This is a genomic window from Glycomyces albidus (assembly GCF_009451885.1).
GTDB classification, from domain to species: Bacteria; Actinomycetota; Actinomycetes; order Mycobacteriales; family Micromonosporaceae; genus Glycomyces; species Glycomyces albidus.
The window spans coordinates 1-55,462 of sequence record NZ_WIAO01000003.1 but is presented as its reverse complement, the minus strand read 5'-3'; the positions used below and the strand labels follow the sequence as shown (position 1 = coordinate 55,462).

At 67.2% G+C, this 55,462-nt stretch carries 54 protein-coding genes and 2 pseudogenes; 21 read left to right on the top strand and 35 right to left on the bottom strand.

Annotated elements, in window-relative coordinates:
• Window positions 1-85 precede the first annotated feature (85 nt).
• The gene (locus tag GFD30_RS03600; protein WP_153023861.1) at window positions 86-532 is read right to left on the bottom strand and encodes a MarR family winged helix-turn-helix transcriptional regulator; all 447 of its coding nucleotides are present in this window, start codon (window positions 530-532) and stop codon (window positions 86-88) included.
• A gap of 87 nt (window positions 533-619) precedes the next feature.
• On the opposite strand from GFD30_RS03600, the gene GFD30_RS03595 reads away from it, so the two are divergent.
• On the top strand, window positions 620-1,168 hold the full coding sequence (locus tag GFD30_RS03595) for an NADPH-dependent FMN reductase (protein ID WP_153023860.1): 549 nt from the start codon (window positions 620-622) through the stop codon (window positions 1,166-1,168).
• Window positions 1,169-1,217: 49 nt separating this feature from the next.
• Here GFD30_RS03595 and folE read toward each other — a convergent pair whose 3' ends face one another.
• The gene (gene folE / locus GFD30_RS03590) at window positions 1,218-1,787 is read right to left on the bottom strand and encodes a GTP cyclohydrolase I (protein WP_153024038.1); all 570 of its coding nucleotides are present in this window, start codon (window positions 1,785-1,787) and stop codon (window positions 1,218-1,220) included.
• Between the two features lie 5 nt (window positions 1,788-1,792).
• A complete protein-coding gene (locus GFD30_RS27460) occupies window positions 1,793-1,918 on the bottom strand; it encodes a hypothetical protein (RefSeq protein WP_265575386.1) in 126 nt (41 codons plus the stop codon).
• A gap of 92 nt (window positions 1,919-2,010) precedes the next feature.
• Between GFD30_RS27460 and GFD30_RS03585 the strand changes: the two genes are divergently transcribed.
• Entirely contained in the window at window positions 2,011-2,673 is a 663-nt protein-coding gene (locus GFD30_RS03585; RefSeq protein WP_153023859.1) for a helix-turn-helix transcriptional regulator, read from the top strand.
• 202 nt (window positions 2,674-2,875) lie between these two features.
• Here the strand turns inward: GFD30_RS03585 and GFD30_RS03580 are convergent, their stop codons facing one another.
• A complete protein-coding gene (locus tag GFD30_RS03580; protein ID WP_153023858.1) occupies window positions 2,876-3,874 on the bottom strand; it encodes an aldo/keto reductase in 999 nt (332 codons plus the stop codon).
• 111 nt (window positions 3,875-3,985) lie between these two features.
• Between GFD30_RS03580 and GFD30_RS03575 the strand changes: the two genes are divergently transcribed.
• Both GFD30_RS03575 and GFD30_RS03570 read left to right on the top strand, forming a co-directional pair.
• Window positions 3,986-4,579, top strand: a complete 594-nt coding sequence (locus GFD30_RS03575; protein ID WP_153023857.1) for a TetR family transcriptional regulator — start codon at window positions 3,986-3,988, stop codon at window positions 4,577-4,579.
• A gap of 281 nt (window positions 4,580-4,860) precedes the next feature.
• Window positions 4,861-5,280: a PRC-barrel domain-containing protein gene (locus GFD30_RS03570; RefSeq protein ID WP_322632909.1), complete on the top strand. Its 420-nt coding sequence runs from the start codon at window positions 4,861-4,863 to the stop codon at window positions 5,278-5,280.
• A 72-nt stretch (window positions 5,281-5,352) separates the two neighbouring features.
• Here GFD30_RS03570 and GFD30_RS03565 read toward each other — a convergent pair whose 3' ends face one another.
• Window positions 5,353-5,730 carry a DUF1761 family protein gene (locus GFD30_RS03565; protein WP_153023855.1) on the bottom strand — a complete coding sequence of 126 codons (378 nt, stop codon included), beginning with the start codon at window positions 5,728-5,730 and terminating at the stop codon, window positions 5,353-5,355.
• Window positions 5,731-5,809: 79 nt separating this feature from the next.
• Here GFD30_RS03565 and GFD30_RS03560 point away from each other — a divergent pair, with 79 nt between their 5' ends.
• A complete protein-coding gene (locus tag GFD30_RS03560) occupies window positions 5,810-6,448 on the top strand; it encodes a TetR/AcrR family transcriptional regulator (RefSeq protein ID WP_153023854.1) in 639 nt (212 codons plus the stop codon).
• Window positions 6,449-6,612: 164 nt separating this feature from the next.
• Here GFD30_RS03560 and GFD30_RS03555 read toward each other — a convergent pair whose 3' ends face one another.
• Window positions 6,613-7,578, bottom strand: coding sequence for an NADP-dependent oxidoreductase (locus GFD30_RS03555; RefSeq protein ID WP_153023853.1), 966 nt, complete (start codon window positions 7,576-7,578; stop codon window positions 6,613-6,615).
• A gap of 93 nt (window positions 7,579-7,671) precedes the next feature.
• Between GFD30_RS03555 and GFD30_RS03550 the strand changes: the two genes are divergently transcribed.
• The gene (locus GFD30_RS03550; RefSeq protein WP_153023852.1) at window positions 7,672-8,271 is read left to right on the top strand and encodes a TetR/AcrR family transcriptional regulator; all 600 of its coding nucleotides are present in this window, start codon (window positions 7,672-7,674) and stop codon (window positions 8,269-8,271) included.
• A gap of 15 nt (window positions 8,272-8,286) precedes the next feature.
• Here the strand turns inward: GFD30_RS03550 and GFD30_RS03545 are convergent, their stop codons facing one another.
• From GFD30_RS03545 to GFD30_RS26640, 9 genes are all read right to left on the bottom strand, one after another.
• Window positions 8,287-9,315: a hemolysin family protein gene (locus GFD30_RS03545; protein ID WP_153023851.1), complete on the bottom strand. Its 1,029-nt coding sequence runs from the start codon at window positions 9,313-9,315 to the stop codon at window positions 8,287-8,289.
• Entirely contained in the window at window positions 9,312-10,679 is a 1,368-nt protein-coding gene (locus GFD30_RS03540; RefSeq protein WP_153023850.1) for a hemolysin family protein, read from the bottom strand. The genes GFD30_RS03545 and GFD30_RS03540 overlap by 4 nt, the downstream gene beginning before the upstream one ends.
• A 254-nt stretch (window positions 10,680-10,933) precedes the next feature.
• Window positions 10,934-11,497 (bottom strand): 3'-5' exonuclease, encoded by a 564-nt coding sequence (locus tag GFD30_RS03535; protein ID WP_153023849.1) that lies wholly within the window; start codon window positions 11,495-11,497, stop codon window positions 10,934-10,936.
• Window positions 11,498-11,658: 161 nt separating this feature from the next.
• Window positions 11,659-12,801 carry a Gfo/Idh/MocA family protein gene (locus GFD30_RS03530; protein WP_153024037.1) on the bottom strand — a complete coding sequence of 381 codons (1,143 nt, stop codon included), beginning with the start codon at window positions 12,799-12,801 and terminating at the stop codon, window positions 11,659-11,661.
• A gap of 20 nt (window positions 12,802-12,821) precedes the next feature.
• A complete protein-coding gene (locus tag GFD30_RS03525) occupies window positions 12,822-13,940 on the bottom strand; it encodes a Gfo/Idh/MocA family protein (protein WP_153023848.1) in 1,119 nt (372 codons plus the stop codon).
• Window positions 13,937-14,707: a ThuA domain-containing protein gene (locus tag GFD30_RS03520; protein WP_153023847.1), complete on the bottom strand. Its 771-nt coding sequence runs from the start codon at window positions 14,705-14,707 to the stop codon at window positions 13,937-13,939. Before GFD30_RS03520 ends, GFD30_RS03525 begins: the two co-directional genes overlap by 4 nt.
• A 70-nt stretch (window positions 14,708-14,777) precedes the next feature.
• Entirely contained in the window at window positions 14,778-15,815 is a 1,038-nt protein-coding gene (locus GFD30_RS03515) for a LacI family DNA-binding transcriptional regulator (RefSeq protein WP_153023846.1), read from the bottom strand.
• 263 nt (window positions 15,816-16,078) lie between these two features.
• Complete coding sequence (locus GFD30_RS26645; RefSeq protein WP_407648958.1) at window positions 16,079-16,735, bottom strand: response regulator; 657 nt, start codon at window positions 16,733-16,735, stop codon at window positions 16,079-16,081.
• Window positions 16,711-18,027, bottom strand: a complete 1,317-nt coding sequence (locus GFD30_RS26640) for a sensor histidine kinase (protein WP_227995804.1) — start codon at window positions 18,025-18,027, stop codon at window positions 16,711-16,713. The genes GFD30_RS26645 and GFD30_RS26640 overlap by 25 nt, the downstream gene beginning before the upstream one ends.
• A 34-nt stretch (window positions 18,028-18,061) precedes the next feature.
• Between GFD30_RS26640 and GFD30_RS28180 the strand changes: the two are divergent.
• Together GFD30_RS28180 and GFD30_RS28175 are read left to right on the top strand one after the other, a co-directional pair.
• Window positions 18,062-18,829: pseudogene (locus GFD30_RS28180) on the top strand (CPBP family intramembrane glutamic endopeptidase); the annotation flags it as partial.
• A 207-nt stretch (window positions 18,830-19,036) separates the two neighbouring features.
• The gene (locus GFD30_RS28175) at window positions 19,037-19,732 is read left to right on the top strand and encodes an NADPH-dependent F420 reductase (protein WP_407648962.1); all 696 of its coding nucleotides are present in this window, start codon (window positions 19,037-19,039) and stop codon (window positions 19,730-19,732) included.
• Between the two features lie 62 nt (window positions 19,733-19,794).
• Here GFD30_RS28175 and GFD30_RS03500 read toward each other — a convergent pair whose 3' ends face one another.
• Window positions 19,795-20,637 carry an alpha/beta fold hydrolase gene (locus GFD30_RS03500; RefSeq protein ID WP_153023844.1) on the bottom strand — a complete coding sequence of 281 codons (843 nt, stop codon included), beginning with the start codon at window positions 20,635-20,637 and terminating at the stop codon, window positions 19,795-19,797.
• A gap of 91 nt (window positions 20,638-20,728) precedes the next feature.
• On the opposite strand from GFD30_RS03500, the gene GFD30_RS03495 reads away from it, so the two are divergent.
• The 4 genes from GFD30_RS03495 (at window position 20,729) to GFD30_RS03480 (ending at window position 25,030) form a co-directional block, all read left to right on the top strand.
• Window positions 20,729-21,301 carry a TetR/AcrR family transcriptional regulator gene (locus GFD30_RS03495; RefSeq protein WP_153023843.1) on the top strand — a complete coding sequence of 191 codons (573 nt, stop codon included), beginning with the start codon at window positions 20,729-20,731 and terminating at the stop codon, window positions 21,299-21,301.
• A 173-nt stretch (window positions 21,302-21,474) separates the two neighbouring features.
• Complete coding sequence (locus GFD30_RS26635) at window positions 21,475-23,154, top strand: extracellular solute-binding protein (RefSeq protein ID WP_153023842.1); 1,680 nt, start codon at window positions 21,475-21,477, stop codon at window positions 23,152-23,154.
• Complete coding sequence (locus tag GFD30_RS27775) at window positions 23,151-24,140, top strand: ABC transporter permease (RefSeq protein ID WP_322632907.1); 990 nt, start codon at window positions 23,151-23,153, stop codon at window positions 24,138-24,140. The genes GFD30_RS26635 and GFD30_RS27775 overlap by 4 nt, the downstream gene beginning before the upstream one ends.
• Window positions 24,137-25,030 carry a carbohydrate ABC transporter permease gene (locus GFD30_RS03480; protein ID WP_153023840.1) on the top strand — a complete coding sequence of 298 codons (894 nt, stop codon included), beginning with the start codon at window positions 24,137-24,139 and terminating at the stop codon, window positions 25,028-25,030. The genes GFD30_RS27775 and GFD30_RS03480 overlap by 4 nt, the downstream gene beginning before the upstream one ends.
• Window positions 25,031-25,172: 142 nt before the next feature.
• Here the strand turns inward: GFD30_RS03480 and GFD30_RS03475 are convergent, their stop codons facing one another.
• From GFD30_RS03475 to GFD30_RS26135, 3 genes and pseudogenes are all read right to left on the bottom strand, one after another.
• Complete coding sequence (locus tag GFD30_RS03475; RefSeq protein ID WP_153023839.1) at window positions 25,173-26,171, bottom strand: LLM class flavin-dependent oxidoreductase; 999 nt, start codon at window positions 26,169-26,171, stop codon at window positions 25,173-25,175.
• Window positions 26,172-26,319: 148 nt separating this feature from the next.
• Window positions 26,320-26,622 carry a GNAT family N-acetyltransferase gene (locus GFD30_RS03470; protein WP_153023838.1) on the bottom strand — a complete coding sequence of 101 codons (303 nt, stop codon included), beginning with the start codon at window positions 26,620-26,622 and terminating at the stop codon, window positions 26,320-26,322.
• 60 nt (window positions 26,623-26,682) lie between these two features.
• Window positions 26,683-27,153, bottom strand: a pseudogene (locus tag GFD30_RS26135) (SUKH-4 family immunity protein); the annotation flags it as partial.
• Window positions 27,154-27,165: 12 nt separating this feature from the next.
• On the opposite strand from GFD30_RS26135, the gene GFD30_RS26130 reads away from it, so the two are divergent.
• Window positions 27,166-27,687: a recombinase family protein gene (locus GFD30_RS26130; protein WP_322632906.1), complete on the top strand. Its 522-nt coding sequence runs from the start codon at window positions 27,166-27,168 to the stop codon at window positions 27,685-27,687.
• Between the two features lie 12 nt (window positions 27,688-27,699).
• The gene (locus GFD30_RS03460) at window positions 27,700-28,614 is read left to right on the top strand and encodes a recombinase family protein (RefSeq protein WP_153023836.1); all 915 of its coding nucleotides are present in this window, start codon (window positions 27,700-27,702) and stop codon (window positions 28,612-28,614) included.
• Between the two features lie 12 nt (window positions 28,615-28,626).
• Here GFD30_RS03460 and GFD30_RS03455 read toward each other — a convergent pair whose 3' ends face one another.
• From GFD30_RS03455 to GFD30_RS03435, 5 genes are all read right to left on the bottom strand, one after another.
• A complete protein-coding gene (locus GFD30_RS03455) occupies window positions 28,627-29,499 on the bottom strand; it encodes a PD-(D/E)XK nuclease domain-containing protein (protein ID WP_153023835.1) in 873 nt (290 codons plus the stop codon).
• A 28-nt stretch (window positions 29,500-29,527) separates the two neighbouring features.
• Window positions 29,528-30,175, bottom strand: a complete 648-nt coding sequence (locus GFD30_RS26125) for an RNA ligase family protein (protein WP_194201831.1) — start codon at window positions 30,173-30,175, stop codon at window positions 29,528-29,530.
• 365 nt (window positions 30,176-30,540) lie between these two features.
• The gene (locus GFD30_RS03445; RefSeq protein ID WP_153023833.1) at window positions 30,541-31,278 is read right to left on the bottom strand and encodes a replication-relaxation family protein; all 738 of its coding nucleotides are present in this window, start codon (window positions 31,276-31,278) and stop codon (window positions 30,541-30,543) included.
• 71 nt (window positions 31,279-31,349) lie between these two features.
• Window positions 31,350-31,664, bottom strand: a complete 315-nt coding sequence (locus tag GFD30_RS03440; protein WP_153023832.1) for a hypothetical protein — start codon at window positions 31,662-31,664, stop codon at window positions 31,350-31,352.
• Between the two features lie 60 nt (window positions 31,665-31,724).
• Window positions 31,725-33,758: a type IV secretory system conjugative DNA transfer family protein gene (locus GFD30_RS03435; protein ID WP_153023831.1), complete on the bottom strand. Its 2,034-nt coding sequence runs from the start codon at window positions 33,756-33,758 to the stop codon at window positions 31,725-31,727.
• A gap of 1,161 nt (window positions 33,759-34,919) precedes the next feature.
• Between GFD30_RS03435 and GFD30_RS03430 the strand changes: the two genes are divergently transcribed.
• A complete protein-coding gene (locus tag GFD30_RS03430) occupies window positions 34,920-37,454 on the top strand; it encodes a hypothetical protein (protein ID WP_153023830.1) in 2,535 nt (844 codons plus the stop codon).
• Complete coding sequence (locus GFD30_RS03425; protein WP_153023829.1) at window positions 37,451-38,203, top strand: hypothetical protein; 753 nt, start codon at window positions 37,451-37,453, stop codon at window positions 38,201-38,203. Before GFD30_RS03430 ends, GFD30_RS03425 begins: the two co-directional genes overlap by 4 nt.
• A gap of 371 nt (window positions 38,204-38,574) precedes the next feature.
• Here GFD30_RS03425 and GFD30_RS03420 read toward each other — a convergent pair whose 3' ends face one another.
• From GFD30_RS03420 to GFD30_RS03410, 3 genes are read right to left on the bottom strand one after another with little or no spacing between them, the layout of a single operon-like run.
• Complete coding sequence (locus GFD30_RS03420; RefSeq protein WP_153023828.1) at window positions 38,575-38,796, bottom strand: hypothetical protein; 222 nt, start codon at window positions 38,794-38,796, stop codon at window positions 38,575-38,577.
• On the bottom strand, window positions 38,793-39,023 hold the full coding sequence (locus GFD30_RS03415; RefSeq protein ID WP_153023827.1) for a hypothetical protein: 231 nt from the start codon (window positions 39,021-39,023) through the stop codon (window positions 38,793-38,795). The genes GFD30_RS03420 and GFD30_RS03415 overlap by 4 nt, the downstream gene beginning before the upstream one ends.
• Window positions 39,020-39,427: a hypothetical protein gene (locus tag GFD30_RS03410; RefSeq protein WP_153023826.1), complete on the bottom strand. Its 408-nt coding sequence runs from the start codon at window positions 39,425-39,427 to the stop codon at window positions 39,020-39,022. Before GFD30_RS03410 ends, GFD30_RS03415 begins: the two co-directional genes overlap by 4 nt.
• A gap of 449 nt (window positions 39,428-39,876) precedes the next feature.
• On the opposite strand from GFD30_RS03410, the gene GFD30_RS03405 reads away from it, so the two are divergent.
• The 5 genes from GFD30_RS03405 (at window position 39,877) to GFD30_RS03390 (ending at window position 42,020) form a co-directional block, all read left to right on the top strand.
• Window positions 39,877-40,044, top strand: a complete 168-nt coding sequence (locus GFD30_RS03405) for a hypothetical protein (protein WP_153023825.1) — start codon at window positions 39,877-39,879, stop codon at window positions 40,042-40,044.
• 129 nt (window positions 40,045-40,173) lie between these two features.
• Entirely contained in the window at window positions 40,174-40,926 is a 753-nt protein-coding gene (locus GFD30_RS03400; protein ID WP_153023824.1) for a hypothetical protein, read from the top strand.
• Window positions 40,923-41,528 carry a flavoprotein gene (locus GFD30_RS03395; protein ID WP_227995802.1) on the top strand — a complete coding sequence of 202 codons (606 nt, stop codon included), beginning with the start codon at window positions 40,923-40,925 and terminating at the stop codon, window positions 41,526-41,528. The genes GFD30_RS03400 and GFD30_RS03395 overlap by 4 nt, the downstream gene beginning before the upstream one ends.
• A complete protein-coding gene (locus GFD30_RS28170; RefSeq protein ID WP_407648961.1) occupies window positions 41,428-41,835 on the top strand; it encodes a DUF6883 domain-containing protein in 408 nt (135 codons plus the stop codon). The genes GFD30_RS03395 and GFD30_RS28170 overlap by 101 nt, the downstream gene beginning before the upstream one ends.
• On the top strand, window positions 41,832-42,020 hold the full coding sequence (locus GFD30_RS03390; protein WP_153023823.1) for a DUF4926 domain-containing protein: 189 nt from the start codon (window positions 41,832-41,834) through the stop codon (window positions 42,018-42,020). Before GFD30_RS28170 ends, GFD30_RS03390 begins: the two co-directional genes overlap by 4 nt.
• A 105-nt stretch (window positions 42,021-42,125) precedes the next feature.
• Here GFD30_RS03390 and GFD30_RS03385 read toward each other — a convergent pair whose 3' ends face one another.
• The 8 genes from GFD30_RS03385 to GFD30_RS03350 form a co-directional block, all read right to left on the bottom strand.
• Window positions 42,126-44,183, bottom strand: a complete 2,058-nt coding sequence (locus GFD30_RS03385) for a tetratricopeptide repeat protein (protein ID WP_153023822.1) — start codon at window positions 44,181-44,183, stop codon at window positions 42,126-42,128.
• Between the two features lie 55 nt (window positions 44,184-44,238).
• Complete coding sequence (locus GFD30_RS03380) at window positions 44,239-45,777, bottom strand: S8 family peptidase (RefSeq protein WP_153023821.1); 1,539 nt, start codon at window positions 45,775-45,777, stop codon at window positions 44,239-44,241.
• Window positions 45,778-45,865: 88 nt separating this feature from the next.
• Window positions 45,866-46,219: a hypothetical protein gene (locus tag GFD30_RS03375; RefSeq protein WP_153023820.1), complete on the bottom strand. Its 354-nt coding sequence runs from the start codon at window positions 46,217-46,219 to the stop codon at window positions 45,866-45,868.
• Window positions 46,220-46,411: 192 nt separating this feature from the next.
• The gene (locus GFD30_RS03370) at window positions 46,412-46,708 is read right to left on the bottom strand and encodes a hypothetical protein (protein WP_153023819.1); all 297 of its coding nucleotides are present in this window, start codon (window positions 46,706-46,708) and stop codon (window positions 46,412-46,414) included.
• Window positions 46,709-46,871: 163 nt separating this feature from the next.
• Window positions 46,872-49,577, bottom strand: a complete 2,706-nt coding sequence (locus GFD30_RS03365) for an NB-ARC domain-containing protein (RefSeq protein WP_153023818.1) — start codon at window positions 49,575-49,577, stop codon at window positions 46,872-46,874.
• 422 nt (window positions 49,578-49,999) lie between these two features.
• The gene (locus GFD30_RS03360) at window positions 50,000-50,497 is read right to left on the bottom strand and encodes an HAD domain-containing protein (RefSeq protein WP_153023817.1); all 498 of its coding nucleotides are present in this window, start codon (window positions 50,495-50,497) and stop codon (window positions 50,000-50,002) included.
• A gap of 428 nt (window positions 50,498-50,925) precedes the next feature.
• Window positions 50,926-51,741 (bottom strand): hypothetical protein, encoded by an 816-nt coding sequence (locus tag GFD30_RS03355; protein ID WP_194201830.1) that lies wholly within the window; start codon window positions 51,739-51,741, stop codon window positions 50,926-50,928.
• Complete coding sequence (locus tag GFD30_RS03350; RefSeq protein ID WP_153023815.1) at window positions 51,741-55,106, bottom strand: hypothetical protein; 3,366 nt, start codon at window positions 55,104-55,106, stop codon at window positions 51,741-51,743. Before GFD30_RS03350 ends, GFD30_RS03355 begins: the two co-directional genes overlap by 1 nt.
• Window positions 55,107-55,462 lie beyond the last annotated feature (356 nt).

Sequence of the window (55,462 nt, the reverse complement as noted above, 5' to 3'; positions counted from 1 at the left end):
TCCGTCGGCCGGACTTCTGAGTCTTCCACCGTTCAGGAGGCGGGAACGGGAATCACGGGGTTTCGCGGCTCGGTCCCTCCGCGGCTCAGTTGTCGAGGACCTTCTCGGCGATGTCGCCGAGGACCTGCAGCTCCGCGGGGGTGAGCCGGTCGATCAGGTGGCGGCGGACCGAGTCGACGTGGCCGGGGGCGGCGCCGCGGATGGCGCCGCGACCGGTCTCGGTCAGGGCCACCACGGTGCCGCGGGCGTCGTCGGGGTCGTCTTCGCGGGTGACGAGGCCGCGCTGCTCCATCCTGCCGAGGTGGCGGGAGAGGCCGCTGCGGGTCCACAGCAGCCGCTCGCTGAGCTCGCCGACGCGGATCGCCGGGTCGGGCAGTTCGGAGAGGATCGAGAGCACGTCGTAGTCCTGCTCGGAGAGTCCGGCGTCGGCGGCGAGATCGCGGTTGATCCGGAGGTCGAGCAGGCGGCGCATGCGGCGGTAGCCGAGCCAGGCGCGCATCTCGGTGTCGCTGAGCCAGCGGGGTTCGGTCATGCACCTCACGATAGCCGATAGTTGACATGTAACCGATCCTCGGGCTAGATTTTCGGTTACATGTAACCGATAAATGGAGGACCCGCCATGACCACCGCACCCCAGCTCCTCGTGTTCGCCGCTTCCACGCGCCCCGGCTCGCTCAACCGCCGCCTCGCCGAGACGGCGGCCGACCGGCTGCGGGCCGCCGGCGCCGAGGCGCGGCTCGTCGATCTCGACGACTACCCGGTCCCGCTCTACAGAGGAGGGATCGAGCTGGACGGCGGCGTCGCCGAAGGCGCGCGGCGGTTCGCGGACGACCTGGCCCGCCACGACGGCCTCGTCCTCGTCTCCCCCGAGTACAACCACTCCATGCCCGGCGCGCTGAAGAACCTGCTCGACTGGGTCTCCCGCATCAAGCCGTGGCCGACCTCCGGCGTCCGCGCCATGCTCATGTCGGCCTCCCCCGGCGCCCGAGGCGGAGCCCGCGGGCTCGCCGCGCTCCGCATCACGTTGGAGAGCAATGACATGCGCGTCCACGAGACCCAGTTCGCCCTCCCGGCCGCCGATCGCGTCCTCACCGAGGACGGGTTCAGCGACCCCGGCGAGAGCGACCGCCTCGACCACGCGCTGAAGGCCCTCCTGGCCGCCGTCTAGAGCGGCGAACGACCGGAGACCCGAGACGGTTCGCCGCTCGCACGGCCGGTCAGAAGCCGGCCAGGGAGAGGAATTCCTGCCGGGATCGCGGGTCGGTGCGCAAGTGCCCCAGCAGGGTCGAGGTGACCGTGCTGGATCCGGTCGCCTGCGCGCCGCGCAGGGTCATGCACGAGTGCTCGGCCCTGATCACCACGCCGACGGCCCGCGCGCCGAGCCGGTCCTGAAGCCAGTCGGCGGTCTGCTTGGTCAGCCGCTCCTGTGTCTGCGGCCGGCAGGCGAAGTGCTCGACGACGCGGGCGAGTTTGGAGAGGCCGAGCACGCGTTCACCGGGCAGGTAGCCGACGCAGGCGTGGCCGGTGAACGGCAGCAGATGGTGCTCGCAGATCGACCGGAACGGGATGTCCCTCGCCAGGACGAGTTCGTCGTAGCGCTCGTCGTTGGGGAACGTCGTGAGGTCGAACGGGCGGGGCGTGAGCATCTCCGCCCAGGCCCGGGCCATCCGCCCGGGAGTGTCGCGCAGGTGGTCGGAGTCCGTCTCGACGCCCAGCGCCTTCAGGAACGCCCCCGCCGCGGCCTCCGCCGCGATCATGTCGGGCTCGGCGGCGTCCTCGACGCGCATCGCCGTCACGGGGCCGGGACGGTGTCGGCGCCGGTGGCCGCGCGGCGGTCGCGGACGGCGGCGAGGCGGACGGGCCGGTGGACGCAGGAGGCCGGATCGCCGGAGGTTCGAAGCGCTGAGGTCGTCGACATGACCACGCTCCTTTCTAAAGACAATACAGATTGTTTTTAGTGTGGGCAGTCGACGGATATTTGTCAAGATTCATTGGTGGTAGATTCGCCGCATGGACGAGGCTGCGGTCCCCGACGCGACGGGCGACCTCGACGCGCTGTCGAATCCGGTCCGGCGCCGCGTATACGACTACGTCGCAGGCCAGAGCGCCCCGGTGCGGCGCGATCAAGTGGCCGAAGCGGTCGACATCAGCCGCACGCTCGCCGCGTACCACCTCGACCGGCTCGCCGAGGCGGGCCTGCTCACCACCGGTTACGCCCGTCCCGAAGGCCGGGGCGGCCCCGGGGCGGGGCGGCCCGCCAAGCAGTACGCGCCGGCGCAGGACGAGGTGTCGGTGACGATCCCGCCGCGCGACTACCGCCTGTTCGCCGAGATCCTCGTCGACGCCGTCGCGGACGCGGACTCCGAGGCGCTGCGGTCCGCACTGGCCGCCGCCGCGGAGCGGCACGGACGTGCCGTCGCCGAAGACGGCGGCGACCTCCTGGCGACGCTCGGCGGCTGCGGGTACGAGCCGCAGGTCACCGAGCGCGGCGACATCGAGTTGCGCAACTGCCCGTTCCACCGGATCGTCCAGCGGGAGACCGCGCTGGTCTGCGGCGTCAACCGCGCGTTCCTGCGCGGCGTCCTCGCCGCCCGCGACGCCGAGCCCGACCGCGTCGAACTCGCGCCGGCCCCGGGGCGCTGCTGCGTGGTCGTCCACCCGGCCGGGACCTGACGGCGAGCGCGGCCTCCTCCGGGACGAGAGCGCGGCGCAGTGGTGCCGACCGGCCGCCACGAGTCCCGCATGGACTCGGGATGGATCCGGAGCGACGCCGGACCTGCCGCCGGTTCATCGTCCTTCAGGAACGATCGGGCGGCCGGCACCGATGCGCGGCGGCGATCGATGCCGCTCGCCCGAGTTCATCGTCTGGGCGTCGTCAGACCCATTCGGGGAGTCGGGCGTAGCGGGCGCCGAAGCCGCCGCTCGGCAGGATCTCCTTGACGGCGGCGAGATCGTCGTCGGTGAGGACCACATCGGCCGCGGCCGTGTTCTCCTCGACGCGAGTCCGGCTGCGGGAGCCGGGGATCGGGACGATGTAGTCCCGCTGGTGCAGGATCCAGGCCAGGGCCAGCTTCGGGACCGTGACGCCCTTGGACGCGGCGAGTTCGGCGAGGCGGTCGACGGCCTCGACGTTCTTCTCGAAGTTGCCTGCCTGCCAGCGCGGGTCGACGCGGCGCATGTCGGTCTCGTCGTACTCGGCGGCGGGCTTGGCGGTGCCGGTGATGAAGCCGCGGCCCAGCGGCGAGTAGGCGACGAAGCCGATGCCGAATTCCTCGAGCACGGGGAAGAGCCGTTCGACGTCGCGTTCGAACAGGGAGTACTCGGTCTGGAGGACCGAGACGGGCTGCACGGTGTGCGCCTTGCGGATGGTCTCGGGTCCGGCTTCGGAGAGCCCGAAGTACTTGACCTTCCCGGCGTCGATGAGCTCCTTGACGGTGCCGGCGACGTCCTCGATGGGGACGGCGGGGTCGACCCGGTGCTGGTAGAGCACGTCGAGATGGTCGACGCCGAGATAGCGCAGGCTGTTGTCGGCGACCCTGCGGATGTTCTCGGGGCGGCTGTCGAGGCCGAAGCCGGCGCGGGTGGCGGGGAGGCCGCGGCCGAGGTCGGCGGCGTCGAAGCCGAACTTGGTGGCGATGACGACGTCGTCGCGGAAGTCCTTGACCGCCTTGCCGAGGAGGATCTCGTTGGAGCCGGTGCCCCGGCCGTAGAGCTCGGCGGTGTCGAAGAAGTCGACGCCCAGTTCGTAGGCGCGGCGGATGGCGGCGATGCCCTCGGTCTCGTCGCCGGGGCCGTAGGCCATGGTGAGTCCCATGGTGCCGTAGCCGATGGCGGAGACCTGGAGTCCTTGGGTGCCGAGCGTGCGGTGCTGCATGGAGCTTCCCTCCGGTTGCGTTCGCAGTGTCAAACCAAACGGTTCGGTTTTACCGTACTCCAGCGCTCCACGATCGTCAAACCGTTCGGTTCGGCCGGGTAAGCTGGCCGGATGCCGCCACGTCCGAGCCCCGAAGCGACCCGCGACCGGATCGTCGCCGCCGCGCGGGCCGAATTCGCGCGCCATGGGATCGCCGGGGCCCGCATCGACCGGATCGCGAAGGCGGCCAAGACCAGCAAGGAGCGCGTCTACGCGTACTTCACCAGCAAGGAGGCGCTCTACCGGCTGGTCTCGCTCGAGGAGCTGACCGCGGTCGCCGAGGCGACGCGCATGGACCCGACCGACCTCCCCGCGTACGCGGGCCGCCTCCACGACTACTTCACGGCCCACCCGGAGCGGTACCGGCTCATGCAGTGGGGCCGCCTCGAACTCGAGCCCGGCGGCGGCGCCCCCGACGACCCGGTCCGGGCGAAGATGGCCGGGAAGATGGAGCAGCTGCGGAAGGCGCAGGAGTCCGGGCTGCTCGACCCCGACTGGGAACCGATCGACATCCTGGTGCTGCTCAACCAGATCGCCGCCGCCTGGGCCGGCCGGCCCGACCTCGTCCCCGGCGACCCCGCTGAGCGCGAGCGGTTCTTGCACGAGCGCCGCACCGCCGTCGTCAAAGCCGTCGAGCGGCTTTTTCCCGCCGCATCCCGATCCTGACGACGGATCCGCCCGTCCCGCAACGGGCCTTCAATCCTCGTCCGCGGTCGGGCCGTCATCGGCAGGGATCTACGCGGCCCCTACGAGAACGGCGTCGCGGCGACCGGAGATGACGAGTTCCTCAGTCCCCCAGGGGAACTCGCCGAGGACGAGCAGTTCCGCGCACCGGCGCGACCGGCCCCGCAGCCGCTGGCCAGGTCGGGCTGGGACGAGTTTTGCCTGCCGTGCCCCGGGTATCCATGCAGGACTGAAGCACACGATAGAGGATGGAGGGGAGTGTCGTGACCGACGAAATGTCGACGCTCGTCCGGCTCGGCGACAGCGACCTGACCGTTGCGAACGAAGCCGAGGACGTCCGCGGGCACAAGGTCATCGACCGGAGCGGCGAGGAGACCGGCACGGTCGACGGCCTGCTCATCGATGAGGCGGAGCGCAAGGTCCGGTTCCTGGAGGTCGGTTCCGGCGGCTTCCTGGGCATCGGCAAGCATCAGGTGCTCGTACCGGTGGACGCGGTCACGCGCGTGGACGACGAGCACGTGTACATCGACAGGGACCGCGAGCACGTCGCATCGGGACCCGTGTACGACCCGGAGCTGATGTCCGATCCGGATCGCCCGTACCTCGAGAACCTCTACGTGTACTACGGCTTCATGCCGTACTGGGGCGCGGGCTACATGTACCCGGGCTACCCCTACCGCTAGGACGTCGAGCGCCCCGCGTGGCTCCCTCTGGCCGAGCCGCGTTGGGGCGCAGTGGATTACGGTCGGCGCGGTTCAGGCGAGCAGGCCGATGAGGGCGCCGATCACGGTCAGTTTGACGATCCAGTCGAGGGAGTGGATCGCGGCGAGGGGCACGGGGATCCCTTCGTGGACGACCGCACCGGTGAGGATCACGGTCGGCAGGACTCCCAGCGCGAGGCCGAGCAGGGCTCCGGGGCCGGTGCCGTTCCAGTCGGCCGCCTGCATGAGGCCCGCGATCAGGCACGCCGCGACGAGGCTGCGGGCGACGACCGCGCCCATCTGGGCGGCGACGGGAAGGCCGGGCCGCGGGTTGCTGTGGCGCTGCACGTAGGCGGCGATCGGCGGCGCGCCGTACAGGGCCGCGCTCCAGATGAACGAGACGACCGTGGCGGCCGCGATGGCGAGGATCATGACGAACTCCTTCAGTACTGTCTGGTACTGAAATACGCTAGCCCTTCTATTCAGTCCCGTCAAGTACTAAAATTGCGGCATGACGAACGGAACCCGCCGACGCGGCCGCCCCTCGGGAAAGACCGGAGCCGACCTCATCGCCGCCGCGCGCGAGGTGTTCCTCGAATCCGGTTACGCCGGAACGACTATGGACGCGGTCGCCGCGCGCGCGCAGATCTCGAAGGCCTCGCTCTATCGCGAGCACCCGTCCAAGGACGCGCTCTTCGCGGCGGTCGTCCGCGCCTGGACCGACGCCGGCCGCGACGCCATGCGCCCGCATCTGCAGCGACTCGTGGACGGCGACGACACCCGGGCGGATCTCATCCACCTGGCGGAGGTCATGCGCAGGGGCATCCTCAGCCGCGACGTGCTGAACATGCGGCGCCTGATCACCAGTGAGGCCAAGCGCCTCCCCCACGTGGCCGCGGAGTACCTCGAGGAGAGCTGGGAGCGCAACATCCGCGCCCTGGCGGACGCACTGCGGGCGCTCGGCCACCGGGGCCGGCTGCGGCTGGACGATCCGCTCGTCGCGGCCGACCAGTTGACCTGGCTCGTCATCGGTTCACCGCTCAACCGGCTGCTCCTCACCGACACCGAGAAGACCGAGACGCCCGCCTCCCCGGTCGCGAACGCCGTGGACCTCTTCCTCGCCGGATACGGGCCCGGCGCCGCCGAGTAGGTCTTCGGCGGCGGCATGCGGACGCTTGCCGCCGCTAGGGATTCGGACGCGATACGGGTCCGCCGCCGAGCCGGCCTCGGAGGGCACTAGGGACGAGTCGGAGCGATCGCCGGGCGCCACAGAACCCGGCGATCGCTCCCGCAACTCTGCAGCTCGCGCCCCCTTCAGATGTGCACCACCAGTTTTCCGCTGGTGTGACGCCGTGCGAAGTCGACGATCGCCTGCGGCCCTTCGTCGAGCCGGTAGCGGCGGCCGATCGTGGCGGTGAGTTCGCCGCGGGCGGCGGCGTCGGCCACCTCGCTCATGCCGCCGAGGCGGCCGTCCATGTCGAGGACGAAGTGCAGGTCGATGTCGTTGCGGCCCAGCCATTCGGGCTCGGTGATCGGGTATGTGATCGTGACCAGGCGCCCGCCGGGGCGAACGGCCGCCGCCAGTTCGGTGAGGCGGTCGCCGGGCAGTGCGAGGTTGAAGGCGACGTCGACGCCGGAGGGGTAGCCGGCCGGGTCGTACCCGATGGTCTCTGCCGCGCCGAGGCCGCGCACGAGGTCCGCATCGGCCGGTGTGGCGGTGGCGGTCACGTTCGCGGTGGCGGCCAGCAGGGGCAGCAGCGCGGTGCCGACGCCGCCGGTGGCGCCGACGACGAGCGCGGTCTCGCCGGGCCGGACCGCGGCGGTGGCCATCAGCGCGCGGGCGGTCAGGCCGACCGTGGGAAGGGCGGCGGCGTCGTCGATGCTCAGCTCCGGCGGCCGGTGGGCGATGAACGGGGTGTCGGCTTCGAAGACCGCGTACTCCGCGAGGGACCCGGTGCCGAGCGAGGGCCGGGCGCTGCCGGCCATGGTTCGCAGGGCGCGCGGGACGGCGTGGCCGAAGACCTCGTCACCGACACGGAATCCGTCTACACCGGACCCGATCTCGGTGACGGTGCCGGCGAAGTCGTTGCCCGGCACGTGCGGGAACGCGAGCGGGAACGCCTCGCGGAACGCGCCGCTGGGGAGCTGCACGTCGGCGGGGTTGATCGAGGCGGCGGCGATCCGCACCTGGAACTGGCCGGGGCCGGGGCGGGGCGCCGGGATGTCGGCGACGGTGTAGGTCTCGGGAGGGCCGTAGTCCCCCGCGATGACTGCCTTCATGGTGCGTCCTCCATTAAACGGACCCTGCGGTCACTTTCAAGGCGGAACGCTAGCACTAACCGGACCGTGCGGTCAACTTGCTATGCTCGCGGCATGACCGACACCCGTCCCCCGCGCGCCGACGCCGTCCGCAACCGGCGGCTGCTGCTGGCCGCAGCCGCCGACGAGTTCGCCGAGCACGGCCTGGACGCCTCGGTCGCCGACATCGCCCGACGCGCCGGCGTCGGCAAAGGCACGGTCTTCCGCCACTTCGCCACCAAGGACGAGCTGATCGCCGCGATCCTCATCGACCGCATCAACGAACTCAGCGCCGTCGGCGAACGCCTCCTCGACGCCGGCGACCCCGGGGAGGCGCTGTGCGAGTTCCTGACCGCCGCCGCGCAGCAGCGGCAGGAGCGCGACCTGTCGTTCCTGGCCGAGGCGAGCGGGTCCATGCGGGAGGTGGCGCAGGCCCGATCCCGGATGACGGCGGCCCTCGACCGGCTCGTCGAACGGGCCCGTGAGCACGGCGCCGTCCGCGCCGACATCACCGGCACGGACGTCCTCCTGCTCATGTGCGCGCCGAACTACGTCGCCGGCTCCGTGCCCGATGCGTCACCGGACCTGTGGCGCCGCTATCTCGCGATCATCTTCGACGGCCTGCGCCCCGAAGGCGCCCATGCGCTCCCGGCCGAGCCCCCGCGGTTCGCCTGACCGGGCGCGGCGCGGTCAGTCGCTCGCGGCGTCCTGGACTTCGCCGATGAGCTCCTCGATGATGTCTTCGAGGAACAGGACGCCGGTGGTCACCCCGGAGGCGCCTGCGACCAGGGCGACGTGGGCGTTCTGGGCGCGGATGTGGGCGAGGGCGTCCTCGAGTTCGTCGGTGGCGCTCACCCGCGGCAGGTTGCGGATGCGGTCGGCCGGGATCGGGGCGTCGAGGTCGGTGAGGTCGAGGACGTCCTTGAGGTGAAGATAGGTGTGCGGGGCGTCGCCGTTGCGGATGACGTAGCGGGAGTAGCCGCTCTCGGACACGGCCTGCTGCACCTGGCGCGGCGTCGGCTCGGCGGGGAGCTGGACGAGGTTCCGCAGCGGCACTTCCACGTCAGCCACGGTCTTCTCGGTGAACTCGAACGCGGCCGTGATGGTCCCCGAGTCGTCCACAAGGGTGCCCTCGCGCCGGGACTCCTCCACGATGGTGGCGACCTCGTCGATCGTGTACGAGCTCTGGGCCTCGTCCTTCGGTTCGATGCGGAAGAGGCGCAGGATGCCGTTCGCGGTCTGGTTCAGGCTCCAGATGACGGGCCTGACCAAGCGGGAGACGAAGACCAGCGGCGGCGCCAGGATCAGGGCGGCGCGGTCGGGGACGGAGAAGGCGATGTTCTTCGGGATCATCTCGCCGAAGACGACGTGGAGGAACGTCACCAGCAGGAGCGCCACCGTGAACGCGATGCCCGTGACCATCGCGGGGGTGAGCCCGGTCCATCCGAGCGGGTATTCGAGCAGGTGGTGGATGGCCGGCTCTGAGACGTTGAGGATCACCAGGGAGCAGACGGTGATGCCGAGCTGGCTGGTGGCCAGCATCAGGGTCGCGTGCTCCATGGCCCACAGGGTGGTCTTGGCGGCGCGGCTGCCGGCGGCGGCGCGCGGTTCGATCTGGGAGCGGCGGGCCGAGATGACGGCGAACTCCGCGCCCACGAAGAAGGCGTTGGCGGCCAGGAGGACGACCAGCCAGATCAGGCCGGGGACGTATTCGCTCATCGGTCGGACTCCTGCTCGAAGGTCTCCATGATGCGCTCGCGCGTCCCGCGGAAGGCCGGGTCGGTGGCCGGGTCGTCGGGGAGGTAGCGGAGGCGGTCGATGCGGGCGCCGGTCAGGCGCTCCACGCGGAGCGCGCCGCGGTCGAGGCGGATCTCCTCGCCGATCGCGGGGATGCGCTCGAGCCGGTCGAGCACGTAGCCGGCGACGGTCTCGTAGTCCTCGCCCGCGGGGATGCGCACGCCCGCGCGCTCCCAGAGCTCGTCGGGCCGCAGGGATCCGGCGAGCACGATCGAGTCGGCGCTCTTGACGATGAGGTTCTGGCGCGGGTCGTGCTCGTCGTTGACTTCGCCGAGGAGTTCTTCGACGAGGTCTTCGAGCGTGACGATGCCGGCGGTGCCGCCGTACTCGTCGACGACGACGGCGATCTGGTACCCGCGGCCGCGCAGCGTGCCCAGGAGCGAGCCGACGCCGGCGGTCTCGGGGACCTTCAGCGGCTCGGACATGAGGTCGGTGACGGGGATGCCGTCGCGCCGGTCGAACGCGATGCCGTAGGCGGTCTTGACGTGGGCGATGCCGATGACGTCGTCGACGCCCTCGCCGAGGACGGGGAACCGGGAGTGCCCGGTCCGGGCCGCTTCGGCGATCACGTCGGCGGCGGTCGCCGTGCCGTCCAGGGTCACCGCGTTCACGCGCGGGGTCATGACCTCGCCGGCGGTGTGGGTGGAGAACGTCAGCGTGCGGTGGAGCATCGCCGCCTCGTCGCGGTCGAGTGCGCCCTCGGTGGCCGAGCGGCGGATGAGGAAGCTCAGCTCCTCGGCGCTGCGCGCCCCGGAGAGCTCCTCTTTGGGCTCGATGCCCATCGCGCGGATGGTGCGGTTCGCGGTGCCGTTGAACAGCACGATGACCGGCTTGAAGAGGTAGGTGAACGCGATCTGGAACGGGACGACGAGCTTCGCGGTGGCGAGCGGGACCGCGAGCGCGAAGTTCTTGGGCGCGAGTTCGCCGAGGATCATCGAGAACAGGGTCGCCAGGGTGATGCCGATGACGGCGCCGATCGGGCTGACCGCGGTCTCGGCGACGCCGAGGGAGAGGAGCGGTTCGCGCAGTAGCGAGCTGATGGCCGGTTCGAACGTGTAACCGGCCAGGAGGGTGGTGAGGGTGATGCCGAGTTGGGCGCCGGAGAGGTGGGTGGAGGTCACCTTCAGCGCCTTGATGGTCGGGCCGAGGCCCTTCTCGCCGCGGGCTTGGCGGCGTTCGAGTTCGCGCCGGTCCAGGTTGACGAGTGCGAACTCGGAGGCGACGAAGAGTCCGGTGCCGACGGTGAGGACGACGCCGGCGAGGATGCCCCAGGCTTCTGTGCTCATCGCTCACCTCGCTGCGGCGGTGCCGGGTCCGGCAGCGGCTGCTTCGAGGTGAGCCAGGGTTTATGACTGGGTGATTCGTCCATGCCGACGAGGATAGCGGTGCGGCGGCGGGACGTGCAGGGTGTCGCCGTGCGAATCACAACCGTTGTCCGTGGCGCGGTCCGAAGGCGCGGTCCGCTGGAGCGGCTCGAAGGGGCGGTCCGGTGGAGCGGCGGGGATCGGCGGGCACGGCACGGAGGTCGCGGCCGGGCGGTTCAGGCCTCGGGCCAGTGGCCCGTCTCGACCAGTCCGAGGACGAGGGCGGCGATGTTCCAGGCGTCGTCGGCGCCGCTGTGGTGGCGGCCTTCGAGGGGGAGGCCGGCGATGGCGAGGGCTTCGGCCATGCCGGGGCGGCGCTTGAGGCCGCGGGCCTCGGTGAAGCGGAGCTTGACGTTGGCGTGGCGGCTGCCGAACGGGTAGCGGGTACCGGTGGCCTTGCACTGGCGTTCGAACTGCTTGCGGTCGTAATCGCCCCAGCTCGCCCACGGGCGGGAGTCGGCGCGGTGCTCGGCGGTGAGGATCCGGCAGGCTTCGGCGTACTCGACGCCCGTGTCCACTTCGGCCTGGGTGAGGCCGGTCAGTTCGGTGCAGAACTCGCTGACGCGGGAGCGGCGGGGCCGGACCAGGATCCGGTGCTTGGAGATCCGTTCCCGGGCGGCGAGGTCGACCACGGTCAGTCCGATCTCGATGATCTCGCTGAGGGCGCCCGCCGGAGGCTGTCCCTCCCAGCAGGTCGCCTCGACGTCGACGACGTTGAGCAGGGTGTTCGCAGGGTCCATGCCTTGGAGCGTAGAGGGCCCGTCCACCCGGTTTCGGGTGAACGGGCCCGCTGCGTCGGACGGTCGCCGCAGGCGGCCGGTCCGGACGGTCGCCCGCGGACGGCCACGCCAGTCCGGCCGGTCATGCGGTGCCGCCGCGGGGGCGGCCGACCGAGCGTGCGCTACACCGCGGTCCAGCGGCTCTCGTCGCCGGCGCTGGCCTCGACCGCGGCCAGGACGCGCTGGACCTGGAGGGCGTCGGCGAACGACGGGGTCGGCTGCTCGCCGGCCGCGATCGCGTTGGTGAGGTCGACGACCTGGTGCGTGAAGGCGTGCTCGTAGCCGAGGCCGTGGCCGACGGGCCACCAGTTGCCGGTGTACGGGTGCTCGGGCTCGGTGGCCTGGATCTTGCGGAAACCGGAGTTCGGTCCGTCGGCCGAGTCGTAGAACCACAGCGAGTTCATGTCCTCGAAGTCGAACGCGATGGACGCCTTGGAGCCGTTGAGTTCCAGGCGCATCGCGTTCTTGCGGCCGAGGGCGAAGCGGGTGGCCTCGAAGACGCCGATCGCGCCGTCGGAGAAGCGGGCGGTGAAGGCCGCCGCGTCGTCGACGGTGACCGGTCCGCGCGGGCCGTCCGTGCCGCCGTGGCCGCCGAGGCCGACGAAGTCGCCGCCGACCGGGCGCTCCTTGACGAAGGTCTCGAGGATCGCCGACACGCCGGTGACGTTCGCGCCCGCGATCCACTGCGCCGCGTCGATGATGTGCGCGCCGATGTCGCCCAGCGACCCCGAACCGGACTTGGACTTGTCGAGGCGCCAGGTCAGGGGCGCGTTCTCGTCGGTGAGCCAGTCCTGGAGGTACTGGGCGCGCACGTGGCGGATCGACCCGAGCGCGCCGGATTCGACCAGGCGCTTCGCGAGCGACAGCGCCGGGGTGCGCCGGTAGCTGAAGCCGCACATGGCAAGGGCGCCTTTGGCTTTGGCGGCCTCGGCGGCGGCGGTCATCTGCTCGGCCTCGTCGACGGAGTTCGCCAGGGGCTTCTCGCACAGCACGTGCTTGCCCGCCTCGAGCGCGGCGATCGCGATCTCGGCGTGCAGGTTCCCGGGGACGCAGATGTCGATGAGGTCGATGTCGTCGCGTTCGACGAGCCGGCGCCAGTCGGTCTCGACGGAGTCCCAGCCGAGCTTCGTCGCGGCCGCGGCGACCCGCTCGGCGTCGCGCCCGGCCAGCGCGGTCATCCGCGGCGCGAGCGGCAGGTCGAAGAAGCGCGGCGCGGTGCGCCACGCGTGCGAGTGGGCCGCGCCCATGAAGGCGTAGCCGACCATGCCGACGTTGAGGGATTCAGTCACTGTCGCTCCTCTGTAGAGCTCAGGGCCTCCCGCACGGAAGACCACGATTTCAGGACGGCGAGCACCTCCGGGTCGCGCTCGGCCGCGAGCGCGGCGCCGTAGGAGCGGTCGAGCACGTCGTCGATCGCGACCCGCCGCCCCTGCGACGCGCTCTGCGTCGCGGCCTCGACCATAGCGAGGCTCATGATGTTCGCGTGCACACGCCCCATCGGTTCCCGCCCGGTGCGCAGCGCGGCGATGAACTGCCGCAGGGAGCCCGCGATGTCCCGGCCGTGGTCCGATCCGGGTTCGAAGGGCTCGTCGGGGGCGGCGACCGGGTCGTGCTCGCCGTCCCACAGGACCGTGCCGCGCTCGGCCGAGATCCGCCAGGAGCCGTTCCAGGAGGTCTCGTGGCCGGGGCTGCACCAGGATCCGTTGAACGTGAACCGGGCGCCGCCTTCCATGGCGAAGACCGCGTTCGCGGCCGCGTCGCCCCGGTACCAGCTCCAGGCCGGGTTGTACTCCTCGCAGGAGACCGAGACGGGGTCGGCGTCGAGGAGGTAGCGGGCCATGTCGAACTGGTGGATGGCCATGTCGAGCAGGAGCGGGCTGTCCATCTCGTCGCGGAAGCCGCCGAAGTGCGGCGACTGGAAGAAGTCGACCGAGACGATGCCGACCGTACCGAGCCCGGCGAGCCGCTGCTTGGCCTTGTGGAGCGCCGGGTGGTAGCGGCGGTTCTGGCTGACCATGAAGAGCTGGCCGGTGTGCTGGGCGGCGGCCGCGAGTGAGAGTCCTTCGGCCACGGTGGCGGCTACGGGCTTCTCCCCCAGCACGGGCAGCCCTGCGTTGAGGGCGGCGATCGTGACCGGGTGGTGCGCTTCGGGGATGGTCGCGTTCACGATCGCGTCGGCGCCGGTTCGCCGCGCCAGTTCGATCGCGTCCGTGCCGGTGGCGAGGCCCTCGATGCCGGTCTCGGCGGCGGCCGACGCGGCTGCCTCCGGGAAGAGGTCGGCGATGCCGACGAGTTCGGCGTCCGGGCTCTCGGCGATGTTCCGGTTCCAGGCCCGGCCCATCCCGCCCGCGCCGGCCACGACGAGGCGAAGGGGCCCTTCGGTGTCGATGGTGCGGAAGCTCATCGCTCGAACGCTCCCCGGTACCCCTGGCCGTTGAAGAAGTCGTCGGTGTCGTAGCGCAGCAGGGTCGGCGTCTCGCGCTCGCGGTCGGGGCGGGCCCATTCGATGCCGTTGGCGATCACGTGGTTGACGTCCGGGTGGTGGTAGACGGGGAAGTCCTGGTCGCCGGGGCTGAAGTAGAAGATCCGGCCGAAGCCGCGGCGGTAGGTCATGCCGGAGCGGAAGACCTCGCCGCCGGTGAAGCCGGAGATGAAGATGAGCTCGTCGGGGGTGGGGACGTCGAAGTACTCGCCGTACATCTCCTGCTCGGGGATGACGATCGGGTTCGGGATGCCGCGCGCGATCGGGTGCTGCGGGTTCACGGTCCACACGAGTTCGCGGTCGTGCTCGCTGCGCCAGCGCAGCGTGCAGGTGGTGCCCATGAGCTTCGTGAAGATCTTCGACCAGTGTCCGGAGTGGAGGACGACGAGGCCCATGCCGGCGAGGACGTGGCGGTGGACGCGGTCGACGACCTCGTCGGCGACCTCGCCGTGGGCGGCGTGGCCCCACCAGACGAGGACGTCGGTCTCGTCGAGGACGTCGGAGGTCAGGCCGTGCTCGGGCTCGTCGAGGGTGTGGGTGGTGATGACGGCCTTGTCGCCGAGCCATTCGCCGACGCCTTTGGCGATGGCGCCGTGCATGCCGTCGGGGTAGCGCTCGGCGACGGACGGCTCGACCTGCTCGTGGCGGTTCTCGCCCCAGATGACGGTGCGGATCGGTGCGGTGGACATGCGGTGGTGCTCCTTTATGGGTGTTCCGCGAATTGTGAGCTTACAAATCGTTGGGCCGCAAGGGTTTCGTTCATGCGTCGGGGTCCGTGCTGGAGCGGACGGTGAGCGTCGGCGGCAGGAGGACGTGCTCGGGCGCTTCGGGGCGGGTGATGACGAGCCGCACGAGTTCGGCGGCGATCGCGGCGGACTGCTGGCGGACGGAGGTGATGCCGACGGGGCCGAACGAGGTCAGCGGGGTGTCGTCGTAGCCGGTGACGGCCACGTCTCGGCCGGGGGCGAGGCCGCGGGCCTGGATGGTGATCACGGCGCCGGCGGCGAGCTGGTCGGAGGTGCAGATGATCGCGGTCGGCGGCGAGGGCGAGTCGAGGAGGTCGGCGGCGATGCGGACGCCGGAGGCGAGGTCGCTGCCGGAGGAGACGATCCGGTCGCCGGTGGCCGACGAGTCGAGTCCGAGGCGGCGGCAGGCGTCGCGGTAGCCCGTCTCGCGTTCGACGCCGGTCACGCTGGCGCGGTTGGCGCCGACGAACGCGAGTTCGCGGTGGCCGCGCTCGTGGACGTGCTCGACGGCGGTCTCGATGCCCAGGGCCGCATCGCCTTCGGCCCAGCTCCACGGGCTCGCGAACGCCTCGCCGGAGCGGCCGTAGGCGGCGAAGGGGATGCCGCGCCGGTGGAGTTCGACCGGCCGCGGGTCGTCGGAGCCGACGTTCGAGATGACGAACCCGGCGACGGACTGGCCGAAGTACAGGTCCTCGCACACGGTCATGAGCGCCTCGGTGTCGCGCTGCGGGATGAGCGTGAGGTTGCGGTCGGCGGCCTGGCAGGCGCCGGCGAGGTCGTGGAGGAACACGTCCATGTACTGGTTGCCGGCGGCGTCGGGCGCGGGGAGCACGTAGCCGATCTGCCGGGGCTGGGCGAGCCGGAGGCTGCGGGCGACGAGGTTGTTGCGGTAGCGCAGTTCGCGCATCGCGGCGTCGACTTTCGCGCGGGTGGCCTCGGTGACGACCTCGGGGCGGTTGATGACGTTCGAGACGGTCATGACCGAGACGCCGGCGCGGTCGGCGACGTCGGCCATGCTGGCCTTGCGGCCCGCATCGGGCGTTCCGCTCATGAGCCGCCCTCCAATCCGTCCCGGGCCTGGGCACCGCCCGGGATTTTAAGCATAAAGTCGCGAGCCGGTCAAGCGCCTTCCTCGCGTTCTGGGACGGCCGGGGACCGTCCTCGAGAATCCGGCCGAGGCGGGCCGGTCCTCCTGGCCGAACGCCACGCGGGTGGCGAGCGCCGCCGAGGCTGCGGAGGGCGGCCCGGACAGCGGCGCCGTACCCGGCGGCCGGACCCGGCCGCGAGCGGCGGGCAGCTTGCACCGGCCAGCCGCTAGCCCCGCAGGTACGCGAGGACGGCCAGGACCCGGCGGTTCGTGTCCTCGGTCTGCGGCAGGTCGAGCTTCGCGAGGATGGCGCCGACGTGCTTGCCGACCGCCGCCTCGGAGACGTGCAGGAGCCGGGCGACGGCGGCGTTCGAGCGGCCCTCCGCGATGAGCGCGAGCACGTCGCGCTCGCGGGCGGTCAGCGCCGAGAGCGGGTCGCGGCGGCGGCGCAGGAGTTGGCTGACCACCTGGGGGTCGACGGCGGTGCCGCCGGCCGCGACCCGTTCGAGCGCGTCGATGAACTCCTCGACGTCGACTACGCGGTCCTTGAGCAGGTAGCCGATGCCGCGCCCGCCGCCGGAGCCGAGCAGGTCGGCGGCGTAGCGGTGCTGCACGTACTGGCTGAGGACCACGACCGGCAGGTCCGGGTCCGCCTCGCGCAGCTCGACGGCGGCGCGCAGGCCCTCGTCGGTGAAGCCCGGGGGCATGCGGATGTCGGTGACGACCAGGCCGGGCCGGTGCTCGGCCACCGCGCGCTTCAGGGCGTCGGCGTCGCCGACCGCGGCGGCCACCTGGAATCCGAAGCGGTCGAAGAGCCCGGCGAGGCCCTCGCGCAGGAGGACCCCGTCCTCGGCGAGGACTACGCGGATCGGTTCTCGTTGCACGGCAACTCCACGCGAAGGACGGTCGGCCCTCCGGCCGGGCTTGACAGCAGCATTCTCCCACCGGTGACCGCCACGCGGTCGGCGAGTCCGGTGAGCCCGGTGCCGAGGCCGGGGTCGGCACCGCCGCGACCGTCGTCGGCGACGTCCACAGTGAGCAGTCCGTCGCGGACGCGGGCGGTGACCCGGGCCGAGGCGGCGCCGCTGTGCCGGGCGACGTTGGTGAGCGCCTCGGCCGCGACGAAGTACGCGGTGTGCTCGACCTGCCCGGGCAGCCGCCCGTCGAGGCGGGCGTCCACGGTGACCGGCACGGGCGAGGCGTCGGCGAGCTCGCCGAGGGCCGCCGCGAGCCCGAGGTCGGTGAGGATCTGCGGCCGGATGCCGTGGATGAGTTCGCGCAGCTCGGCCATGAGGTGCTTCGCCTGGTCGTGGGCCTCCCCCACGGTGGCGGCGGCGGGCGATCCGGGCGGCAGGTCGAGGCGGGCCAGCCCGAGCTTGAGGGTGAGGCCGACGAGCCGCTGCTGGGCGCCGTCGTGCAGGTCGCGTTCGATCCGCAGCCGCTCGGCCTCGAACGCGTCGGCGAGCCGGGTGCGCGAGCGCGACACCTCCACCAGTTCGGCCCGCAGGTCCTCGTCCGGGGCGCCGGTCAGGAGCGCGCGGGCCGCGGCGCCGTGGACGCCGGCCAGGAGCGTCGCCAGGTACGGCAGCGCCGCGAGCAGGACCAGGCCGGCGCTCACGTAAGGCAAGGTCTGCCCGACCGTGCTGACCTGCCCGAACGCCAAGGCCACCGGGAGGTCTCCCGGGCGCTGCGCCAGCACCAGGACCGGGCTCGCGACGAACGTGCCCGCGAGCACGACGGTCAGCGGCACGGCGAGGACGAGCACGGGCGAGGCGAAGGCGATCAGGCACGCATAGGCGGTCTCGAGCCGGGCGCCGGGATCGGTGTACCGGGTGCGCAGCCACGGCCCCGGGGGCCGCGGGCGCGGGTCGATCCGGCGGTGGTCCACGCGGCGCAGCCCGCGCCGGGCGGCGCGGGCCAGCGGCGCCGAGACGAGCGGGCCGAGCACGGCGATCAGGGCGATGCCGACGAGCATGAGGACGGCGGCCTCGCCGATGCCGGCGCCGCCGCCGGCCAGGCGTGCGGCCAGGACGACCCAGGGGACGCCGAGCACGGCGAAGGCGGCGGCCGCGAGCGGCGCGACGGTGAGCAGGTGGAGCGCGGCCCGCCACGGCCACGCACTGACCGGGAGGCGGCGCCGCCCGAGCGCCTCCAGCGCGGTCCGCGGTTCGTCCATGCGGCCACCGTAATCGCCGCGCCGGCCCCGGCCAATGGGTCTGCCCGTAGTCCGGGGGTATGGCTGGGCATACCCGAAGTCGATGTCCAGGCGTAGTGACCGGGGGCCGCGCCGGTGGTTGCCTGTAGCCATGGGACACAGTCGAAACGGCGTCATCGCCTATCTGCTCATCGCCTTCGGGGTCGCCTGGGGCGGCATCGCGTTCATCTTCTTCGTGCTCGACGGGTCGCTCATGAACCCGCTCCTGCAGATCCCGGTGGCGTTCGCCCCGGCGATCGCGGCACTGGCGGTCCGCAAGTGGGTGACCAAGGAGGGGTTCGGGGACGCCGGGGGCCGCCTGCGCCTGCGGCCGGCGAAGAGGTACTACCTGATCGCGTGGATCGGGCCGGTCGCGGTGCTCGCGGCCGCGATCGGGCTCGCCGCCGCACTGGCCGGGTACCGTCCGGACTTCGCGGCGGTGCCGGAGCTCGTGTTCGGCGCCGATCTGCCATGGGCGGCGGTGCTGGGGATCGCGCTCGCGGCCCCGATCGCGGCGATGCCGGTCTTCTGGGGCGAGGAGTTCGGCTGGCGGGGCTACCTCCAGCAGCGGGTCGGCCGGGGGCCGCTCTCGGCGGCGCTCATCACCGGTTTCATCTGGGCCGCATGGCATTACCCGCTGGTGTTCACGGACTACGCCGGCGGCGGCGACGAAGCCCTGACGATCGTGACGTGGACGGCGCAGATCATGCTCCAGGCGATCGTGCTCGCGTGGCTGTTCCTGCGCTCGGGGAGCGTCTGGGTCGCGTGCCTCGCGCACGCCGGGAACAACCTGGTCATCGGGACGTTCGGGCATCCGCTGCTGGTCGAGCAGGGCGGATTCGCGGGCTGGCAGGTGAACCTGCTGGAGTCGGCCCCGCTGGCGGCCGTGTGCGCGTGGATCCTGCTCACCGGGCGCCTGACGGCCGCGGGCATGGCGCAGAACACCGCGGCGACCGGAATTCCGGCCGCCGCACGCTGGTTACTGACGGGTATGAGCACAATCGGATTCATCGGCAGCGGCAACATCGGCGGCGCCATCGCGCGCCTCGCGGTCAAGGCGGGGCACCGCGTGGTCCTGAGCAACAGCCGCGGGCCCGAGACCCTGGCGGACCTGGTGGCTGAGCTCGGGCCGAACGCCGCCGCCGCGACCCCGGCGGAGGCCGCCGCGGCGGCCGACATCGCGGTCGTCAGCATCCCGCTGCACGCGTACCGGAGCGTCCCGGTCGAGGAGCTGCGCGGGAAGGTCGTCTTCGACACGAACAACTACTACCCGCAGCGCGACGGGCAGATCCCGGAGCTCGACGACGAGTCGACCACCGTGAGCGAGCTGCTCCAGGCGCACCTGCCGGAGTCGTTCGTGATCAAGGCGTTCAACAACATCTTCCAGGACCACGTGGTCGAGCTGGCCCGCCCGTCCGGCCACCCCGAGCGCTCGCTCCTCGCGATCGCCGGGGACGACGCGGCGGCGAAGCGGACGGCGACGGACCTGCTCGACGAGCTCGGCTACGACGCGTACGACGTCGGGCCGCTCGCCGAGGGCTGGCGCTACCAGCGCGACACGCCCGCGTACGGCCTGTACTTCTCCGCGCCGTTCACCTGGGGCGAGCCGGCTCCGGCGCCGCGGCGGCTCACGCCGGAGATCCTGGAACCGGCGCTGAAGGCCGCCAAGCGCTACCGCGACATGTAGGCGAACGAGCAATGTGGACATACTGAAGGCCCGGGGCGACCGCCCCGGGCCTTCAGTGCCGCTTAGGACTTGACGAAGCCCAGGAGCGCCTCGTTGACCTCCTTGGCGTGGGTCCAGAGCAGGCCGTGCGGCGCGTCCTCGATCTCGACGTACTGCGCGTCGGGGACGGCCTGGTGGAAGCGGCGTCCGGTGGCGTCGATCGGCAGGATGTTGTCCTTGGTGCCGTGCAGGATCAGGGTGGGCTTGGCGGCGGCGCGGACGGCGTCCACGTCGGCGCGGAAGTCCTCGATCCAGGAGTCGACCACCGCGTAGGCGGCGACGGGCGCCGAGGTGGTGGCGGTGTTCCAGTTGGCGGTGACGACCTCCTGGCTGATGCGGGAGCCCAGGTTCTCGTCGAGGTTGTAGAAGTCCTTGTAGAACTGGGTGAACCAGGCGTAGCGGTCGCCGCGGGCGGCCTCGATGATGCCGTCGAAGACCTCCTGCGGGACGCCTTCGGGGTTGTCGTCGCGCTTGACGAGGAACGGCTCGAGCGAGGCGAGGAAGGCGAGCTTCGCGACGCGCTCGTGGCCGTGGTTCTTGACGTAGCGGGCGAGTTCGCCGGTGCCCATGGAGAAGCCGACGAGGATGACGTCGCGGAGGTCCAGCTCGGTGAGGACCGTGTTCAGGTCGGCGGCGAAGGTGTCGTAGTCGTAGCCTTCGCCGACCTTGCTCGACCCGCCGAAGCCGCGGCGGTCGTAGGTGATGACGCGGTAGCCGGCGGCGAGCAGCTCGCGGGCCTGGAGCTCCCAGCTGTGGCCGTTGAGCGGGTAGCCGTGGATGAGGACGACCGGCTGCCCGGAGCCCTGGTCCTCGTAGTAGAGCTCGATGGGGGTGCTGTTCTCGGTGCCGACGGTGATGGTGCCCATGTGACTCAATCCCTTCGATGGGAGAACGATCGTTCTCCGCTGATGTGGACTACTCTAGAGAACGATCGTTCTCATGGCAAGGAGTTCCCCTATGATCGACGACACAACAGCCCGGAGGCAGGTGGTCGAGGCCGCCGACCGGCTCTTCTACACCCGCGGCGTGCAGGCGGTCGGGATGGACGCCGTCCGCGCCGAGGCCGGCGTCTCGCTCAAGCGCATCTACTCACTGTTCCCCTCGAAGGACGACCTGATCGTCGCCGTGCTCCGGCACCGCCGGCAGATGTGGGACGCCGGGATCGCCGCCAGCGCCGAGCGGGCGGCGACGGCGCGCGAGAAGCTGCTGGCGGTGTTCGACTTCCTCGACGGGTGGTTCCGCGAGCCGGACTTCCGCGGCTGCGCGTTCATCAACGCCTACGGCGAGCTGAGCGGCGGCTCGGAGAACGTGCGGCGGACCGTGCGCGAGCAGAAGGAGGCGTTCGGGGCGTACGTGGCCGAGCTGGTGCGCGCCGCCGGAGCGCCCGCGTCGCTGGCGCCGCAGATCGCGATCCTCGCCGAGGGCGCGCAGACGACGGCGGCGATCCTCGGCGGCCCCGAGGCCGCCGCGCAGGCACGGGACGCCGCGGAGACGCTCCTCGACGCCGCATTGGAGAAGACTCCCTTATAGACGGTCGAGACGGGTCGCGAGCTGGGATGCGAGCGCAACCCGGGGAGGGTGTTGCACAGCTCTCATCTAGGAAGTTATATTTGTTTGGACGTACGACAAACATAGGTCGTCCGACCCTTCGCACCACCGGCCTTCGGCGAAGAGCTCACCGCACCCGCGATTGAACTGCTCAGATGAAAGGCATCCCCATGGGCGACAACCGCCGATCCCTGTTCCGCCTCCAGCGCCGGACCCTCTTCCAGGCCGGCGCCGGCGCCGCCGCGGCGGCCTCCCTCGCCGGCTGCGCCGCGCTCGACGAAGGCCCGGAAGGCACCGCCGCCGGGTCCGACGAGCTGGCGGAACTGCTGCCGACGTACACGCCGTACGAAGGCGGCGTCGAACCCGACCTGCCCGGCCAGCCCGACGGCACCGTCTCCCCCGGCTACCTCTCGCGCCCGGCGGAGCCCGTCCAGGCCGTCGCCGAGCCGCCGATGACCACCGGCGAGGAGATCACCGCCATCACTCCCCTGTGGAACCCGGCCCCGCCCGCCCTCCCGGACAACTCCTACTTCACCTCGGTGAACGAGGCGCTCGGCGGCACCGTCGTGTTCAACATCGCCGACGGCAACAACTACCTCGACAAGATCACCACCACCCTCGCCAGCGGCGACGTGCCGGACATGTTCCAGATCCCCGGCTGGGAGATCGTGAACATCTCCGACTTCGGCGAGGCCGCGAACGAGCTGTTCGCCGACCTCTCCCCGTACCTCGCCGGCGACAAGGCCGCCGAGTACCCGCTGCTGGCCAGCTACCCGACCGCCGCCTGGGCGATGGGCGTCTTCGGGGGCACGCTGCTCGGCATCCCCTGGGAGCGGGCGCCGTACACGAACACGCTGTTCGCGCGCCAGGACATCCTCGACCAGCTGGGCCTGGAGCACCCGACGAACCTCGACGAGCTGCTCGCGATCGCCGAAGAGGTGAACGACCCCTCGGCGAACCGCTGGGCGTTCGCCAGCCTCGACCAGACGGTCCAGGAGGCCATGGGCGTCCCGACACTGTGGAAGATCGAGGACGGCAAACTGGTCCACAAGTTCGAGACCGAGGCGTTCGCCGCGGCGATCGAGTTCACCCGGCAGGTCTTCGACAAGGGCCTGGTCCACCCCGACTACGTTGCCGACCGCAACACGAACGCCAAGGAGATCATCGGCTCCGGCCAGGCGGTGTTCTACGAGGACGGCCTCGGCGCCTGGCACGAGATGCTCGGCACCTACCGCGACGTCCCCGGCTTCAACCTGCAGGCGGTCAACCCGCTGGCCCGCGAAGCGGGCGGCACGCCCACGATCTGGCGCGACGACCCGGCCGGCATGTTCACCTTCATCAAGAAGGACCTCTCCGAGGAGCGCATCAAGGAGTGCCTGCGGGTCGCCAACTGGTGCTCGGCCCCCTTCGGCACCAGGGAATGGGACCTGGTGTGGGACGGCGTCGAGGGCGTCCACTTCACTGTGGACGCCGCCGGTGTGCCGCAGCGGACCGAGCTGGGCCAGAGCGAGGTCGCCAACACCTACCTGTTCCTGTCCGGCCGGGCCAACGCGAACTTCAAGTTCCAGTACCCGGGCCTGGTCGAGGCCCAGCACGCGTGGGAGACCAACGCCGCGCCGTTCCTCGACGACCACCCGTTCCAGGGCCTGCGGGTCGAGATGCCCTCCGACCTGGCCGCCGAGAACGAGCCGATGAAGGACGCCCACCACGAGATCTACCGCGGCCAGCGCGAGGTCGCCGAGTGGGCCACCCTGGTCGAGTCGTGGCGCTCGAAGGTCGGCGACTCGGCCCGCGAGTACTACACCGGCGTCGCCGAGGACAACGACCGCCTGTGACCGCTCCGACGATCCAGTCCCCGGCCTCCCCCAAGGCGGCCGGGGACGCTCCGAAACGTGCCGTGAAGGCGAAGGCGCACTGGCGGACCCGGCTGCGCCGGGACTGGCCGCTGCTGCTCATGGCCGCGCCGATGATGCTGCTGGTATGGGGGTTCTGGTGGATCCCCGTGCTGGGCAACGTGGTCGCGTTCCAGGACTACAAGCCGTACACCGGCGGGATCTTCGGGTCGCGGCTGGTCGGCTTCACGCACTTCCAGATGCTGTTCTCGGACCCGGAGTTCATGCGGGCGCTGGTGAACACGCTGGCGATCACCGCGTTCCAGCTCGTGTTCTACTTCCCGGTGCCGATCATGCTGGCGCTGCTGATGCACTCGCTGGCGTCGGCGCGGCTGCGGTCGATGCTCCAGAGCGTGGTCTACCTGCCGTACTTCTTCTCCTGGGTGCTCGTGATCGCGATCTTCCAGCAGATGCTCGGCGGCGCGGGGCTGCTCAGCCAGGTGCTGCGCGCCAACGGGTTCGAGGGCGTGGACTGGATGACCGATCCGGACACGTTCATCCTGCTGGTGACCTCGCAGGCGATCTGGAAGGAGGCCGGGTTCGGGGCGATCATCTTCCTCGCGGCCCTGGCCGCGATCGACCCGAACCAGTACGAGGCGGCCGCGGTCGACGGGGCCGGGCGGTGGCGGCGGCTGTGGCACATCACGCTGCCGGGGATCCGGCCGGTGATCGTGCTGCTGCTGATCCTGCGGCTCGGCGACGCGCTCAACGTCGGGTTCGAGCAGTTCTTCCTGCAGCGCAGCGCGGTCGGTTCGCAGGCGTCCGAGGTCTTCGACACGTTCGTGTACTACAGCGGCATCCGCACCGGCGACTTCGACTACGGGGCCGCGGCGGGGCTGTTCAAGGGCGTGGTCGGCCTGGTGCTGATCCTCGCCGCCAACAAGGCCGCTCACATGCTGGGCGAACGGGGGGTGTACTCGAAGTCATGAGGGCTGAAGCGAAACGGGCCGCGTGGGAGGAGAAGCCCACGGTCCTGGGGCAGGCGTCGAAGGGCGCGAGCATCGTCGTGATCGCGCTGCTGATCCTGTTCCCGCTCTATGCGATCGCCTTGACGAGCCTGTCGAGCGCCGAGACCGTCAACCGCGTCGGCGGGCTGGTGGTCTGGCCGGGCGACGGGATCACCTTCGAGGCGTACGAGCAGATGTTCCGCAACCCGGTGGTGCTCAGGGCGCTGCTGGTGTCGCTGGGGATCACCGCGGTCGGGACCGTGCTCAGCGTCGTCGTGTCGATCCTGGGCGCGTACTCGCTGTCGCGGCCGGGGTCGTTCGGGCACAAGACGGTGCTGTTCTCGGTCCTGCTGATGTTCGTGATCTTCCCCGGCCTGATCCCGGTCTACCTGTGGGTGAGCGCGATCGGGCTGCGGGACAACTACCTGGCGATCATCCTGCCGATGGCGGTGTCCGCGTTCAACGTGGTGGTCCTGCGGGCGTTCTTCATGAGCATCCCGCAGGAGCTGTTCGACTCGGCCCGGATCGACGGCGCCGGGGAGTTCCGGGTGCTGTGGCAGATCGTGGCGCCGCTGTCGAAGGCGGTGATCGCGGTGGTCACCTTGTTCTACGCGGTCGCGTACTGGAACAACTGGTTCAACGCGTTCCTGTACCTCGACGACACCTCGAAGTGGCCGCTGGCGCTGGTGCTGCGCACGTACGTGGTCGAGTCGGCGCCGCTGCCGCAGGCGTCGGGGCTGAGCAACGCGCCGCCGACGCTGGCGGTGAAGATGGCGATCGTGATGATCGCGATCATCCCCGCGCTGATCATCTACCCGTTCGTGCAGAAGCACTTCAAGAAGGGCGTCATCATCGGCGCCGTCAAGGGCTAGGTTCCGGCCGGCGGTTCCGGGCAAGGTTGGGCTGCCCGGAACCGCCGGCCGGGGCCTGGCGCGAGGGGGCCGGCGAACCGGCCCCCTCGGTTCGTTCAGACGCCGAGCGCGCCGTCGGACCGCTGCGGGCGGCAAGCCGCACTCAGCCTTGAGCCAGCACCGCCTTCGCCGTGAGCTCGACCGAGCGGATCCGGTCGGCGGTGTCCTCAGCGTGGTGGGCGGTGATGAGCTCGTCCGCACCGATCGCCGCGGCGAAGGACTCGAGGAACGCGCGGACCTCGCCGGGGTCGCCGACCGCGGTGTACCGGGTCATGGCGGAGAGCTGCTCGCCGGCCGGCGAGGCGAGGAACGCGTCGATCTCTTCGTCGGTGAAGTCGCCGCCGCCGGCGGGGCCGCGTTTGATGAAGGCCCGGGCGCGGTTGCGGTAGGCGATGCGGCGCTGGGCGTCGGCCGTCTCGTGGTCCTCGGCCGCGAAGACGTTGACGCCGGCGATCAGGTACGGCTCGGCGAGCTGCTCGGAGGGCCGGAACTGCTCGCGGTAGACGGCGACGGCCTCGTGGAGGGCGTCGGGCGCGAAGTGCGAGGCGAACGCGTACGGCAGGCCGAGCCGGGCGGCGAGCTGGGCGCCGAAGAGCGACGAGCCGAGCAGGTAGAGCGGCACCTCGGTCGGCGCGGTCGGCACGGCCTGGACGCCCTCGATGAGGGAGTGGCCGCGCAGGTACCCCTGGAGTTCGAGCACGTCCTCGGGGAACGTGTCGGAGGAGGTCGCGTCGCGGCGGATGGCGCGCATGGTCTGCCGGTCGGTGCCGGGCGCGCGGCCCAGGCCCAGGTCGATGCGGCCCGGGAAGAGCGTCTCGAGGGTCCCGAACTGCTCGGCGATCACCAGCGGCGAGTGGTTGGGCAGCATGATGCCGCCCGCGCCGAGCCGGATGGTGTCGGTGTGCTCGGCGACGTGGCCGATGAGGAGGCTGGTCGCGCTGGAGGCGATCGTCGGCATGTTGTGGTGCTCGGCGTACCAGACCCGCTCGTAGCCGCTGCGCTCCGCGGCGCGGGCGAGTTCGACGCTCGCGGCGAAGCTGTCGCGGGCCGACCGGCCCGGCGCGATCGGGGCGAGGTCGAGGATCGACAGGGCTACTGGCATGGACGGCCGCCTTTCGGTGCAGACTGCGGGGCGCCCTTCGGGCAACGCCCGGGAGCGCCCCGGCAATCCCGGCCCCGGGCCCGGTCACCCCATGACCCTCGTCACGGATCCGGCATCGCGTCTCGGATGCCGCTGCGCGCCAAGGGTTCTAGTCTTCTTCGCCCAGGTGGGGAGCCTGTTCGTGCACGAGGTCCTTGTACTCGGGGTGGCGTTCGATCCATCCGGCGTAGAACGGGCACACCGGATGCACCCGCAGCCCCTGCGAGCGGGCGGCGTCGAGCGAGGTCCGGGCCAGTTCGGAGCCGATGCCCTCGCCTTCGCGCTCGACCACGGTGTGGAAGAAGGTGATCATGCCGTCGTGCCGCTTGTACTGCGCGTATCCGACCAGATCGCCGTCGATGCGGGCCTCCCACCGGTCGCGTTCGGGTGCATCGGTGACTTCCACGGTCATGAGTGCTCCTTCGAGTCGCGGGCGTTCTTGCGACCACCCTAGTGCGGTTTCCCGTACGGGTTACCCAGAAGGAGCCAGTTCCTTCCATACGCCGGGCCACCATTGGCCGGCCTGGAACGCGAACGGGTCGATGGACCCGAGCGTCGACCGCAGCCCGGGGGTGAGGACGTCGGCGAGCCTGCCGGTGCCCGCCTGCTTCTTGGCGGCCTCCAACTGCCACAGGAACTCGACGAACCAGCGGTAGGAGGAGTTGACGCCGCGCACGCCGTGGTTCCGGCGGTCGAACTGGAGAACCTCGGAGGAGTCGGGGTCGAGGACGTACAGCAGCTCGGGCGAGCGCGGAATGACGCCGAGGAGCACCAGCTTCATGTCGATCGTGGTCGCCCCGGCCTTGAGCTGGATCACCGAGAACGGCCGGAGCGGCTGCGGGATCGCGTCCGCGTCGTAGACCCCGTCGAGGCGCCTGGGCACCCAGTCGTCGTCGGGCAGGTCGCGCTCGGGCACGCCCAGGTCGACGAGCCCCCGCTCCGCATTGTCGGGGTAGTGCGCCTGTCGCGGGTCACCGACGTGACCACCTCACCCGAACGCCAGCGCGAAGCGATCGAACACTGGGCGGCCGAGGCGGGCCACACGATAGTCGGCTGGGCCGAGGACCTCGATGTCTCCGGCTCCACTGACCCGTTCGAACGCGACGAACTCGGGCCGTGGCTGCGCGAGCGGACCGAGGAGTTCGATGGGCTGTGCGCGGCGAAGATCGACCGGTGGGCGCGCTCGATTGTCCACTTCTCGAAGCTCCTTGCCTGGTGTGACGAGCACAAGAAACTCGCCGCCACCGCCGACAGGCAGCTCAATACCGCCAAGCCCTCGGGCAAGCTCATCGCCTACGTGGCCGCGATCTTCGCGGAAATGGAACTCGACGCGATCTCCGAACGCGTGAGTGGCACGCGTGCGAAGTTGCGCCAGACCGGCCGGTGGGGCGGCGGCCCGGTCCCATACGGCTACACCGCCACCTACGACGAGCAAGGCTGCGCTGCCGGACTCGCCATCAACCCCGAAGCGGCCTAATGGGTCCGCAGGATGGTCGCGAAGCGTCTGGAGGGCTGGTCGTTCCAGAAGATCGCCGACTGGCTAAACGAGGAAGGCGTGCGCACCTACAAGGACAAGACGTGGATGGGTCACGGCGTCGGCAAGCTCCTCGGCGCCCGGAACCTGGTCGGTCAGCATGTGTTCGACGGCCGCGTGATCACCGACGAGGCCGGGGAGCCGATCCAGTTCGCCGAGCCGCTGATCTCCTTCGCCGACTTCGAAGCGCTCAGGGAGCGGTCGAATCACCGCAACGACGGCACCGGTGAACGCCGTACGCAGCGCCCGAAGACCCAGCTGTACCTGCTCAAGGACTTCCTGCTGTGCGGGGCGTGCGGGAACAAAATGTATCGGTTCGCGAGCGCGCAGAACGGCATCATGTACGTCCGATACGGGTGCAAGGGCACGATCAACCACTGCCCGTCTCCAGCCTCCGTGAAATTGGAACCACTCGATAAAACGATCACCGATCGGTTCCTCGACGACATCGGCGACCAGGAGGTCTACGAACGCAAGTTCATCCCCGCCACCGGCACCGCCGCGAAACTCGAACGCCTCGCGCAGACCATCAGGGATCTGAGAGACGACCGTGACGCCGGCCTGTGGGAAGGCGAGGACGACGAATACCGCGCCCGCATGAAAGCGCTGATCGCCAAACGCGACCAACTCGAAGCCGAACCGGCCGATGCTGCCCGGTGGGAGCAGGTCCCGACCGGGCGAACCTACGCCCAGGCATGGGAGGCCGCCGACATCGCCGAACGCCGCGACCTCTTCGCCGCCGCCGGGTTCAAGGCCGTGGCCTGCAGGTGGGCGGTCGACGCCCCAGATTGGTACGACCCCGACCGGGACGTGAAGCTCGTCTTCCGCGGCTGCCGTGTCTACGCCACCTGGGTCCCACAGCAATTCTGAATCTGGATCGCGTCAACTCGTGATGACGGCTCGGACGGTGAAGCCGTCCGAGCCTGTGCTCAGGTCGCGCTCGAATCCTCGAGCGTTGATAATTCTGTGAGCTGGGTCGTAGACGAGGATGAAGAGTGAATCAACGTCGGGATGTCGACGGAAGTACTGGATGTCAACGGCCAGTTCATCTCTGAGAGCCCTCAGGCTCAAGCTCGTTCGCATCATCTTGGTTTCGATCGCTACTCGCTCCTGCTTGAGGAGGAAGTCGAGCCGTGACGACGCACCTGCCATCTTCGGGGTCGGCTCCTCGGGCTCGACTTCTTCAAAGTGCAGGACCAAGATCGCGTGCAGGACATGCTGCACGTCGTATTCGTTCTCGATCTTCAGGCCGCTCCGATCTCGATGACCTTGGGCGAGGATCGAAAACGACATCGGGAGGAGACGGCTGACATGTTCCAGGAAGTCGAGTGTATCGACCGCCTCAGCTTCTGTTCCCAGGCGTGCCAGAGCCTCTTCGAGGTATTGCTGCTGCTGGCGCAACGGACCAGTGAATCGATCAGAGAACGGATGTTGCCATGGGCTGAAGATCTGCTTGCTGTTGTCGTCGAGATCCTCGTTGTAGAAGGCGCTCCTGGTCCGTGGCTGCTGCAGGAAGTGCTTGATGCGAAACTTCAGCCCGCCGCCCTCGTACTCGAACCGGAACCGGTCCCGCAGGTCCTCCGGAAGCACACCGAGGCTTGAACTGAACCAGGCCCGGTACTCCTTGGCGAGCAGTTCTGAGGCTGCCAGTCCAGCAGGCTCGTCTTCGCCCTGCACCAGGGCGCCGAGGTCTTCGAGCGCCGGTGCTTCTTGCAGGAGAGTCCTGATTCTGCTCGCGGTGTTACGTGTGGTCATGTAGTGAGGATACGAGCACCTGCCGACATTACTGCTGGCCATTCATGTTGGAGGAGTAAGCCTTGAGCGCGAGGCGGGTGTCGGTTGTCGAGGACGCGATGATGCCCTCGGCCGCCGCGCCGGGCACCAGCTGCGACCCGTGCTTTTCCAACCGCGCCAGGCACCGCGTGACCGTGGCGTTTAGCTTCACACCCTCGCATTCGGCCGGTACCGGCACGAGATCCAACTCTTCCGGAACACCTTCGGGTAGCCCGCGCTGCCACCTCGTGGTGTCGAACAGCGCGAAGCGGCGGCTGGTCAGCTCGTACCCGCGACCAATCCCTTGGCCGTACCACTCGCCGTGGTGGTCGCCGGGGCCGAGCGCGGCCAGGTCGGCCGCGTGGGCGGCGACCCAGGCGGCGAAGCCGAAGTTGTCGCGTCCGTCGCCCTCGCGGGCAAGGTGTTCGGGCACCAGCCAGCGAGTGCGACTCGCCGCTCGTACCGTCACCGGCCGCCCACCCGGGCCCGCAGCGACCATCCCGCCCGGTTCCGCCGTTCTCTCGGCGCCGGCGTGGCGGATGACGAGGATCGCGTGGGTGCCGTCGATCTTCTCGGTGATCACCCAGCGCTCGGTGAGCCGGATGATCTTCGGCCACACCGGGACCAGCGCCGCTCCGCTCGCGGCGTCCGAACTCACACCGGGCATGGTCGGCGCAGCTGTCCCCTCCGCGGCTTTGACGCCGGTGACGCCTTTGCGTTGCCTTGGTGGAGAACCAAATGATGGAGCACTGTCGGGTGTTGCATTGAGGTCTCGTGTGGACCATTGGTCCGCTGGTTGAATCGGGGTCCCGGTCGGACCCGCTCCCTCGGTTGAGGCCGCTGCCGGATCTTCGTCCCCCCTGGAGGTATGTCTCGGACTCTCACCAGTAGCCAAATGATGCCACTGACCTGGTCCTATACCCTCTAGTGGCCTTGCGGGTTGTGTAGGGCCGGTGTGGGGGGCATTGGCGGGGCCAGTGCGGGCGGCATTGTGGGGGCCGGTGTGCCCCGATTCCGGGCCCATCATGGCCGCACCCCCAACCCGAGATCGGCCAACGCGACCAGAGTCGTGCTGCCGAGCCGCCGCCACCGCACACCGAGCGTCCCGCCGCTTCCGGCGGTCGTGGCGACCGGGAACGGATACTCTCGCCCGGCAAGTTCGTGGTGGAAGTTCTGCTCGCGGCCGGGCCGGGTGATCTGAAGCAGGACCGGCCGGGCCCCGCCGACCGGCTTCGCGGCGGTGTAGCGGTCGAGCTTCGCCGTCAGGAGGGTCAGCGGCTCGGTACCGGTGTCGTACTCGAAAAAGAACGGCACCGTCCTCCCATCCTCGAAGGCGAGGACGGCGGCCCCGTCGGGCCGGACCTTTCCCAGGAACAGCGATGCCGCTTCGTCCTCGCACAGCCACTGCGTCACCGAGATCGAACCCAAAGCGGTAGCTTCGGCGTGCAGGGCCGTGAAGAAGGCGTTGACGCCTTCGAGATGGCACCTCTTGCGCGAGACCGCGAGCTGATGGGCGGCAAGCGCGACGGCCGCCTTCGTAGGCGGCGGGTCGCCTCTTCGCCAGGCGTGGACGGCCGCGCCCCAGTACCCGAGCGTGTACCGGTACGCCGCCCGATTGGCGTCCCTGAACCTGGCCAGGACCTCCATCTCGATGAGGGTCACCAGCCGGATGCGGGCCGACCACGCCGACGGGAAATACAGGGCCGCGATTTGCGCGGCGGTGAAGATCCGGTGGCGGGCGAAGGCGTCGATGAGCCTCATGTCCCGCCCGGTCAAGCGCTCCAGGACTTCAGCGAAGTCCTTCGTGACCTGACCGGGTATCCGCTGCGCACTCAAGCGGCCTCACCCCACTCGGTCTCCGCCGCCCGCGCACGCTCTTCGGCGAGCCACTGCCGCAGGACCTTCGCCGACGGCAGGGCGGGCGACGGCTTCCGGCCGGTCGCCTCGGCGCGGATCTGCTCGGCCATGCCGAGGATCGGTGCCGGGGCGTCGGTCCGCAGCGTGAACGCTGGCGTCGCGACGCCGCCCACGATCGGGCGGCAGGCGGCCTCGTAGGCGCCGAGGCGGGCCAGGTCCTCCTCGCCCAGCTCGGGGAGCGTGTGCCGGGCGAGCTGGCGCGCGTCCTCAGGAGAGACGGTGAAGAACACCTTGTTGCGGGCGTTCGCCGAGATCGTGCCCTCCAGGTCGCGGCCCAGCTGCCCCAGGTACTAGTGGGCCAGGACCAGGCCCATTCGCATCGCACGGGCCTCGGTCAGCAGCTCCTCGATCCGCTGTGGCAGGTTGAGGAAGTTGTGCGCCTCGTCGAGGTACAGCACCGATTCGGGTCGCTGGTGGTCGGGCAGGTGCGAGCGGCGCATCGCCGCCTGCGCCGCCTTCGCGACCAGCACCGAGCCCATCAGCGGCACCGCCGACTCCGTCATCTCGCCCTTCGGCAGGCGCGCGAACACGATCCCGCCGGTATCGAGCGCCCGACCGATATCGACCGGCTTCGCGGGTTTGCCGAACGTCGAGCGCATGAACTCGTTGCCGAACAGCGCGTCGAAGCGCGAGAGGATCGGACCGATCGCCTGGTAGCGGCTGGTCTTGTCCATGTCCTCCCACCACACCCAGAACCCCAGCAGCTGCTCGTCGCCCGGGCCGAGGCGCTTGACGACCTCCCGCCAGTAGTCGGGCTTCATCATCAGACCCGGCAGGTCTATCAGGTCCAGCTCCGCCGCGAGGACCGTCCGCAGTCCATTGCGGAGGACGTAGGTGGCCCGGGGGCCCCAGTGCCGCTCCCACAACTGGTTGCAGATCCCGACCACATGGTCGACCGCGATCTCGCCGTCCGGGCCCGACAGCGGGAGGAACCCGTGCCCGCCCGGCTCGGCCGGATCGATCAAGGTCAGCCGGCCCCGAACCGTCTCAGGGTCGAGACGGTCGAGCAGGTCGTTGATCAAGTCGCCCTTCGGGTCGATGACCATTGTCCCTCTCCGGTTCTTGATATCGGACAGGATCATGTGCTGCAGCAGCGTCGACTTCCCCGTACCTGTAGAGCCGAGCACGTGCAGGTGCTGGCGGGCGTCAGCGGTGTGCAGTCCGACCTTGCGGCCTCCTTGGGCGGCGCGGCCGAGCGGCTTGACGCCCCGGCCCCCGGAGGGGACTGCCTCGACCGGGCGCACGCGGCGCGCCCTGGCCCGGTCCAAGGCCGGCACGATCTCGTCGAAGGGCAGATGCGCGAGCGCGGCGACCTCGGGCGTGTTGACCATGACCGTCCGGCCCAGCGCCCATGAGTTCACCTGCCGCTCGGGCCTGGCGAGCCTGCGACGTAGGGCGCTGACACCGCCGGTCAGCATTGACACCGCCGCAGCAGTGCTCGCCGCTTCGCGCTTGAGCCTTACCGAGCGGCCCTCGGGCATCGAGACCGCCCATCGGACCGAAGCCGACCAGAGCGAACCGGTACTGACCCGCTCTTGCAGGATCTTTCGTTTCCGCGTGACCCACGCCGCTTCCGGCTGCGTGCGCGAGGGTGTCGATTTCGCGGCCGGGCCGGGCTGCACGAGGTCGAGCAGATCGTTGGCGAAGCCCTTCAACATGGACGAGCCCCCGCTCTGCCCATGCGACCAGGCCGCCTTCGACATCCGCGACATCGCCCGCCGACTCGCCGGACACACCCCGACTCCGACGGCATGCAGGAGCGGCCGCATCGGATCGACACCGGCAGGCGAGACCACGACCGGCACGTCCGTGCCCTTGGGCCAGGCGAGCCGCTCGCCCTTCATCGACGGCTGGACCCGCAGCGGCGGCTCGGCCTCCACCACCGTGGTGGAGGCGCCAGGACAGGCGGCCTCGATCGCTCCCTCGACCAAGGCCGCGTCGATGCACGAGGGCACCCACACCCGCACCGTGAAGTTTCGGCGGTCGGCGTGGAGCTCCCACAGCACCCACGGCTGGCCGAACCAGAACCGCCGCCACGCCGGCCGCGCGATCACGCTGAGGTGGTCCCAGAACACCGCTCCGCCGTTCTCGGTGACGACGCCGGGCGCGGCGATCGCGATGTATCGCGAGCCGGCCAGCCACCGCCGCCGCTCGCGCCCGTGCAGGACGCACCGCAACACTTGCACCGCCAGCGCCGCGCCCAGCGCTACGAGAAGCGCTGTCGCGAGCAGGCGGACTTGCGGGGCATGCCATACATGTGTGAGCAGACCCCATGGCCCGCCCTCCACGAGAGTGGGTATATTCGGACTCGAAAACGTGCGCATTGAAACCTCCAATTGCTGAATGAGCACACGGAATGACAGCCACCGGGCCATTGCGGACCGGCGACTCATGGCATGGCAGCCGCTATAGTGCAGCGACTGCCATCGGTATGCAATTAGGAAACCTGGAGCCAGACGACGTCGACCGAGGACGGTCGCATGCGTCTGCGCAAGGGCTGGGAGGAACGGCACCGCGTAGCCGCGCCGAGCGCGCCGCGGACCGTGAGAAACTCACGCCACCTGTGAAGTTGACGGATATCTAGTTGAGCTCGTTACTGCGGTTACTGTCAAGCGTCCCGGTAACCCTCCAGCTCAAGCCCGATAACCAAGCCAGCCGGTAACCGGTAACCCTCGATAACCCATCCCCTCGGCGGAGGCCAGTAACCGGGCCTATCATCGGTCGCCTCCGCACCCACTTCCGGGACGGGCATGCGAGCCGATCGACGATTGATCCCGCGGCCCAGAAAACAGGCCCCGTATATGTATGGCAACTTGAGGGCACTTTTCCGCGCCTCGAAAGCCGCCCTTTATCGAATTGTTATCTTAAAAGCTCGCGATTATGCATGGACAAGCACAAACGCGGCTGACTCACGAGCCGCCCCAATCCACCGATGCCGAGACCAATCGGCGAGCCAGAGCCGGGTGAGAACGCGCGGAGCGAACCGTTGCATTCCTGCTCGACACAACTTGCCGACCATCGACATGCACCGCCCGTGGCCCTTCGGCACCGTCGGCCGACCCCTCCATGAACGCTCGTTCCAGGGGTCACCGTCAAGGGGTGTGACAGCTCGTGACTGTCACAGGCTCCCGCACCACGCTCGTTGTGACAGCGAAAACCGCAGCTCAGCACCGAACCGGAACGCACCAGCTTCGTCGGCGGTCACGCAGAGCTGCGTCCTGTCACAAGCGGTCACGGTGACGACCTGTGCGGGTGCCAGCTGTCCGAACCAACCTGCATCGGCCCTCGATGGCATGGTCGGTTGTGAGGGTCGGAGAAGGGACGGGTGCCACGTGGGGCTCCCCTCTAGGAAAGTTGAACATCCCGGTTCAGCCTCGGTAATCGGCGGTTTGTCAGATTGGCGACAGCCGCCACCTGTATCCAGGCTTGCGCTGGTTGCTCTTGACGCTCGGATTACCCCGATCGCAAAGGAGACCAGACCGTCGATGGACGAACGCTTCGAGCAGCGCAGCCCCGAAGACTTGCCCGCGAATGCCAAGCGGGAACATCAGATGATTCCCTTTCCTCCTCAGGGATTGCCACAAGTACCTGAAGACGCCGCTTCAGAGGCGATTACGGAGCCCTCGCTTCCCGGCGAGCGAGAACTGCTGGTTGATGAGTCCGGTGAGACGAGTTATTCGAATTCACCGCAAAGCAGCGCGCCCTCGGCGTTCGACATCGGTCCCGCGTCGTACCCGACTCCCGAAACCGACGATGACGCCGAGCCGGAGCCGCAGGATTCCTTCGAGGGAGGGGACCAGCCTGGAACGACGTTCAACACCGACATCCATGGTGATGTTGACAAGCTGGTCCAGGCCGGCACCTATGAACACAAGGAGTATCACCAACACGGTGAACGCCTTCGCATCACCGATATCACGGTGGACGACCTTGAGGGGAACAACCGGAACCGATTCGTCAAACCCGACAGCGTCGTGACCATTGAATCAGAACTGTTCATGGGAGAGCGCCAGGTCGCGCTGCTCGCAATCGAGGAGGGCGGCCGGAACACCACCGCCCGTTTCCTGGTCAGCGCCGGGAACCAGAAGCCGCGGCGAATCCATCCTCCGGCCGAATTGGTGATCGAGCCCTGGCAGCTTAAAAAATACGACAAGAGCGCCTTCCTGCTCGACCTGAGCGATATCGAGATCGAGGAACCGGAGCGGTTGCTGGAGAACCTCTCGGGACTGCACGAGGACCTTCGAACGCAAGAGTCGTTCCTCGTTGTCGTGTTTGGCGAGACAGACCTGGAGACGGCTCTGTGCGAGCAGTTCGGCGTGATCGGCATCGCACGACCGGATCCGTACGAGATCCTGAGCAACCACCTAGTCGGCTCCACCAGCGCCACGGAAGGAAACGAGGACGGTGTAGGCACCGCAGAGAACTCCGCGACCAGCGAATCCGCTCCGAGCTCAGAGAAGAAAAAGTCCGGGTATGCGGGGGCACCAGCTGAGTGGGTGACGTTCGCACGAAACCGTGGCTTGCTGGACCGGAAGCCGCCGGCGGAGGCGCTCCGTCTGAGGAAGGCAATCAACGAGGCGCTCGACCACTGGAACAGCCTGACGCCAGCTGGGCAGGCGTCGTTGAAGGAGGAGTTCAAGGAGCGCCGCCACATCCCGTGGTCCAGTGGTGACCGCGCCTACGCCGAGCAGCTCGTGCTCGACCGGTTCCAGGCCTGGGTCGCCGAACTGGATCTTTGGAACCACGACAACCAACGGAAGCCGCGGCTGCGCGCTTTCCAGCTGGCGGCTGCTGTCGTGCCCACAGGAGATCCCATCCGGATCCGCACGGAGGCGACCGCGCTGCTTCAGACCATCACCAGACTCAAGCTTCTCGAGGCCGGACTCGACGAGGAGGGCATCAGCGATCCCGCGCTTGGCGAACCTGTATGGAGCGGTCCCGGGACCCGGTTGCTCGCACGGGACTCCCTGGCAGAACTACGGGATGGGAAGGTCGTCTTCACTAGGCCGGGGTTCGCCGAGGCGGTCGTTCGCTACTTTTGGAACGACTGGCCCGAGTATCGCAGCGCGCTGATCGACTGGCTGATGAATCTCGCCACAAGCGACACCTTCACGTCCGAAGAGCGGGACCGTCTCAAGAATCAAGTCGGTAAGTTCGCCATCCACCACGCCCAAGAGCGCGGCGAGTTCGGCTTCCTGTACGACGTCGTCGCAAAGTGGGCCGGAGTCGATACCACGCTCCCCGATGCAGCGAAGCTGCTGGAGCAAGCCGCCACCACTTCAGGCATCGCTAGCGCGGTGCGTGACCGGACTCGCCAGTGGGCAAAGAAGGGCGATTCAGCGCTGCGTCGGGTCGTCGCCGAACTGTGTGCGAGCCCGACGTTCGCGCTCGAGTACCCACGACTGGTCACCACCAGGCTCGTCCATCTCATGGAACGGCGACAAGCCGGCGACGAGGACTCCGCACTGGACGCGGCCCTGGAACGAGCCAGCCGCCTGCTGGTAACCGAGGCCCACCAGAGCAACGCTGTTCTCGCTCGACTCAGCACCGATGCGCGGGCGGAGCAACTCGCGCAGCGAAAACGAGCCGTCCGATTGTTCCTCTCCGTCGCCCAGGCTCGAGTCAAGGAGAATGCGGAACCGGCACTGATACCCAAGGCAGACGGGCCCGAGTCCAGCCGAAAAGCGCTGGTCGCTCTGTGGGCCAGCACGCTTCGCGTCCTCAAACATGACGAATCGGTAATCCAACCGGCCTTCAACGCATGGATGGACGCCTGCGCTCCGACGGAGATGGAGCGGGAAGTCATCAGCGTCTTCCGCAACGCGATCGCCGACCGGTGGGAGGAGGCAGGCGAGGCCGACCACGTCCTCGCTCGACTCTCCGGCAGATGGAAAGCCGTCACCTCGTTGCCATTGGTGCGCGCGACTGAACTCGACCAGCGGTTGCTGGCCGCCTCCCGCGATGCCATGTTTGAGATCACGCGCCAGACCTTCCCTGACCAGAGGTTTGAACGCGGATGATCAAGCGCCGCCCTCGTTCGCGGCTTGAATCCTGGAAGGCAGATGTCGAGTTTCGTGTTCCTTGCGCGGAACCCGGCATCGCCTTCCAAGTCAGGCTGATTCTGGAAGGAACCCGCCCGGAACGGATTCCCGAACCGCAAGCGATCGCCCTCGCCCAGGCCGCCGCGGAGCGAGCGATCGCCGACGCCGCCAGGCAGTACTCTGTCCTCGACGATGAAGCCGCGGCTATCGCCGCCACGGCTGCGGTCTGGCGTAGCAAACTCCCGCGGCGTGGACCGAGCATTGAGCAGGTCACCGTGCGGCTGCGCGGTAACCGAGACGCGCAGGTCGAACTGGTGCATCTGGAAGTGCTCCGACGCATCGCTGGCGTCGCTGGGCCCGAAGCGGTCGAACAGGTCGCCAGGGCCATGAGCATTCGGCACGTCGTGCTGGATGACCATGCGTCCACCATCGCCCACTTTCTCCTCGACCCGCCGCACGGATTTAAGCTTGACCAGTTCCCCGAGGCTGCCGCTGATCTGCGGAGATCGATCGACGACTACCAGCCCGACGAAAGCTGGATCAGAACCGCGGAAGCGCTCAATCTGCTCGTCAGCAAGAAGACTTCCCCTGAACTCCAATCAATGCTGCGGGAGCTGTCCCGCTGGATCGCCAAGTACAGCCCTGAACTGTCCGAACAGCTCGGCGACGCCCTAGACAAACCAGGTGAGACCGCACCTGCGGAAAACCCTGCTGGCGACCGAGATTGAGTTTTAACGCACGAAGTGTTGACCTGGGAGTTTCGAGCAGTCTGGGGCCGCGGCTGGAGCCGGATAGTCGGTCCTCACGAGGTTGGGGCGAGGCTCGAGCTGAAAGCCGGGCGGGGTCCTGGCGCTGGTCTCAAGGCAGTGCGAGGTCGGTAATGCGGCAGCGTGTCAACCACCTCACTCATGGGATGTGGGCCCCGTGCGCCCCGGTTCGAGACTGCCTTGAATTCAAGAGGCGCTCGAACGGTCCCGTCCTGGGTCTTGTGTATGGGCGCGCTGCCGAGATGAGGGGCCGCCGCGCTCCACCCTGCGCGGCGGCTCGGAGGGGAACCGCCGCTCTGTTGATGGCGCGCGGCGACCCCTCGGGAGGCATGTCAGTCGTGACATGGTGCTTCGTCGATGATCCGTTGCGCCTCTCTCGCAACGCGCCAGTGCGCTTCGAGCCGCTCGATGGCGCGTTGCTCGCGTTCGGCTTGGGCGTCGCGGGTCCGATCGAGGTACCACTCGAGCGTTCGCTGCGGGTAGTCCGGTGGCGGCGGAACATCCCATGCCGACGTCTGGCCGCCGAGGAGGAGAGCGAGTATGCGGCCGGTCATCTCGTCACCTCAGCCCGGAACTGGTCGAATGCGTGCCGCAGCTCAAGCGGTGCGAGGTCGTCGGCGGGAGCGAAGACGGTCAGTTCGAGTCGGCCGTATCGGATGACTGCCACGCCGGTGCGCGTGAGACCGATCCGGTTCAACCAGATGACCTCGCCTGCAATCGGACTCGCGATCATGTCGGCTTCGATCTCCCAGCCGCGCCACTGGAACTGCCCGAGGATCATGGTGCGGCCCTTCCCGCAAGACACTCCTTGGTGGCCTGGTCCAACGTCGCGACGTCGAGATACCGGTGCTTAGGGGTCAGGGCAAGCCCCGCCAGGCCGGACACGGCGACGAGCGCTTCGGGGTACACGTCGGTGCGGTACACGTAGACCATCGGCTGACCACTGAGCGGATCGTTGGCGAGGTGAGGTCGGAACCGCATTCCCCCAAGCCCGAACTGATCCCTATTCGCGAGTACCTCTGCCAGTCTCGCTTTGATTTGCACTCGCTCGGTCGCGGTCCAAGCACCTGCGGGCACCTGCCAGGTGACGTTGTGGAGGACACCGCCAGCATGGCCCAGGAGGGCCATCACCGGAAAGCCTCGGCCAGTGGAAGTCAACTGCCCGTCGCCGACCGCATCGTCCACATACAGCTCAGTGCCTGGCAGGTCCCACCGCTCCACGTACCGCATCCGGTCGGGCACCACGTGGTGCCCCGAATCGTCTGATGCTGGGCCCCTTGCGATGCCGACGCTTCGTCTCGTCACTTGCGGCTCCCTCCTGACTGGCGTCTGGGGCCCAGGAATGACCTGGTGGCGCCCCCGGATCGGGCGGTTTCCGATTCGCTACCCCAGGCTATGGGGAGGTGCGCGCAGAGCGTTGCCATGTGGCAACGGCACTTGTAATCTGAAGCGGACCCTGTACGTATGGAGCAGCGCATGGCGACCGAACCCATTGGCGAGCGGATCATGACTCGGCGGAAACTGCGCGGACTCAGCATCCGCCGGGCCGCCGAGCTCGCCGACTTGAGCGCGAGTACCTGGAGCCGGTCGAGAACGGCCTCCGCGGCGCCGACAACCTCCAGATCCTCGCCTCGATGAGCATGGTGCTGCGCTGCTCGGTCATGGACCTGATCGGCGACGGCTATGTCTCGCTCACCAGCGACGGCGTCGGGCTCGTCGACGACGTCCACGACATCCTCGCGGCCCTCATCGAAACCGCCCTGGAGGACGAGGCCACCGCCGACCCGGCGGGCCTGGACTAGCTCGACGCCGAGGCCGATCTGCTCGAGGAGCTGTACCGCCGGGGCGACTTCACCGGGACCGCCGCGCGGCTGGCGCCGTTCCTGCGTCGCCTGCACGCCACCGCCGTCACGGCCACCGACACGGCTACCATGACCCGCACACGAGAACTGACCGTCCAGGCCGCGCACCGCACCATGAACGTCATGCGCTCCACCGGGCAACGCGCCGACACCTACCTCGCCGGTGAACGAGCCCGCGACGCCGCCGCCGAACTCGACGACCTCAGCCTCAAAGGCATCGCCGCATTCACCCGCGCACACGCTGCGCTCAGCTGCGGCAGCATGGAACGCGGCCACAAGTTCGCCGCCGCCGGCCTCCGCATGCTCGACGGCGGCCTGGCCGACCGGCGGACCATGGCCGTCGCAGGCCAACTCCACCTGACCTCGGCGATGACGCTCTACGGGCTCAAGCGCGAGTCCGAAGCCGAGATCCACCTGGCCGAAGCCGAGGACCTCGCCACTCGCACCGGCGACTGCGGCCAGGAACTCGGCTGGTTCGGCCCCACCAACCTCGCGTTTTGGATGGTCGCCATGGAAGTCGACCGCGACCCCCGCCGAGCCATCGCCATCGCGAACACCACCAACCCGCGAGCGATCGACGCGCCCACCCGCCAGGCATCGTTCTACCTCGACGCCGCCCGAGCCTGTGCCCGGATCGGCACCCGCGGCTCCGACCGGGCCGCCATCCGCATGATCGCTTCCGCCGAGAACGTTGCCCCGCAGCGTATCCGCTTCAACCCCCTCGCCCGCGAGGTCCTGCGGATCGTCATGCGCCGCACCAAAGAGAACGCAATCGACTCGCAACTGCGGGGCCTGTGCGAACGGATCGGAGTCAAGGCTTGAACGTCTTCTACCTCATCGTCTGCGGTGCTGGACCCGCCATGCACGCCGTCGATTTCGTTGAGGTTGCCCGCTCCTCGGGCTGGGACTGCCACGTCATCGCCACCCCAAGCGGAGCTGCATTCGCCGACCTCGACGCACTCGAAGCCGCCTCAGGACACCCAGTGACCACCCAGCACCGGAAACCGGGAACACCCCGCCGCGACCGCCCAAAAGCCGACGCCGTCGTCATCGCCCCGGCCACGGCGAACACGATCTGCAAACTCGCCGCCGGAATCGCCGACACCTACGCCCTCGACGTCGCCTCCGAATGTGTTGGCCTCGGCATCCCAACTATGGTCGTGCCCTTCGCGAATTCGGCGCTCACCGGGCGGGCACCGTTCAGGCGCGCAACCACGGCGTTGATCGAGGAAGGCGTGTCGTTCTTCGAGGTCCCGGAGCACGAACCCCGCCACGGCGGCCCGCTCGCCGAACGGTTTCCCTGGCTCCCGGCCATGACGCACGCTGCCGAACTCGCCGAGAGACGCCGTTCCGGGCCAGAACCGGCCGCCGCTGCCCCGGCCGCTTCAGCCGGGCCCAGACCTCGCTCGAGCCGAATTCGATGATCGGAAACTCACCAAGTACGCCCTGAACCCCCAGCACCCGGTCGGCGGCAACAAGGCGCGCGTCATCAAGTCCCGGACTGGACTCGGGCTCAACGACGCCGCTGAGGTCAAACGGCAGATACTGGAGAATGCCCCGGCCGCCGAGCCGATCATGGGCGATACCGACGAACATGGAACGCGCTGGAAAGTGGATGTAGAGCTGACCGGCCCTGATGGGACGATGAAGGTCCGCACGGGATGGATCGCTGACGCTGCCGGAAAGACTCGGCTGGTGACGATCAGCTTCCCGCCGAAGGGGGAGAGATGAACCTGTACGACGTGGTCGAACTGGCCATAGATCTACCGGAGAAGGGCCTCCGGGAAGGCATGATTGGCACCATTGTCGATGTCTACGACGATCCGCAAGCATTCGAGGTCGAGTTCGACGATGAGGACGGCGTGGAGATCGCACTTCTCGCGCTAAAGCCCGAGCAACTGCGCTCAAAGCGCTAGCAAGTACGGCACGACAGATATTAGGCTGTTCCGCAGCCAGCACCTCTCTGTTGGAATGCAGTGCGCTCGGAATCCCGTGTTTAACCAAGGGCTACTCAGGGCGTTTCATGTTGTTCGATGCCGGAGCGCTTCGGCACGTTGAACGAGGCCGATCTCAGTAAAGGCCGCTCCTGCACGCTGCAGGTGTGCTGCCGTTGATGCCGAGTCATCCTGCAGGGTCGCGAGGTCGGCCATGCTGATGTGGGTCTCTGCGACACCGACACGGTCGCCGATCTCGGTGAATGCTTTGAGGCAGAATTCCAGCAGCCGCGGGCTCGCCTTGGCGTCACCTTTCGCGATCTTCACGTCCGCAAGGCACAGGGCGGCGTTTGCGATGCGGTTGAGGTCATCGCTCTCCTGATAGACCTGTTCGGCCTGCTCGATGCGAAACTCCGCGCTCTCGACGAATCCAAGCACGAGGAACACCTGACCTAGACCGAGATCGGCGTCGGCGACACCCAGAACCTGTCCTGCTGAGCCGTGCCGTGCCGAGGCGAGCTGAAAGTGGCTTATCGCCTTGTCGTGTTGGCCGCGGTACTTGGCGGCGTAGCCGAGCCCGATCAGGGAGTGGGCCTCGCCGATCAGGTCCTCGACCTTGGCCCTAGAATCGGCGACTTCGGTGAAGATTTGGGCTGCCAGGTCGAAGTCGCCTCGCAGCAGGGCGACCTGTGCGAGGCCGCGTCGCATGTAGTCGACGCCGGACCGGTCCTTCACTTCGGTGCAAACCGCAATGCCGTGTTTGAAGACCTCCTGGGCGAGCTCATACTCATTCAGACTGATGTCGACCCAGCCAACCATCGCGGCGAGGCTCGCGTTGTCGAGGCTCCGGCGTGCGGTGGCCGCCTTATGCAGGCCCTCGGACTCGGCTGCGAACCAGTCCTTATCATGGTGGGTGTAGCTGCTGAGGTTGGTCTTGTAGTAGCGGATCAACGTGTCAGCGTGGCGCTCGGCATCGCTGACGGGGCGACCATTCGGGTCGGGCTCGTGCCAGCGCTCAGCCAGTTGCAGTCCGTAGGAGCGGAAGAGGTCGTGGGCCCGATAGGCGCGCAGGTCCGGCCTGGTACTCCCCCCGCTCGTGAGGTCACGTTGGGCCAAGCCGGCCCGGATGAGTGCATCCATGAGGTCAGTCGCACGGTTGAGCGTGCAATTGAGGACCGCCGCGATGCTCCCTGCGGTCACGGAGCTCCCGGGATGGACGCCGAACGCGCGGAACGCAGCGCGCTCGGCGTGGTCCAGCCTGCGATAGGAGCCTTTCAGCCGGCCCATGAACAGCTCCTGGCGCTTTGACGTGCCACCGCTGCGCACGATGCTGAGGTCGCTGAGGAGCTCGTCGAGCGAGGTAAAGCCGCGGGCGATCGCAGCCGCATGGGAGGCGATGAGGAGCGGGATACGAAGATCGAGCTCAGCCAGCCGCTCGATGTTCTCGACAGCCTCATCGGAGGCGGTGATCGACCGATAGAGACTGACCGCATCATGCAGCGGCAGCTCGCCGAGTTCAAGCAAGAGGCCGCCGATCTCGATCTCGGCTTGGAAGCGGTCCCTGCTCGTAACCAGGGTCACACAGCCGGGGTTCCGCACCAGGAGTTCCTGGATCTGCGCCGGCTCGCGAACGTTGTCCCAAAGCATCAAGAGCTTTCGCCCGGCTGTCGCCGCCGCCCACACTGAGTGCAGTTGCGCGGAATCGAGTCGTCCGACTCGTTCGGGGGACATCCTGCACACGGTTGGCAGGAGACTGCGCAACGCCATCTCAGCGCTGCTCGAATTCCGCCCGTAGGATTGGAAGTCGAACGCAACCCGGCCGTCGAAGTCGCCTCTGCAGCGATTGCTGAACTCGACGGCCAGCGTGGTCTTCCCCATGCCGCCGAGCCCGGTGATCGCAACGACCTTTGCGTTCTCGCCGTCGCTTCGGGCGTGCTCGCGGAGCCAGGCCAGCTCGTGTTCGCGCCCGACGAACGCCGCGCCGGTGATTTCCGGATGCCAGTAATCCTGCCATTTCGCTCGACCTTCGCCAAGATGCACGTTCAGATGGTGGCTCTGGAACAAGTGGTTGATCGAGGAGTCGTTGAAGACGGTGTCGAACCGATCCTCGACCGGTTCGGAGGAGTCTGGCGCTTCGTCGTCCAAAGGAGCTCCATGGGGTGGCGGGAGTTCGTGAGTGAGTCAGCGGGGTCTCGGTACGCTAGGTGCGCCGAAGCCTCCTGTAGGCCTCATGTGCGCGTTTCGCAAGACCGGCAGCATCGGATCCGTACGCCTCAGTCTCTTCCATTGCGTCGCAGAGGAATCCGCTGGCGACGGCCGCCGCGAACGAGGTGCCGCTCCAAATTGCGCACCCGCTTGAGAAATCGAAGGCGTCGGGGTTCTCCCTGTAACGGTCCCAGAGATAGGACTTCGCCCGCCGCTCAGGCATTCGAGAACCGTGCGCCTCGATCGGGAACGCGCTTACGAGGTCGGTTCCCGTCGCGTAACAGCCGATCCATGGCCCTTCGTTCGAATAGACGGCGATGCTTCTGTTCAGATTCAGCGCGCCGACGCTGATGACCGGGGCTCCCGGTTCGGCATGCCTGTACGCGGCGAGTGCTGCGGGGTAGAAGGGCCGGTCGGAAGCCTGGTTGCCGGCTGCGGCCACGATGGGGATACCAAGCAGGGCCAGGCGCTCGACCGCGTCGCGGAGCCCTCCCTCGAAGGCATCGTCAGGCTCTTCGGTCACGTAGCCCATCGGAACGAGCACTTGGTCGACGTTGACGGCGTCCTTGTCGCCGGAGCGAAAGGCCTCTACCTGCTCAGCAATATGGGTGAGGGCTGCGGTGACCTCGAACTCGTGAGCCATCCCGTCGCTGTGCGCCACTCGAAGCGAGTAGACCTGCGCGTCGGGGGATATCTGGCGGAGGATGCCTGCAGTAAAGGCGCCATGTCCAAAGTGGCTGGCGATCTCTCCGATCAGGGTCGGCTCGTGCACGGGGCCGTCCCAAGGCTCATCCAGGGGCGGTGCGGGCGAATTGGCATGCTCGCCGATCCTGGCCTGGAATTCGTGATTCACGATGACGAACGTGTCCATATTTTCCGACTGATCCGAGACATCGAACCAGGGATGCTGCGCAGGGACGCCGGTATCAAGCACCGCGATGCGGAACCGGTGTCGTTTCGGAGTCCGCCCGGGCATCGCGACCAGCATATCCACCGGCTTGCGGCGGAATGAGAAGTCGCGACTTCCAATCGGCGGCTCGCCCGTGCCCAGGCCGGGCGGCGAAGCCCCTTTCTCACAGGTGAGGAGGTGTTCGAGCCGTACTCCTTCGATCAGGCCCTCGGGCAGCCCTTCGGAGGCGACGTGCGTAAGGCGCTGCAGGAGCGACCAAGCGTCGACTGCCGCGTAGTCACCGTGGCTGCTAAGCAGAGGCACCCGGTAGTATGTCTGCCCCTCGTACGCCCGGGCGGCCGCCGCGACCTCAAGCAGCATCCCGGTCCGGGCCACCGCCGCCGTGAGCTCACGAATGGACTCGGCGTCCGCCAGGATTTGCTCGCTGACGAGCAACTGGTCAAACCGATACACCGTGCCGCGGGGGGCCGCCCTCCCCGCCGACCGGATCACCTGTCCCGGAGCGAGCACGCGGCCGCCATGTCTGTCCAACACCGAATACGAGAGTTCGGGAACCCCGCTCATATGGTCGCGTCGCGGATTCGGTTTCAGGTGTGGCTCATGGTCGGCGAAAACCAGTCGCATCGACGCTCCTCAAGCTGGGGGTCCTTTAGGTGGCGCACTCGGTTGGGCTGCGGCAAGATGTCGTCGAGCCGATGATCGAGCCGGGGGGTCACAGTTCCAGGCGGTCAATACGGTCGGCCTGCGTAACGTTGCCTACCGAGCCTTTGAAGGTGTTATTGAACTGGGTCTGGTGGTGGACCTTCTGCACCGGGAGGTCCCGTCCAATCAGTGCGGTTAGCTCGGCGCGGAACTCGGGGTCCTCGGCGCAAACCCTGGCGACAGCCTCAGCCAAGTCTTCTTGGGAGGCTCGTCCGGTCTCAGCGCGCAGGAGCACCAGCTCGGTCGCGTCCTCCTTGACGAATCGTTGTTTGACCAGCTCGGCGACCCTCGCACCGCCGCGGATGGCGGCCTCGGTCGACTTGCCCACCACAGCACTGGCAATGGCGATGAAGATGGGGTCCATAGGAAGCCTTCCGTTGCGTGTCTCAACCCAGGCTAGCCTTGCGCGGCTACGAACGGGTTCCCTGGACCCCAGGAGGACTCATCCCCTTTGGCAAGTCGAGTCGAAGCCTTTTTAGTTGATGTGGCTCGACATCTGTCCGAACGGCGGTTCACGCTCGTGCTGGATACCCACGAGGGACAGCGCGCGCCGTGGTCAGGGCCAAGCCGGACCGGTTGCCAAGCTGTACATCGGGAGCGCGAAGGTGACGTTGTCATTGGCGTCAGTGCCACCGAGGTTGCCTCCGATGGGCCATGCGACCAGTATCTTGCGGGCGAGCATGATGGCGAACCTCAGATCGTCCTCACCCTCAATGGCGGCGCGCACGAGGGCGGCCTCGCCGCGAACACCTGGTCCGGGGACTCGGGCGAGCCACATACCGTCGGGAAGCCCTGTCATCGGCACTTGTTGCTGCAGCGGTGTCTCGATCGGATGGCCTGGATGATTGGGCATGCGGTGAGAAATGCGTTCTTGATTGCGGCAAGGAGTGATCGTTCGGGTCCGGCGAGGAGAAGGCGACGTTGATCTCCCCACCGAGCTTGAGCATTTCACGCGGAGGGTGAGTCTACCTACGGGGAAGGCTCTTCTCAGAAGTCTTCACCTCTAGGGATGGATTTCATGTATTTCCGTGATTTGCAATGTCGATGATTCTTTCAAGCGCGTCGCGAAGATCATCGCAAGTCTGGATACTCGACGCCAGCGGGTTAGCCGATAGAAGATCCTCAAGTCCCATTTCACGGATAAAATATAGTAGTTGTTCTTCGAGCAATTCCACAGCGCGCAGATGGTTTCCTGCTTCTTGCAAAATATGAATGAGATTATGCCTAGTATCGATGGAGTTTCGATGGGTTGGACCTTGAACGCGGACTTGATCTGCGAGAAGTTCCTCGAGCGCAGCGACGGAGCCATTCAAGTCCCCTGCCATTCTGCGCCAGATTGCAAGATCTTCACGGATTCTGAAAGTGTCCCGATGATCAGCTCCTTCTGCATGAAGCTGTTCCGACAGGACGGCACTGAGTGCTTCGGCGACCCCCTTTGGATCGCCCGTCTTCCCTTGCCAGACTGCTAGGCTATGGCGAGTGCTGCGAGTAAGTGAATGCCGTTTTCCCAGCACTCGGATATGGTCGGCGAGAAGAGCCTCGAATGCCGTTTTCGCTCCGACTGGGTCGCCTCCCAGGCCCTGGAATGAAGCCAGATTATGCCGAGCAATAAGAGTCGAAGGATCATCAGCGCCGAGTACTCGAAGCTCGTCCTCAAGGAGGCTCTCAAGTGCACGTCGGGCTCCGAGATGATCACCCATATCACCAATCGCACATGCAAGGTGATTGCGTACATGGAACATACTGCCGTGATTCACGGGGAACGCTGAAGTGCATTCCTCATAAAGGCGCTTGAAGTACGCCTGTGCCTCCGCAGTTTGACCGGCTTCAGCGAGACTTGAGCCGACATTAATCAGAACCTGATGGGTTGAAGGGGCAAGAAGTTCCGTACCTGAATACATTCGAAGGTTTGTAACATTCTCTCGTAGAATAGAGGTATATGCGGGATTTCTTTCGAGATCGGGCCAAATATCGGCCAACGCGTCAGCAGCAATGCGAACTAGGATCGTTCTATCTGTGCGATTCAATTGATCACGGATCGCACGCTGTATGAGCGAGTGCATTCGAATGGTCGCGCCGTCATGATCGATTATGTTCAGTCTATGTAGTCGGGAAATGATAACGAGTATCTCGCGGATAGTTTCGTCCTGAAGATGTCCACCCGCGTCAGGGGAATCAAGGGTCGAGGCCGCCACTTCTAGAACATCTCTTGCCGTGAATATCTCTGCTGGAATTCCGGCCGGATTAAGTATCCCTATCAATCCAAGTACGATCGGAACCAGTTCGTGATTCTGTCCTTTATAGGCATGGTCGATCGAAATTGCAAGAGTGGCTGCGAGGGACTGCGGATAGTCCGCAGAGAGAACCTCTGGGCTAAGTTGGTCAAGCGTAAGGTGTTCATCGGCCAGGCGCCTGCGGAACTGATTGCATGTGAAGCCTGGCTGGTCAAGCAAGAACGCAGCGGCTTGCCCTAGCGCGAGCGGGAGATATTCAAGGTCGGCTGCAAGCTCCGCTGCACCATCAAGAAGCTGACTGTTTCTTTCGAAACGTTCAGTGAAGAATTGAATAGACTCCTCTTCGGAATAGAGACCGACATTGAGGCGACGGCGCTCGTGTCCATCCAGGGCAGCATCACGGCGACGTGTTGTTACAAGCGTGAGACCTTGCTTGCTAGTTGGAGGCCAAAATCCACTCATATCTGTGGGGTCCGTTAGCCCGTCCAACACTAGAAGCCATGGTTCTACTCGTGAACTTGAGAGCCACGTTAGGAACGAACGTGATGCATTGAAGCTATCTGACGGATCCGCTCCGCAGATTCTAACTCCAGCCTCCGCGAAGGCCGCAGTGATCGTCTCAGTGTTTGTGGCATCGGCCCAGATGAGCAACTTGATTGAGCCCCGGTTCCATTCTTGCTTAGCAAATGCTGCTGCGAGCTGTGTTTTTCCAACTCCTCCCATACCTGAGATTACCCAGCACCTGACATGCGGATCATTGTCATCAAGCGAGGATGTCAGCAGGTCATATCCTTTTCGGTTCTGATATGCTGCGGCAAGGCTCGGAATCCGTCCGAGCATGAGAGCCCCATCGTCAAAGGAATAAGGAACACGAGTCGATTCTAGAATGGTTTGATGGAAGTGAATTCCACCGAATTGTTGCCCCTGGATGATCGTATTTACCGGGCTTCTGAATTGATTCTGAAACTGAGCATCGCCACTCAATGCTGCTTCATCAATTGAGAAAGATTTTTGCCCGAATCCAGAGGATATCTCGAATTCTTGCCATACCTCCGCGAGGAATCCTTGTCCATAGAAGGTCTCATGGTAAATGCGAGTCAGGATCATGGCGCACAATTGAATTGCAAGCACAGGGGAATAGTCGAGATACCCTGGATCGTTCATCTCATCGGAGCTTGCCTCGGTCTGGGATATCCATTCCATGACTGCCCTAGGCATTTCGGCGGGGTGTATGTCGCTAACGAGAGGGAGAATTTCAGTATCTCGTTCAAATAGCAACGTCCACATCTGCTCCTGTCGCTGCAAGTCATCGGGGAAGGTTGCAGTAAGTGCATCGGCGGCGCCAAGCTTTACCGCGTCCAAGAGAGCCCTGCGGACGGCGGGGGATTTGTATCCAAGTTGCCGCTTTCGGGCAGCAAGATCTTGGGTTTTGTCGACGAGCTGCTGTGCAGCCCAAGTCAAGAGCGCATTGACGAGAGGTTCAGCCACGGTGATGCGCCCTCCGGCAGCAGGCCCCGCGGAAAACCACTGCTCTTAGCCAAGCTCGTCGCTCTTCCGTTGTGGTGCGTTGATTCGATGCAGGGCGGTGATGACCAGGGTCGACACGGGCTCCGAGTAGAATTCCAACTCGGTTGCTGCTCTCGCTTTGGAACTTGTCGCCGGTGAAGCCGCCGAAGATTTGGACGCTGAAGGGCTCGATCACTATGAGGACCTCCCAGACTGTGCAGGTGGAGAATCCTCACCATACCCACTTCCCGAGTTGACCGCCTCCCCCGAAAGCCCAAGACTGGCGGTAGATTCCCACTGGCTGAAGGACATTTGCCTGGCTGAGGGAATTCTGGTCAAAGACCGAGACTGGGGTTTGGGTGCGACTCACAGGCTGACCCGTCACCAGGACTGGCTGGTGCCGGCTACGTTGCCTGTACCCATATGCCGATGGTGTTCAGGTCGGCGTTGGTGATTCCTTGAGCGGCCTCGACGCGGCGGAGGAGGGCGCGGCCGCGGTGGTGTGTCGCGACCCAGTCCTCGTCGGCTTCGGTGATCTCGTCGTCAACCCAGGCGAACGGGCGACCTGCCGCCCATGCGACCAGGGCGCGAGTCTTCCAATGCAGGTTGAACCACTGGTCTTCGAGTTCGCCTGCCGACGTGGATTCGGGCCAGTGAACCACTGGTAGCGGCGGTAGACCGAGCCGAGGCGCCACCTCTGTGTTCGCTTCGCTTTCCCAGGTAGTGGCCCAGACCAGTTGACAGGGCAGTGCTGCAAGCCGAGCCCCGGTCTGCGGATCGAGCCTCGAAAGATAGGAACTTGACGTGGTGTCGAGGGGTGCTTGCTGTTGAGGCTCTCCGAACGGGATCAGGGTCCCGTCCACGTCGAGAAACAGCAGCGGTCCCTTGCCGTGTTTGGTCATGTCGCGCTCATTATGAGACGGTCCACGGGAGCCGACACTACCGAGGGGTGTGTGGCCTCGCCTCCTCCGTTGGCGACAGTGCCGAAGGCGCTCATGCAGGTTCGGCGCGAAACGGGTTCGGGAGATGTCGAGCAGATCGGCTTGATGTGCTCGACCTGCGATCATCGGCCGGAGCAGCACGGAGGCCCAGCTACGCTTTGCTCGGCACGCTGCTGAAGTGCACCTCTCAATGCTTGAACGATCGATGCATCAGTGACTTCGATCGAAGAGCTTTTCGTTGTACTCGGTGAGTCGCGATCACCGTTCCCGAAGCGGTCCTTGACGGTCGTTGAGGAGCAGATCGGTCTCGCGCTGCCGAGTGACTACCGTGCTAGGGCTGAGCGGTACACCTCGCAGGCCGTCGAGCCGCTGCCGCAGAGGTGGCTGGGCTATGTTGAGTCGGGGCTGATTCGCTGCCAAGCGTTGCGGAGCACCGGGATGAGGTGGTTGCCAGTGTTGCCAGCAGCCTCCACCCCGTGCGCCACCAGCAGAAGCGAGAACCCGAGCGGGTCGCCGATCAAGCCGAACTCGTCAAGAATCTCGTCGTACGGCAACGTCAGAGGGTCGAGATTCATCTCCATCGCGACAACGGCGGCGATTCTTGCCCGGTCCTGGGCCGTTTTCGCAGACCGAAGCTTCGGGTGCCCCTCGAAACGTCGGACGATTGTGTCCACGCGCCGCTGCTGGAGGTTGACTCGGCCGATGTCGGCAAGAACCGCCCGCATCTCGCTCTCGGGTGTACGCGCGTTGTGCGTCCGCCAAGCTGACGCTTCGGTAGTGCTACGGGATGCCTTGCGGGCGATCTCAGCGGCAGTGTTGAGCGCCGAGTGCAGTTCGTTGAGTAGGGCGTCGACCAGCGCCGCGTCGGACGGTTCAACTTCGTTAGATACGATTGCTGCCTGCCATGCCTGCGCCTCGCTCGCCCGGTCGAAATTGGCATGTTGGTTCAAGTGCCGCTGGTCATCGAGGAGCCTTTTGAATTCCTTGAGTGTCAATCGCTGCTGGTAGTCGCCCCGGGGAGTCAGGAAGTCGAGGTCGTGCCTCAGTTCTTCGTGGTACCACGTCCAAATTGCAGTGACGGCATCGCTGAAGGAGATGCTCCGGGAAATGAGTGTGCTCTGCGGAAAAGCAGAGCAGCCGGTCCCGACGGCCATACGCTTGCTGCGGCTCAGATCCTCAAATGCCGCGACTATACGAGCCAGCATCATGCGATTCTGCCTGTTGCTGGGCGGGGACGTGGACGTATTGGGTCAGCGATGGGGCCGAGGTAGTTGAAGCCGATGTGGAACGTCGGTACCGGGTCGCCCTTCGATCGGTAGGCGTCTGGCGAGAAGCGAAGGGGTACGAAGTCCACCTCAGACTTGAGTTGGTCGACCCAGACACGCCCCTTGCGGCCGTCTGCTGATGCCCAAGCAACACGCCCAGTGAACGTGCGAGGGCGGCCGTCTTCATCGCTCGCAAGATATGCCAGGTGGACCCGCCTACTGACGTCGAGGCCGAGAGAGCCCAACTCTCGGAACTCCAACTGAGACGCGGCGATGGAGCCGACGTGGAACAGCGCAAGGCCCCGGAGGAACGCGATGCGGTATTGATCGAACTCGGCAGCGCCGTGGAGTGTGCCAAGCAGCTCCTGGCAGCTCCACCAGTCCGACTCGGCGAACGCTACGGTGTTTCGCTCCCCGCGGAGGGGGCGCTCGCCGGTTCGATCCTGCCAGTAGAGGTCGAGGATAAGGCGCGCGCACCTCCAGTCATCCCGGATTGATGCTGGAGCATCTAGGAGTACACGCAGAGCGATCTTCACCCTTTCAGGATCGTTGCTGTTCTCCAGCGCGCGCATCGCAAGGAGGTAGTACGCCGCGGGGTCGTCCATAGCCATGAGTTCTTGCAGGTAGCTGGTTTCAAGTTCCTTGTCGCCCAGCAGACGAGCGATGTCGGCCTGTCGTTGGTTGTACTTTGCGCGGTGGCCCGGCGAGAGATCCACGGGATCTATTGAGTCAAGCGATGCCTTGGCGTCCGCAAGGAGGCCAACTCTTGCTTGTAGAGTCATTCCGCCAGACGACACAGCATCTTTGGCGGCCCACGCGAGTACATCGACGGGGTAGATGTTCTCCGGATCCGCAGCGCGCGCACGCATGACAGCGTCCACGAGTCGCTCAAGGATTGGCGCGATGGAGTCTGCTGATGACGCACCGTCTTCCGCAACCAGTTCATAAAGCTGCGACCCAAGCGAAGCAGCCAACTCGACGTATAGATTGAGACGTGCGCGCGGCGAGATGTCAGTTTCTTCCAGGGTTCGCTGAAGAAGGTCCTCGGAGTCACGAAGCCGCGCAAGTCGCTCCGCGCGTGCGATCTCATTGTTGCGTTGCGAACGCTTGACGAACTCACGCATCAGGTTCACTTCCAGCAGCACTAGCCGAGGATGCGACACCCCGCTTTGCTCACGCTGGCTAGCAAAGGCATCCGCCAGGTCGCCGTACCAGCGGCCATAGCGCCCCTGCTCGTTGCTCTGCGGACCAATTTGATCCATGAGGTCGACGATGAACTGAATCTCGTCGCCACCGGTTCGCCCAGCGAACTGGGGACGAACGTAGTGAATGAATGAAGAAACGACATCGATCTCGGTCAGATCCGTCAGGTTCTCCCGCGCCAGAAGCTCGGCTTCGAGGCGCGTGCGGACGCCGAGGAACTGGTTTCCATTGGCATCTTCGGTCCACCGGAAGATGTCGAAGTGGCGAATGAAGTCGACAATGGCTACAGAGCCTTGACGTCCAACTACGCGCAGCGCGAGTTCAAGGGGAACGTTTAGGCCGCGCCGGCCCGCGGTGAGCAGCATCGCACTCAACTGCTCCGTGGTGCTACGTTCGGCGAACGCGAGTCCTGCGAGGTCTTCCTCCGCATGGTCAGACGGAGCAAGTGTCTCGAGGCGTAGACCAGCGGAGAGGAGCGCGGCAGCTACCGCGGTCATGCGGGCTTCCGGTTCCTGGTGCTTGCGTTCGTGGGAAAGAGACTCCATGCCGGATTCGGCTGCCCGCATTTCTAGGGCAAGTCCCCGGCGCAGCCCCGACTCCGTTTCGGGAATGGCGCGGTAAAGCATCGCGAGGATGGAGGTGTCCGCCTCGGCACCGGGCGTCGGGAGGTCGATGCCGTATGACCTCAGCCAGGGCCCGTATGCCTCGGACTCCTTCTTGTCCAGGTGGATCGGGGCGGTAATGACGCGATCCGTGCCAGGCGGCGCACCGAGATACGTGCTTCCGACGATGAGTACGCGTTGTCCACGTGCCCGGAGCTGCCGGTGGAGCGCAAAATAGTCGTCAGCGTCGACCATCCCATCCCAGATTAGAACAGTCTTGAGGCCAGCCACCCCTTCTGCCCAGACGCTGTAAGCCTCGATCTCAGAGGCAATCGGACGATCACGACGTCTTGCCTGGTGAAGTACTGCGGCCTTGCCGGACTTGGCAAGCATCTGGGCCAGCCAGGCGAGAGCAAGGCTCTTACCGGTCGCCGTCTGCCCCTGGAGGATGACTGGGGCCACCTCGTCAGGCTCATCAAGAGCCGCCTCGACCACTTTGAGAAGCTGGACTTCGAATGTACGAGGCAGCTTCATGTTAGTTGCAAGGGCGCGCCACGGAGGCGCGCCCTCCGGAGACCCGAGGAAGGTTCGGAACCTTTGGTAGGTCAAGGCGTCGGAAGCGTGGCCGAACGGCTCAAGTAGCTCCAGGTCGACTGGTCGGGCAGTCCCGACGATTCGGTTCCAGGTCGCGACATCAACCGAAACGAACCCGGTCCCGACGGGGATGAACCGCGATCCAGCAGCATCAACGCTCGCGGAGTCTTGCAGGAACCCCGACTCAGTCGCTGCCCCAAGGAACTCGGCCAGAGCCTCTACGTGTGTAGCGAGCGCGCCCCTGCTGATTGCAGCGGCGATCATCGGATCTGCCGCTGTGCCGGCGTCGACCGAGAAGAGGTGTACCTGGCCTGTTCCAAGGCGACTTGCGAAGTTGTAGAGGTCTCTCGCTGACAGCCAGTCGCGTGGTGACCAGTCTTCGACAAGAACAACGCCCCTGGGCGTGATCAGGTTGGAGGCGAGCGACGCGAGGGTGTCGGACGCGTATCGCTGCGAATCGACCCACTCGATTTCGTTGCTGGGCGGTCGCTCGTCGTCGGGAAGGCTGAGTCCGCCGAACAGGTAGCGGACTTGGAGTTCAGTCGTTGACCTCGAACTCCGGGTGTCGCTTGACGCGGTCGGAATCACGCGCCGCCAGTCGGCTTCTAGCCATTTGCTCAGCGTGCCGTCGATCCGTGTGGTGAGCACCGTGTTCCAGGGAATCGACGCCACTCGTTCGAAGCCAGACGGAGGTTCTATTCGCTGCATCGACTGCTCGTATGCCGCAAAATCCGCCCCGGAGGCACTGACCATGCCAGTCGCCCCGTCCTGCGTTAGCTCTTCAGGAAAGAACGATGTGGAGTCTTCCGGGGCTTCCGCGAGGCTGCGGCGCCCCAGGCCCTGGCCTAGAAGAAGGAACCGTGGTCCCGCATTAAGCCGTGCGAGCAGCTCTCGATCACTCGACACTGAGTTCCTTACCTCTCCCTTGTATGGTCCCTATAGGAACCGACCCTACCGGAGCCGAAGATGGTGCATGAGTGTGGCGAGCTCCATCTGTGCTCGATGGGCTGCCTTTGCGGGGCGGGAACGACCCGATACCCGCCCCGCTCGGAGTGTCGGGCCCTACTGCCCGGAGGTTCGCAGCCATGCAGCGCGAGCTTCCGACGAGACGGACACGATGAAGCGCCAACCCTCCTAGGCCGTGTTTACGAACTGAGGAAGCCTCCTGTTGAATCTGTTGTGCTGCAACGATTTCAATAGGAGGCTTCTGTGTCGAGCCTATCAGGGCGCGGGGATCTGACCGATAAGCAGTGGGAACGCCT

Excerpts from the sequence above, each read along its gene's own strand:
- GFD30_RS03420 (WP_153023828.1), bottom strand. The coding sequence starts at position 38,796 with ATGACCGGCCGCATACTCGCTCTCCTCCTCGGCGGCCAGACGTCGGCA.
- GFD30_RS27460 (WP_265575386.1), bottom strand. The coding sequence starts at position 1,918 with ATGTCGACGACCTCAGCGCTTCGAACCTCCGGCGATCCGGCCTCCTGC.
- GFD30_RS03405 (WP_153023825.1), top strand. The coding sequence starts at position 39,877 with ATGAGCATGGTGCTGCGCTGCTCGGTCATGGACCTGATCGGCGACGGC.
- GFD30_RS03375 (WP_153023820.1), bottom strand. The coding sequence starts at position 46,219 with ATGGACCCCATCTTCATCGCCATTGCCAGTGCTGTGGTGGGCAAGTCG.
- GFD30_RS03565 (WP_153023855.1), bottom strand. The coding sequence starts at position 5,730 with ATGATCCTCGCCATCGCGGCCGCCACGGTCGTCTCGTTCATCTGGAGC.
- GFD30_RS03495 (WP_153023843.1), top strand. The coding sequence starts at position 20,729 with ATGATCGACGACACAACAGCCCGGAGGCAGGTGGTCGAGGCCGCCGAC.
- GFD30_RS03575 (WP_153023857.1), top strand. The coding sequence starts at position 3,986 with ATGCCGCCACGTCCGAGCCCCGAAGCGACCCGCGACCGGATCGTCGCC.
- GFD30_RS03530 (WP_153024037.1), bottom strand. The coding sequence starts at position 12,801 with ATGGTCGGCTACGCCTTCATGGGCGCGGCCCACTCGCACGCGTGGCGC.
- GFD30_RS03500 (WP_153023844.1), bottom strand. The coding sequence starts at position 20,637 with ATGGGCACCATCACCGTCGGCACCGAGAACAGCACCCCCATCGAGCTC.
- GFD30_RS03585 (WP_153023859.1), top strand. The coding sequence starts at position 2,011 with ATGGACGAGGCTGCGGTCCCCGACGCGACGGGCGACCTCGACGCGCTG.
- GFD30_RS03435 (WP_153023831.1), bottom strand. The coding sequence starts at position 33,758 with ATGCGCACGTTTTCGAGTCCGAATATACCCACTCTCGTGGAGGGCGGG.
- GFD30_RS28175 (WP_407648962.1), top strand. The coding sequence starts at position 19,037 with ATGAGCACAATCGGATTCATCGGCAGCGGCAACATCGGCGGCGCCATC.
- GFD30_RS03455 (WP_153023835.1), bottom strand. The coding sequence starts at position 29,499 with ATGACCACACGTAACACCGCGAGCAGAATCAGGACTCTCCTGCAAGAA.
- GFD30_RS03380 (WP_153023821.1), bottom strand. The coding sequence starts at position 45,777 with ATGCGACTGGTTTTCGCCGACCATGAGCCACACCTGAAACCGAATCCG.
- GFD30_RS03560 (WP_153023854.1), top strand. The coding sequence starts at position 5,810 with ATGACGAACGGAACCCGCCGACGCGGCCGCCCCTCGGGAAAGACCGGA.
- GFD30_RS26635 (WP_153023842.1), top strand. The coding sequence starts at position 21,475 with ATGAAAGGCATCCCCATGGGCGACAACCGCCGATCCCTGTTCCGCCTC.
- GFD30_RS03600 (WP_153023861.1), bottom strand. The coding sequence starts at position 532 with ATGACCGAACCCCGCTGGCTCAGCGACACCGAGATGCGCGCCTGGCTC.
- GFD30_RS03550 (WP_153023852.1), top strand. The coding sequence starts at position 7,672 with ATGACCGACACCCGTCCCCCGCGCGCCGACGCCGTCCGCAACCGGCGG.
- GFD30_RS03475 (WP_153023839.1), bottom strand. The coding sequence starts at position 26,171 with ATGCCAGTAGCCCTGTCGATCCTCGACCTCGCCCCGATCGCGCCGGGC.
- GFD30_RS03425 (WP_153023829.1), top strand. The coding sequence starts at position 37,451 with ATGATCAAGCGCCGCCCTCGTTCGCGGCTTGAATCCTGGAAGGCAGAT.
- GFD30_RS03430 (WP_153023830.1), top strand. The coding sequence starts at position 34,920 with ATGGACGAACGCTTCGAGCAGCGCAGCCCCGAAGACTTGCCCGCGAAT.
- GFD30_RS26640 (WP_227995804.1), bottom strand. The coding sequence starts at position 18,027 with ATGGACGAACCGCGGACCGCGCTGGAGGCGCTCGGGCGGCGCCGCCTC.
- GFD30_RS03520 (WP_153023847.1), bottom strand. The coding sequence starts at position 14,707 with ATGTCCACCGCACCGATCCGCACCGTCATCTGGGGCGAGAACCGCCAC.
- GFD30_RS03415 (WP_153023827.1), bottom strand. The coding sequence starts at position 39,023 with ATGATCCTCGGGCAGTTCCAGTGGCGCGGCTGGGAGATCGAAGCCGAC.
- GFD30_RS03460 (WP_153023836.1), top strand. The coding sequence starts at position 27,700 with ATGGTCGCGAAGCGTCTGGAGGGCTGGTCGTTCCAGAAGATCGCCGAC.
- GFD30_RS03525 (WP_153023848.1), bottom strand. The coding sequence starts at position 13,940 with ATGAGCTTCCGCACCATCGACACCGAAGGGCCCCTTCGCCTCGTCGTG.
- GFD30_RS03555 (WP_153023853.1), bottom strand. The coding sequence starts at position 7,578 with ATGAAGGCAGTCATCGCGGGGGACTACGGCCCTCCCGAGACCTACACC.
- GFD30_RS03360 (WP_153023817.1), bottom strand. The coding sequence starts at position 50,497 with ATGACCAAACACGGCAAGGGACCGCTGCTGTTTCTCGACGTGGACGGG.
- folE (WP_153024038.1), bottom strand. The coding sequence starts at position 1,787 with ATGCGCGTCGAGGACGCCGCCGAGCCCGACATGATCGCGGCGGAGGCC.
- GFD30_RS03470 (WP_153023838.1), bottom strand. The coding sequence starts at position 26,622 with ATGACCGTGGAAGTCACCGATGCACCCGAACGCGACCGGTGGGAGGCC.
- GFD30_RS03370 (WP_153023819.1), bottom strand. The coding sequence starts at position 46,708 with ATGCCCAATCATCCAGGCCATCCGATCGAGACACCGCTGCAGCAACAA.
- GFD30_RS03445 (WP_153023833.1), bottom strand. The coding sequence starts at position 31,278 with ATGAGGCTCATCGACGCCTTCGCCCGCCACCGGATCTTCACCGCCGCG.
- GFD30_RS03400 (WP_153023824.1), top strand. The coding sequence starts at position 40,174 with ATGACCCGCACACGAGAACTGACCGTCCAGGCCGCGCACCGCACCATG.
- GFD30_RS03355 (WP_194201830.1), bottom strand. The coding sequence starts at position 51,741 with ATGCTGGCTCGTATAGTCGCGGCATTTGAGGATCTGAGCCGCAGCAAG.
- GFD30_RS03580 (WP_153023858.1), bottom strand. The coding sequence starts at position 3,874 with ATGCAGCACCGCACGCTCGGCACCCAAGGACTCCAGGTCTCCGCCATC.
- GFD30_RS03535 (WP_153023849.1), bottom strand. The coding sequence starts at position 11,497 with ATGGACCCTGCGAACACCCTGCTCAACGTCGTCGACGTCGAGGCGACC.
- GFD30_RS03390 (WP_153023823.1), top strand. The coding sequence starts at position 41,832 with ATGAACCTGTACGACGTGGTCGAACTGGCCATAGATCTACCGGAGAAG.
- GFD30_RS03595 (WP_153023860.1), top strand. The coding sequence starts at position 620 with ATGACCACCGCACCCCAGCTCCTCGTGTTCGCCGCTTCCACGCGCCCC.
- GFD30_RS03540 (WP_153023850.1), bottom strand. The coding sequence starts at position 10,679 with ATGAGCACAGAAGCCTGGGGCATCCTCGCCGGCGTCGTCCTCACCGTC.
- GFD30_RS03515 (WP_153023846.1), bottom strand. The coding sequence starts at position 15,815 with ATGAGCGGAACGCCCGATGCGGGCCGCAAGGCCAGCATGGCCGACGTC.
- GFD30_RS03480 (WP_153023840.1), top strand. The coding sequence starts at position 24,137 with ATGAGGGCTGAAGCGAAACGGGCCGCGTGGGAGGAGAAGCCCACGGTC.
- GFD30_RS03545 (WP_153023851.1), bottom strand. The coding sequence starts at position 9,315 with ATGAGCGAATACGTCCCCGGCCTGATCTGGCTGGTCGTCCTCCTGGCC.